Consider the following 57,671-nt stretch of genomic DNA (forward strand, 5'->3'; position numbering starts at 1 on the left):
CCCAGGCGGTGGGCCAGCGGGGCGAAGATCTCCAGGGTCTCGCGGGACTTCTGGTGGCGCTTGTGCTCGGGCAGGTAGCGCATCGTGCGCATGTTGTGCAGCCGGTCGGCCAGCTTGATGATCAGCACCCGGATGTCGCGCGACATCGCCACGACCATCTTGCGCACGGTCTCGGCCTGCGCGGCGTCGCCGAACTTGACCTTGTCGAGCTTGGTGACCCCGTCGACCAGCGACGAGATCGTCTCGCCGAAGTCGCCGCGCAGCTCGTCGAGGCCGTAGGCGGTGTCCTCGACGGTGTCGTGCAGCAGGGCCGCGCACAGCGTCTCGTCGTCGGTGCCCAGCTCGGCCAGGATGGTGGCCACGGCCAGCGGGTGGGTGATGTACGGGTCGCCGCTCTTCCGCTTCTGGTCGCGGTGATGGTAGGCGGCGACGTCGTAGGCGTGCTCGATCAGGCGCAGGTCGGCCTTGGGGTGGGTGGCGCGAACCGTCCTGAACAGCGGCTCCAGCACCGGATTCATGGCCCCACCCCCAAATCGCCGTCGACGCACCGCCGGGACACCGGGCGCCGTCTCGGCACTCCCAGCGTCGGTTACGTCGGGCACGACCACATCACGGGGCACACAGACTCCTTAGCATCGAGTCCAGGCCCCCCAGTGTATCCAGGTGAGAAACCTGGCCTCTCTCGGGGCGGGCTCAGACGATCACAAGGGAGCGCAAATCCACTCCCGCGAGACGCTCGCGTCCCTTGAGAAAGGCCAGCTCCATCAGTACGGCGACGCCGACGACCTCGGCACCGGCCCTGCGCACCAGTTGTACGGTGGCCTCCGCCGTGCCGCCGGTGGCGAGCACGTCATCGACGATGAGCACCCGGTCGCCTTCGGCGAAGGCGTCGCGGTGCACCTCGATGGTCGCGGATCCGTACTCGAGATCGTAGGACTCCTCCAGGGTTTCGGAGGGGAGTTTGCCCTTTTTTCTGATGGGCACGAATCCGGCGCCCGCCCGGTAGGCCACCGGAGCGGCCAGAATGAAGCCTCGCGCCTCGATCCCGACGATCTTGTCCACGTCGAACGCGCCGGCCAGTTCGTCGACCACGGCCGTGAAGGCCACCGGGTCGGCCAGCAGCGGGGTGATGTCCTTGAACATGACCCCCGCCTGGGGATAGTCGGGAACGTCCCTGATCCGGTCGCAGATCAACGAGCTCAGGTCGCTCATGACGGCACTCCTTCGGTTGACCGCCTGGCGGTCCTCTCCCACGACTGACGGCCTCCATGATGGCCCATCCGGCGGACCACCGGCGCCTGCCGGGGGGTGGTAAGTGGCATTCACCCGGTTATGTCCGGCTCTGTGAGGGCCCTCAGGGCTTCTACAAGCCGACGCCCCCGCCCATCTGGGCGGAGGCGTCGTTCGTGCGCGTGCGGGCCCGTGTGGGCCGAGCCGGGCTAGCCCTTGGCCGTCGCCGCGCTCTTGGCGCCCTTGCCACCCTTGGTGCCGGTGGAGGCGAGCCGCCTGGCGATGGCCTGGTATCTCGGCTCCCGCTCCTTCAGCGTGACCAGCAGCGGCGTGGCCACGCACAGCGAGGAGTAGGTGCCGACGATCATGCCGACGAACAGTGCCAGCGACAGGTCCTTCAGCGTGCCCGCGCCGAGCAGCGTGGTGCCGATGAACAGGATCGCCGCCACCGGCAGGATCGCGACCAGCGAGGTGTTCAGTGATCGGATCAGCGTGTGGTTGAGGGCGTTGTTGGCCGCCATCGAGTAGGTCTGCTTCGACGTGGTGCCCAGCTTGGCCGTGACTTCCTTGATCATGTCGAACACCACGACCGCGTCGTAGAGCGAATAACCGAGGATGGTCAGGAAGCCGAGCAGCGTCGCGGGCGTCACCTCGAAGCCCGACCAGGCGTAGACGCCCGCCGTGATGACGAGGTCGTGGATGAGCGCGACGATGGCGGACAGCGCCATCTTCGGCTCGAACGCCATCGACAGGTAGAGAATGATCGCCAGCATGAAGACGCCCAGACCGATCCACGCCTTGTTGGAGACCTCACCGCCCCAGGACGCGCCGATCGACTGGATGTCGACGTCCTTGACCGCGACGCTGAAGTCCTTCGCGATGCCGTTCTGGACCTTGGTCACCGCGCCCGGGTCAAGGCTCTCGGTGGTGACCCGCCAGCGATCGCCGGCCGTCTGCACGATCGGCTGGTGCACGCCCTCGTCGAGGAAGGAGGAGCGGACCTGCTGGATGGTGGCGGTCTGCGCCTTGAAGGAGAAGACCGACCCGCCCTTGAACTCCACGCCCAGGTTGAGCCCGTTGATGAGCAGCCCGGCGAGGGAGACGATCAGCAGGAAGCCGGAAAGGCTGTACCAGAGCTTCCAGCGGCCGACGAAGTCAACGTCGATCTCGCCGCGGTAGAGGCGACGCCCCAGTCCCATCTCAGGCCTCCTGCGGGGTGGTCGTACGGCCGGTGGTACCGAGGTCCTGGCCCATACGCTCGGAGTCGAGGCCGGACAACGGGTGGCCCTTGGCGAAGAACTTGAGCTTGGCCAGCACCGCGATGAGCGGCTTGGTGAACAGGAACACCACCACGATGTCGATCAGCGTGGTCAGGCCCATCGCGAACGCGAACCCGGCCACTCCGCCCACGGCCAGCAGATAGAGCACGATCGCGGCGATGAACATGACGGCGTCGGCGATCAGGATCGTGCGCCGCGCACGCACCCAGGCCACCTCGACGGCCGCGCGGAGCGTCCGCCGCCCTTCCTTCATCTCATCTCGTATGCGTTCGAAGTAGACGATGAAGGAGTCGGCGGTGATGCCGATCGAGACCACCAGGCCGATGATGTGCGGCAGCGACAGCCGGAACCCGGCGTTGTGGCCGAGCACGACCACCGCCGTGTACGTGATGATCGTGGCGACCGCGAGGCTGAGGACGGCGACGATGCCCAGGCCGCGGTAGTAGAACAGCGAGTAGAGCACCACGAGGGCCAGGCCGAAGGCGCCGGAGATCAGGCCGCCCATGAGCTGGTCCTGGCCGAGCGTCGAGGACACGGTGTCGATCGAGCTGGGGTTGAACTTCAGCGGCAGCGCGCCGTACTTGAGCTGGTCGGCCAGGTCGGTGGCGGTCTTCTGAGTGAAGCCACCGGTGATCTCGGCGCGGCCGCCCGGGATCGGGCCGATGATGTTGGGCGCGGTGATCACGACGCCGTCGAGCACGACGGCGACCTTGTTGCGCGGCTCCTGCGAGTTGTAGGCGGTCGAGGTGAGCTTGCTCCACTCGCTCGCGCCGCTGCTCTTGAAGTCGAGCTGGACGAGCCACTGCGTGCTGCCCTGCTGGACGCCGGCGCTGGCCGAGGCGATGTCGGTGCCGACGACCTTGGCCACGTCGAGGACGTACTTGAGGCTGCCGTCGGACTCACACGCGGCGAACTGCTTTTTCGGGTCATCCTGGACGCCCTTGCCGCGGTTCTTCGGGTCGCTGCAGTCGAGCTTCTGGAACTGCGCGAGCACGGCCGGGTCGATGCCCTGGGTGTTGATCCCCGCGTTGGGGTCCTGGGCCGGCGGCTGGCCGCTCGACGTCGGGGTGGGCGCCGGAGTGGCCTTGGCGTCCTTCTGGCCCTTCTTGGTCTCCTGGGCCTTCGGCGTCTCCTGGGCCTTGGGCGCCTCGGTCGCCGGGGCACCGGCCGACGGGGTGGCCGTCGGCGCGACGAGCGCCGAGGACAGGGCCTTGCCCGTGGGCGACGTGCTGGGCTTGGGGGCCCCCGCCGACGATGACGGCTTGGCCGACGGCTTGGAGGTGGCCGTGCTGGACGGAGCGGCGGACGGCGAGGTGCCCGGCTTGGGGGCCTCGGTGGTGAGCTCCTGCGGAGCCTGCGTGGCCGCCATGGCGAGCACTTGGCGGAAGCGGAGCTCCGCCGTGGTGCCGACCAGCTTGATGACCTCCTCCTGACCCGCGCCCGGAACGGAGATGATGATGTTGTCGCCTGACTTGGCGACCTCCGCGTCGGACAGGCCGGTGCCGTTGACCCGGTCGCGGATGATGTTCACCGCGCGGTCCAGGATCTCCTCAGGCGGGGAGGCGCCGTTCAGGGTCTGGGGAGACAGAGTCACCGTCGTGCCGCCGGCGAGGTCGAGTGCCAGCTTGGGCGTGAACGCCTTCTGCAGGAACATCGTCCCACCGAGGGCGATGATGAGCGCCAGCAGCACCAGGAGCGTTCGCCCCGGTCGGCTGTGGCGGCTGGTCGGTCGGGCCACTGGTCGTCAGTCTTTCAGATAGGGGTTTGAGGCAGAGCCTAGTCAGGACTGCTTGGTGCTGGAGTCCTTGCCGCCGTTGCGCTCCACGGTCGTCTCGGTCTCCTCACGGGGAGTGTTGTCCTTATCCTCGCCCTTAACGTCGTCGCCCTTGACGACCTCGTGGTCGGCCGTGTCGTCCGTGACGACGTCGTCCACCACGGGCTCGTCGGCGAGAGACTCGTCGGCCGGAGCGTCTCCGGGAGTGACGACACGCCCGATGGCGGCCTTCACCCATCGGGTCTCGATCCCGGGGGCGACCTCGAGAATCACGTCCTCATTGTCCACCGCCACCACCGTTCCGAACAGGCCGGTGGTGGTCATGACACGGGCACCCGGAGCCAATGAGTTCTGCATGGCGGTCGCTTCTTGCTGGCGCTTGCGCTGGGGACGGATCAGCAAGAAGTAGAACACCACCACCAGAAGGATCAGCGGCAGGATGCTTCCGAGTTGTCCCATGTTCATAAGGGGCGACCTTCCATTGTCGTACAAGAAGTTGACACCGGCCTCGCGCCGGAAATTCCGTGCGTAGCCTCGGGGCCGCGCCGCTCAGCCCGTCAGCCTACACAGCCAGCCAAGCCACGGAGTGTAGGCGCTTGTTGCGAAACGCGGCAACGAAGCAGCGTTTCGGCGCGCGGGGAAGTTCCCATATTGAAACGGTTGCAACCGTTCTGTGATCAGTCGAAAAGTGTCGCTCCGAATGCGTCGGGTGGCGGTGTCATCCCGAGGTGGTGCCACGCCGCGGCGGTGGCGACCCGGCCGCGCGGGGTCCTGGCCAGCAGACCTTGGCGTACGAGGAAGGGTTCGGCCACCACTTCGACCGTCTCCGGCTCCTCGCCGACGGCCACCGCGAGCGTCGACAGGCCGACGGGGCCGCCGCCGAACTTGCGCAGCAGCACCCCGAGCACCGCGCGGTCGAGCCGGTCGAGTCCTTCGGGGTCGACTTCGTACAGGTTGAGGGCCGCGGAGGCGATGTCGCGGTCGATGACGCCTTCCGTCCGCACGTCGGCGAAGTCGCGGACCCGGCGCAGCAGGCGGTTGGCGATGCGGGGCGTGCCGCGCGAGCGCCTGGCGATCTCGTGCGCCCCCTCGCCCGGCAGCGTCACCTCGAGCAGCCTGGCCGAGCGGTAGAGGACCCGCTCCAGCTCCTCGACCTCGTAGAAGTCCATGTGCGCGGTGAAGCCGAACCGGTCGCGCAGCGGCGCGGGCAGCAGACCGGCCCTAGTGGTGGCGCCGACCAGGGTGAACGGCGCGATGTCGAGCGGGATCGCGGTGGCCCCGGGGCCCTTGCCGACGATGATGTCGACCCGGAAGTCCTCCATCGCGAGGTAGAGCATCTCCTCCGCGGGCCGGGCCATTCGGTGGATCTCGTCGATGAACAGCACCTCGCCCTCGGCCAGCGTCGACAGGATGGCCGCGAGGTCACCGGCCCGCTCCAGGGCCGGCCCTGAGGTGATGCGGAGCGGAGCGCTCAACTCGGCTGCGATGATCATAGCCAGTGTCGTCTTGCCCAGACCCGGCGAACCACTCATCAGCACATGATCCGGCGGCCGATTGCGCCGCATGGCGCTCTCCAGCACCAGCGACAGCTGCTCCCGCACCCGCGCCTGGCCGATGAACTCGCTCAGCCGCTTGGGCCGCAGCGCCGCCTCGATCTGCAGCTCGTCGCCCTCGGCGTCGGGCGAGACGAGATCACGTTCAAGGCTCACGCCTGGACCTCCCCGCTCATCGCGCGCTGCTCAGCGTTCGCAGGGCGGCCTTGAGCAGGACGGCGATCTGCGGGTCGTCGCCCGCCTGCGGCTCGACCGCGGCGATGGCCTCGTCGGCGTCCTTTCCGGAGTAGCCCAGCCCGACCAGCCCCGAGTGGACCTGGTCGCGCCAGGCCGCCGCCCGCCGGTCGCCGTTGAGGGCCGCGTCGAGCGTCTCGTCGGGCGTGCCGAGCCGGTCCTTGAGCTCCAGCACGATGCGCTGGGCGCCCTTGGGGCCGATGCCCGGCACCTTGGTGAGCGCCTTGAGGTCGGCGGAGGCCACGGCGACGCGCAGCGCGTTGGGCGTGTGGACGGCGAGCATGGCCAGCGCCACCTTGGGGCCGACGCCACTGGCCGTCTGGAGCAACTCGAAGACGGTGCGCTCGTCGGCGGTGGCGAAGCCGAAGAGGGTGAGCGACTCCTCCCGGACCACCAGCGACGTGGCCAGCCGCGCCTCCTCGCCCACCCTGAGCGCGGCGAGGGTGGCGGGTGTGCAGTGGGTGAGGATGCCGACCCCGCCGACCTCGATCACCGCGCCGTAGGGGGTGATCGCCGTCACCTGCCCGGCCACGGACGCGATCACAGCGCCACGTCCTTCCCTGTCGGACGGCCCTCTGCCATACGGCTCAGGGACGTGCGGTCCTCTGTCGCGCGGCTCTGGGCCGTGCGGCCCTGTGTCGTACGGGGGGCCCGGGCCGTGCGGCTCTGGGCCCTTGCCACGGCCTCGGCCAGCTTGTGCTGGGCGCCGCCGCGCCACACGTGGCAGATGGCCAGGGCGAGCGCGTCGGCGGCGTCGGCGGGCTTGGGCATCTCGCTGAGCCGCAACAGGCGGGTCACCATGGCGCCGATCTGCTTCTTGTCGGCGGTGCCACTGCCGGTGATGGCCGCCTTGACCTCGGACGGGGTGTGGAGCGCGACGGGCAGGCCGCGCCTGGCCGCGCACAGGACCGCGATGCCCGCCGCCTGGGCGGTGCCCATGACCGTGCGGACGTTGTGCTGGCTGAACACCCGCTCGACCGCCACCGCGTCGGGACGCACCTCGTCGAGCCACTGCTCGATGCCGGCCTCGATGCCGACCAGCCGGGTGCCCAGCTCCTCGTCGGCGCCGGTGCGCACCACACCGACGGCCACCAAGGACAGCGGCGCGCCCGGCCGCCCCTCGACCGCGCCAAGGCCGCACCGGGTCAGCCCCGGATCGACGCCCATCACCCGCACCGGCCTGCCTCCCCGCGCCGCCGAACATCTGTTCGGCACGAGACTCTACCCCGGCTGACGTGCCCGCGCATCGGGAAACGCCCGCGAGCATGGGCCATCCGCCGGGAACGCCCGCGACCGTGCGCCAGCCCTCCGGAACGCCCGCGACCGTGCGCCAGCCCTCCGGAACGCCCGCGACCGTGCGCCAGCCCTCCGGAACGCCCGCGACCGTACGCCAGCCCTCCGGAACGCCCGCGACCGTACGACCGCCGGAGAGCGGACGTGGCTGGGGCGGTCAGAAGTAGTCCAGCATGTACGGCTTGGCGGCGAAGACGGTGTCCAGTAGCTCGTCGTAGCGCTCGTGCCCGGACATGAGGCCGCCGCGCCGCAGCGTGGCCGCCGGGATCCCGGCGTACAGCGCGGAGAGGCCGTTGATCGACAGCACCGCCCCGGACTCCCCCGAGTCCCCGAGCGGCGTGGCGGCCCCGGCCCCGCCGGAGAACTCCAGCCGCCAGCGCCCCGTGTTGCCCGCCCGCAGCCGGTCGGTCACCTCGACGACCGCCTCGCCCGCGACCGCGGCCGGGTATCCCCTGCGCTCCACGGCCGCCGCCACGTCGAGGACGCGGAACATCCACCGCACCTGCTTGATGGTCTCCGTGGACCGCTCACGCAGCAGCCACAGCACCGGGTCGTCGGGCGCGACGTTGGCGGTGACGTGCGCGGCCATCGACGACGCGCTGCCCACCAGCGACCACAGCGCCCTGGCGGTCTGCTCGGACTCGGCGACGAGGTTGTCGACCTCGATGTCCGGGCCGGCCCAGCGGTAAACGACGTAGCCGTCCGGCGCCAGATAGAGGAAGTCGTCCTCCTGGCCGAGCCACAGCGCCCAGGTGCGTTCGTCCCATGAGACGGGGCCGGAGGCGCGCGCGGCGCCGTGCGCCCGCCGCAGCACCGAGACCACCTCGGCCGCGTCGCCGGGACCCATCCTGCGCAGCTCGACCCGGCCGCTGGGCGGGATCGTCCGCAGCGACTCGGCCGGGAGCGTGACGCGGTGCTGCGCCCCCGCGTGCTCGTAGCCGGCCGAGCGGTAGAGCGGCGTGGTGGCCGGATAGAGCGCGGACACGGCGTCGCCGAACGCCACGGCCCGCTCCACGGTGGCCTGCATGAGCCGGCCACCGACCCCCTTGCCGCGATCCTCCGGGCTGACGGTGACGGCCGCGACCCCGGCCAAGGGCTGCGGCTTGCCGTGCCACCACTGGGTGAACGGGCGCAGCCGCGCGGTCGCGACCAGCCTGGGCCCGTCGAACATGCCCAGGTAGCGGCCCTCGGCCAGCGCCGGCAGCGCCGCCTGGCGCCAGCGCTCCCGCTCGGCGGCCGGAACCAGGCCGAAGGAGCGCTGGCGAAGGTCGAGAACGGCGTCAAGGTCGTCGGAGGTCACATCACGGATGTCCACGGTCCCACAATTTACGCAGGTGAGGCGTCCGCCCGCGAACGGCCCACGGTGATGGCGAGCCGGTCGAGGTAGAGCAGCTGCGCGGCGACGATCCCGATCAGCGCGGCGGCGACCACGGCCAGCGGCGTGGCCAGGCCGACGTCGGGCAAGGCCGAGGTGTAGCCGCTGGTCCGGGTGAGCAGCTGGACCGGCGCGGTGGCCAGGCCGGGGTCCTGGGCGACCAGCAGGGGCCACAGGAGCTCCTGGCCGTTCACGAGCGTGACGGCCAGGACGAGGATGCCGGCCATGGGGAGCGAGGGCAGGACCACGCCGCCCAGGAAGTCCTTGCCGGTCCGCGCGGCCAGCCCCTTGCACAGCAGCGTCAGGATCAGCAGGGCGGGCACGCTGACCAGCACCGGCTGGACGAGGGCGACGAAGGAGTCGATCAGGCTCATGCCGCGGACGGTGCGCCAGCCGGCCAGGCTCAGCGGGCCCATCCCGACGAACAGCCAGGGGGCGAACACCAGCAGCAGCCACTCGCTCCTGCGGCCCAGCGGCCGCAGCCCGCCGATGCCGAGTGCCCCGAGGTAGGCGACGCCCACCGACACCAGCGCGCCGATCAGTGCGGGCGCCCAGGTGTTGACGACCGTGCGCCACCCGGACGGGGCCGCGGATCCCGGCTGGGCGGGCGCCAGCAGCGCCGACAGCCACGGCCAGGTCAAGGCGAGCCCGACGGCGGCGACGACCACCAGCGCCGCCACGCCGACGATCACCTTGGCCCCGGAGCCGGCGCGTACGACGTCCTGATCCGGGGTCGCCCCCCGGGGCTCGATCGTGATGCGCATGCCGCTCGCCGCCGCCACGCAGACCGCGCCGATCCCCAGGACGCCCAGGACCAGCCCCATGACGGTCGCCACCGTGGCGCCCAGCCCGACCCTGCCCACCATGAAGGTGTAGGTGTACTGGACGAGGCTCAGCGTCTGTGTGGACCCGTTGGGGCCGCCGTGCGTCATGGTCAGCCCGATCGCGAACGTCTGCAGCCCGGCGGCGACCATCGCCAGGGCGACCAGCCCGCCCACGGCCAGCATGGCCGGTGGGACCGTGCCGCCGCGCAGCGCGGGCAGGAACGCCATCGTCGCCAGCGCGCAGACCACGCCGAAGGTGGCGGCGGCCAGGATGAGCTGGAGCGTTCCCGGAGCCGTGGCGGGGTCGCGCACGCCCTCGGTCATCGTGGCCAGGCCGGACGCGTCGGGCATCAGCCCGCGCATCCAGGAGACCGCCACGGCCACCGGCGAGAACGCCACCAGGGCCAGTGACAGCACGATCCGCCCGGCGCGCCTCGGCCACGCTCCCGACCAGTCGAGCGCCAGCGCGAGCAGCGGCCCCACCACCACGGCCACCAGCAGCGGGATGACCGTTATGGACAGCGTGAAGACCAGTGCCTTCCAGAACGCCCCTTGACCCAGCACCTGCCCGTAGTTGGCCAGTCCCACGAAGACGCTCGGGCCGGTGAGCCCGGCCGACTGGAGGCTGAGCAGGATCGTCTGGACGGTGGGCAGGAGCAAGGTGATCAACGTACCCAGCAGGGCCGGCAGCAGGAGCAGCCAGCCGAGAGCCGGAGACGCGAAGGCGGGCGAGATGTCGGTAGAGGTACGGGGGGAGGTCACGACGCCCGACCTTACAGCGGACTCAGATCAGGCGTGCGCCATCACGCTTCCAGCTTCTCCATGATCTCGTCCGAGACGTCGAAGTTGGCGAAGACGTTCTGCACGTCGTCGCTGTCCTCGAGCGCGTCGATGAGGCGGAACACCTTTTTGGCGCCGTCCTCGTCGAGCGGCACGCTCATCGTGGGCAGGAAGCTCGACTCGGCGGAGTCGTAGTCGATGCCCGCCTCCTGGAGCGCCTTGCGCACCGGCACCAGGTCGCCGGCCTCGGAGACGACCTCGAAGGAGTCGCCCAGGTCGTTGACCTCCTCGGCGCCCGCCTCCAGCACGGCCGTCAGCACGTCGTCCTCGTCGAGCCCCTGCTTGGGCACGAGCACGACGCCCTTGCGGTGGAACATGTAGGACACCGAGTTGGGGTCGGCCAGCGAGCCGCCGTTGCGGGTGAGCGCGACGCGCACCTCGGAGGCCGCGCGGTTGCGGTTGTCGGTGAGGCACTCGATGAGCACCGCGACGCCGCCGGGCGCGTAGCCCTCGTACATGATGGTCTGCCAGTCGGCGCCGCCCGCCTCCAGGCCGCCGCCGCGCTTACGGGCCCGTTCGATGTTGTCGTTGGGCACCGAGTTCTTCTTGGCCTTGAAGATGGCGTCGAAGAGCGTCGGGTTGGCGTCCGGATCGGGGCCGCCGGTCCGGGCCGCCACCTCGATGTTCTTGATGAGCTTCGCGAACAGCTTGCCGCGCTTGGCGTCGAGCGCGGCCTTCTTGTGCTTCGTCGTCGCCCATTTGGAGTGGCCGGACATTACCTAGAGCTCCCTCAGCATGTCTACGAAGTATCGGTGCACGCGCGTGTCACCCGTCAGCTCAGGGTGGAACGAGGTCGCGAGCAGCGGCCCTTGGCGGACCGCGACGATCCTATCCCCAGGCTCGGCGATGCCCAGCACTTCGACGTCCGTGCCGACCGATTCGACCCATGGGGCGCGGATGAAGATGGCGTGCACCCGCTCGCCGGCGAAGTCCAGATCGGACTCGAAGGAGTCGATCTGGCGGCCGAAGGCGTTGCGCCTGACGACCATGTCGATGCCGCCGATGGTCTGCTGTCCCTCGGCGCCGTCCTCGATCCGGTCGGCCAGCATGATCATGCCGGCGCAGGAGCCGTAGGCGGGCATGCCGTCCTTGATCCGCATCCGCAGGGGTTCGAGCAGGTCGAAGGTGTCGGCGAGCTTCCACATCGTGGTCGATTCGCCGCCGGGGATGACCAGGCCGTCGACCGTGTCCAGCTCGGCGGGCCGGCGTACGGCGATGGCCGACGCGCCGGCCTCCTGGAGCATGCGCACATGCTCGCGCACGCTTCCTTGGAGAGCGAGTACACCGATCGTGGGCACGGTGATCCTTCCGTCCGGCTTACGGGGTCTGGACAATTCAACACCAGGACGGCCTGGGATCTTCCTAGGGGTGGGCGATCACGCCGCCGCGGCGGCTTCCTGGGCCACGACGTCCACGCGGGACAGGGCGCTCAGGTGGTGGCGCCGGGCGTACAGGATGGCCATGCCGATCAGGCAGCACAGGGCGCCCAGCGCGTACGGGACCGGCGCGCCGAGTTCCTCGCCCAGCTTGGTGGCGATGAAGGGGGCCAGCGCGCCGCCCATCCAGCGGACGAAGTTGTAGCCGGCGGAGGCGACGGGCCGGGGCGCGTCGGAGACCTCCATGGCCGACTCGGTGAAGACGGTGTTGTTCAGGCCGATCGGGATGCCGGACAGGATCGTGCAGACGATGATCCCGGCGTGCCCCGACACGGCGATGCCGACCTGGAGGACGGCCAGCACGGCCAGCGCCAGGTGCAGGACGTTCACCGAGCCGATCCGGCGCTGCAGCGGCGGCGCGCCGAACACCGAGGCGAGCGCCACGCACACGCCCCAGCCGAAGAACACCGCGCCGATGCCGTAGGCGCTCATGTGCAGGATGAACGGGGTGAAGGCGAGGATCGTGAAGAAGGCGAAGTTGTAGAACAGCGCGGTGAAGGCCGTGGTGGACAGGCCCCCATGGGCCAGGGCCCGCAGCGGCGCGCTCAGCTTGGTCCTGACGGCGGGTTTGGGCGTCTTCTCCAGCAGCGTGGCGATCAGCACGAACCCGGCGGCCATCAGCGTGGCGGTGCCGAAGAAGGGGGCTCGCCAGTTCCAGTCGCCGAGCAGCGCGCCGGCCAGCGGGCCCGCGGAGATGCCCAGGCCGAGCGCGGCCTCGTACAGGATGATGGCCGCGGCGCCGCCGCCGCTGGCCGCGCCGACGATGACGGCGAGCGCGGTGGCCACGAACAGCGCGTTGCCCAGGCCCCAGCCGGCGCGGAAGCCGACGAGCTCGGTGACGCTGGTGGAGGTGCCCGCGAGCGCGGCGAAGACGATGACCAGCGCGAGCCCGGCCAGCAGGGTGCGCTTGCCGCCGATGCGGCTGGAGACCCAGCCGGTCAGCAGCATGGCGACGGCGGTCACCAGGAAGTAGCTGGTGAACAGCAGCGACACCTGGCTGGGCGTGGCCTTCAGACCTTGGGCGATGGACGGCAGGATGGGGTCGACGAGACCGATGCCCATGAAGGCGACCACCGCGGCGAAGGCGGTGGCCCAGACGGACATCGGCTGACGAAGGATTCCGCCACCGGACTGCATAGTGCTCCTCTCATGTGCGGCCGAGCTTCGCCAACGTGGGCAAGGCGACCGCCAGGGCGGCTCGCTCGTCATCGCTGAGCGCCGCCAGTTCCCGGCTGAGGTGGGCGATCCTGGCCTGGCGTACGGCCCGCAGCCGGACGCGGCCCTCGTCGGTGAGCTCGACCGTCCTGACGCGGGCGTCGGCCGGGTCGGCGCCTCTGGCCACCAGCCCCGCCTCTTCCAGGCGGTTGATCTGCACGGACATGGTGGGCAGTTGCACGGCGTGCTCCTCGGCCAGCTCTGTCATCCGGCGCGGGCCGGGCTCCAGGGAGCCGAGGACGGCGTACTGCTGGCTGGTGACCGGCTGGCCCGCCACCGTGCGCCGCAGCAGCAGCACCAGGTGGCGGAGCACCGCGGAGACCTGTTCGGCCAGCTCGGTGGGATCGTCCCTCATAATACTTAGCCTAACTAACTTAGCCTGGCTAATATTCCAGGCGCGAAAAAGGCGGCGGCCTGCCGGACGCCGCCTCGCCGGAAATTACGGGCGTTCGGTCTCCAGACGGACGGTCTCGTCCACCGTGACGCGCCGCGCGAGCACGGACGGGTCGAGCGGCCGCAGGTACGTCTGCTGCACCCCGGGGACGCGGTCCTCGACCACGAACGTCGCCCTCGTGTACGCCTCCGCACCGGGCTCCCGCAGGTGGGGCACCACCTTGAAGTCCGCGGTGAGCGCGTCGCGCTCGATCTTCGTCAGCACGTAGCCGCGCTGGTTGTTGTAGAACTTCAGGTGCGGGTTGATGGCCAGGAACGGGTGCGTGGCCGGGTCGGAGTCCGCGCCGTCGCCGCCGGTGGAGATCGAGCTGGCCACCAGTTCGGAGCCCACGCTCGGGCCGGTCGGGTCGTCGTAGTTCAGCTTCAGGTCGCTGGCCCAGTGCGCGTGCACGTCACCGGTCAGCACGACGGGGTTGCGCACCTTGGCGTCGACCCAGCCCTGCGTGATCCGCCGGCGGGAGGCGACGTACCCGTCCCAGGCGTCCATGCTGGTCACCTTGGCCGGGCCGGCGTTGTTGTCACGCTGGGCGAAGAACACCTGCTGGCCGATGATGTCCCACTGCGCCCGCGACTTGTGGAAGCCGTCGACCAGCCACTCCTCCTGCGCCGCGCCGGTGATCGACCTCGCGGGGTCCACCGCGGCCGGGCAGTCCTTGTAGCCGTCGCCGCAGCCCTGGTCGTCGCGGTACTGGCGGGTGTCGAGCATGTGGAAGCTGGCCAACCGGCCCCAGCGCACACGCCGGTAGAGCTGCATGTCGATGCCGCGCGGGATGGAGGTGCGGCGCAGCGGCATGTTCTCGTAGTAGGCCCGGAAGGCGGCCTCACGGCGCTGCAGGAAGGTCGGCTGGTCCTCGGCGTGCTCCGGGACCTCGTCGGCCCAGTTGTTGTCCACCTCGTGGTCGTCGAAGACGACGAGCCAGGGGGCGGCGGCGTGGGCGGCCTGAAGGTCGGGGTCGGCCTTGTACTGGGCGTGGCGCTGGCGGTAGTTGGCCAGCGTGACGGTCTCGGGGCCCTCGTGGTTGCGTACGTTGCCGCCGGGGATGTTGTAGGTGTTCTTGGTGTATTCGTACTGGTAGTCGCCCAGGTGCAGGATGAGGTCCGGGTGCTCCTCGGCCAGCCTCCGGTAGGAGGTGAAGTAGCCGTGCTCGTACTGGGCGCAGGAGACGAAGGCCATCGACAGGGCGCCGCCGTACGACAGCGGGTCCGGGGCGGTCCTGGCCCGGCCGACGGGCGAGACGTACGGGCCGACGCGGAAGCGGTACCAGTACTCACGGTCGGAGCCGAGACTGTCGACCTCGACATGCACACTGTGGCCCCATTCGGGGGCGGCCACGGTGACGCCGCCGCGGACCACGCGACGGCAGCGCTCGTCGGAGTAGATCTGCCACAGCACCGGGAACGGCCGCTGCGGCATGCCGCCGAAACCGTCCTCGGCCAGCGGCTGCTGAGCCAGCCGGGTCCACAGCACGAAGCCCTCGTGGTCGGGGTCGCCGCTGGCGACGCCGAGCGTGAACGGGTCGGTGGTCAGGCCCCGCGAGGCCAGGCTCTGGGCGGTCTCGGCGGCGGGGTCCGGGGTGGGGTCGGCGTGGGCGGCGGTGGCCGGGAGAGCCGCGGCGGCACCCGCGGTTAACCCGGCGACGAGGAAGTGCCGGCGGTTGAGCTTGGACACGGGGCGCTCCTGGGACGATCAGTGGGGAGGGGGCGTCCCGTAGCCTGACTCAGAATCGTGACGCCCGGGTGAACACCACCTAACACGAAAAAGGCGACATCCTTCACGGATATCGCCTTCTTCGGAAATTTCCGTCGTCGTGGCGGTGTGCCCGGCGTACTAGATCATTTCATTCCGAGTCGCGCGTGACCTGCGGCGACACGCCGCACAGCGACCGATGTCACCAACCGCGCTCGGCGAGGCGGTGCGGCTGGGGGATGTCGTCGACGTTGATGCCGACCATCGCCTCGCCCAGCCCGCGCGAGACCTTGGCGATCACGTCGGGGTCGTCGTAGAACGTGGTGGCCTTGACGATGGCGGCGGCGCGCTTGGCCGGGTCGCCCGACTTGAAGATGCCGGAGCCGACGAACACGCCCTCGGCGCCGAGCTGCATCATCATCGCCGCGTCGGCCGGGGTGGCGATGCCGCCCGCGGTGAACAGCACGACGGGCAGCTTGCCGGTGCGGGCCACCTCGGCGACCAGCTCGTACGGCGCCTGCAGCTCCTTGGCCGCGACGTAGAGCTCGTCCTCGGGCAGCGAGCTGAGCCGCTTGAGCTCGCCGCGGATCGTCCGCATGTGGGTGACCGCGTTGGAGACGTCGCCGGTGCCGGCCTCACCCTTGGAGCGGATCATGGCCGCGCCCTCGGTGATGCGGCGCAGGGCCTCGCCCAGGTTCGTCGCGCCGCACACGAAGGGCACGGTGAACTGCCACTTGTCGATGTGGTTGGCGTAGTCGGCCGGGGTCAGCACCTCGGACTCGTCGACGTAGTCGACGCCCAGGGCCTGCAGCACGCGGGCCTCGGTGAAGTGGCCGATGCGGGCCTTGGCCATGACCGGGATCGACACGGCGGCGATGATGCCGTCGATCATGTCGGGATCGCTCATCCGGGACACGCCGCCCTGCGCGCGGATGTCGGCGGGCACGCGCTCCAGGGCCATCACGGCGACGGCGCCGGCGTCTTCGGCGATCTTCGCCTGCTCGGGGGTGACGACGTCCATGATGACGCCGCCCTTGAGCATCTCGGCCATGCCACGCTTGACGCGCGCGGTGCCGGTGACGGGGGTGTTTTCGGGCGTGCTGGACACGACGGTCTTCCTCACAAAAGCGAACGGTAAGTTATCAAACCCATGGTAGGTCCTGAGGGCCTCTCCCCTGACACGCCACCATGTCAGGATTTATCAGCCCTCTTGTACATCTAGGTGCGCATTTCTAGGGGATGACGGGCTTGCGGCTGGCGAGCGCGACCCAGACCTGGCCGGGCGCGAAGTTCATCGGCTCACCACTCTCCGTGGTGAAGGTCGTGCCGCTCTCCTCCGACTTGCGCTCCCACTTGGCCTTGTACGCCTTGCCGTCACGCAGCACCACCGCCGAGCCCTTGCCGACGCTGTGCACCAGGGGCGTGTAGCTCTGGTTCTTGTCGTGGAACTGGGAGCGCTCGGTCTTGGTGTACTGGACGACGATCGTGGGCGCGCCGAGCTGACCGCCCTCCGCCGCCATGTCCTTCTTGCCGTCCTGCCAGATCATCCACTTCTTGTCGTCCTCGGACCAGCCGAAAGTGAAGCGGGCGCCGGGCCATTTGACGCTGTAGGTCTTCTTGTCCACGCCGCCGTCGGCCGGGGCGTCGCCGAAGGTGAAGCCGATGTCCTTGGCCTTGTCGGCGCCCGGGGCCCGCGACAGCAGCTTCTTGGTGTTGGCGAACAGGTTGTAAGGGGCGAAGCGGCCCGGCTGGCGGAAGAAGGCGCCGGGGTTGCGCGTGTCGCCGACGTCGTACAGCGACGCCTTGGCCATGAACGGCAGCATCAGCGACTGCACGCCCGAGTAGGCGAAGGCGGGCTTGCCGAACTGCGGCACGATGTGCAGGTCGGAGATGCGGGCACTACGTACGGGCCCCACCTTGGCCGGCAGCTTGGAGGAGAAGACCGCCATCAGACGGGTCAGACCGGCCTCGACCTGCTCGATGTAGACGATGTCCGCGCTCTTGAGCCCGAGCTGGGGCTTGCCGGCGGCGGTGTTCTCGATCTTCACGGCGAGCACCGGCTTGGCGGCGCCCTCCATCGGCAGCCCGGTGAACGGGTGGGTCTTGCCGGGCTCGGCCGCGGGCTCCTCGGTCGGGGACGCCGTGGTCGCCTGCGGGGCCTTGCCCGCCGCGGGCTCGTTCGACGAGCAGGCCGCGACCGGCAGCAGAACCGCCGCTCCGGCCAGCGTCACGGTAATCATCCGAGGTAGCCGCACCTGTGTACTCCTCCGCATGGGCCAAGAAACGGAAGAAGCCTACCGGCGCTCTCCAAATCGGGTCATTCAGTTGCCATAGTCGCCGGCGGATTGTCATCTATTTCGAAGAATTGGGGGTATTCGGTATGTCCGGCCAGGCGAAGGACTCTGGCGAGCCAGCGCCGCTGGGCCGTACGCGTGACACCCACGGCGCTGTTGTAGAAACGGCGCGAATAGACGACCTTGGCCACGGCCGCGCCGAGCTCTTCGAGCAGCGCCTGCCCGCCCGGCGACTCCGACAGCTTCTCGGTGAAGCGCTCCTGCTCGACCACGGCGCGCAGCGCGCCCGACAGGTCGCTCTCGGCGTGCTCGCGATCGTCCGGCCCGGCCATCCTGGCCTCGTGCGCCGCCGCGGCCAGCACCAGCGAGGTCGCCGGATCGAGCAGCCGGGAGCCGGCCAGCTCCAGCACCACGGCCCGGCGCCGCATGAGCGCGGCGTCGAGCGCCTCGCGGGCCAGCTCCAGCCGGATGTGCAACCGGTCGAGGCGGCCCGCCCGCCAGGAGATGTAGACGGCCGTGAGCACCACGACGATGCCCGCGATCAGCACGATCATGGTCGAGGTCACAGGTCCTCCGTGTCGCCCACGCCGCCGGCCGAGGTCACAGGTCTTCCTCCACGCCGCCCGCGCCGCTGGCCGTCACCGTCTCATAGACCCGGACGACGTCACGGGCGACCGTCGACCAGTCGTACTTGCCGACCGCGACCAGCGCCTCCTCGGCCAGCTTCGCGCGGCGCTCCGGGGCGTCGAGCAGCGCCGCCGCCTCGCGGGCCAGCGAGGCCGGGTCGCCGTTGGCGAACAGCGCGCCCGCCTGCCCCTCGCCCAGCACCTTGCGGAAGGCCGGGATATCGCTGGCCAGCACGGTCGCGCCGGAGGCCATGGCCTCGGCCAGCACGATGCCGAAGCTCTCGCCCCGGGTGTTGGGCGCGCAGAACACGTCGACCGAGTGGTAGGCGCGGATCTTGTCGGCCTCGCTGACCATGCCGAGCACGGTGACCCGGTCGTGCAGCTCCTTGGGCACCCGGTCGTAGACGTCCTTGGCGTCGCCCGGCCCGGCGATGAGCAGCTTGAGCTCCGGGCGTTCGGCCGCCAGCGGCTTGAAGGCGTCCAGCAGGATCGGCAGGCCCTTGCGCTCCTCGTCCATCCGGCCGAGGAAGCCGAGCGTGGCGCCGTCGGGCCCCCAGCCGTCGAGCGGTTCGGCGTGGGCGTAGCGGCTGACGGTCACCCCGTTGGGGATCAGCACGGTGTCGCCGCCGAACTGCTCGACCAGGCTCTTTCGGGCCGCGTCGGAGACCGCGATGCGGCCGCTGAGCTTCTCCAGCGCGCTGCGCAGCAGCGGCTCGGCCACCGCGATGGCCCGCGAGCGGGTCCAGGAGGCGTGGAAGGTGGCCACGATCGGCCCCTTGGCCGCCCAGCAGGCCAGCACGCCCAGGCTCGGCACCAGCGGCTCGTGGATGTGCAGCACGTCGAAGTGGCCGTCGCGCACCCAGCGCCGCACCCGCGCCGCCGAGATGAAGCCGAACGACATCCTGGCCACCGACCCGTTGTAGGGCACCGGGATGGCCCGGCCCGCACCCGTCACGTACGGCGGCAGCTCCTCGTCGTCGGCGGCCGGCGCGATGACCGAGACCTCGTGCTCCTGCGCGATGAGCGCCTGCGCCAGGTCGTCGATGTGCTGTTTGACCCCGCCGGGCATGTCCCAGGAATAGGGACAGACGATGCCCACCTTCATCTCGCCAGGTCCTCCAGCCAGAGCCGCTGCAGCATGTGCCAGTCCTCCGGATGCTCGGCGATGCCCTTTTCGAAGACGTCCGTCAGCCGCTGCGCCACGATGGCGACCTTCTCCTGCCTGGTGCCCTCCTCGGGCACGGGGATCTCCTCGTGGATGTCGATCCCCCAGTCGTCGCCGTGGAAGTAGACGGTGGCGGGCAGCAGCGCCGCGCCCGTCTGGACGGCCAGCAGCGGCGGGCCGGCGGGCACCTTGGTGGCCGAGCCGAAGAAGCGCACCTCGATGCCGCTCTTGGTCAGGTCGCGCTCGGCGGGCAGGCAGACGACGCCGCCCCGGCGTACGCGCGTGGCCAGTGTCCCGAAGTTGTGGCCGTCACCGCCCGTGAGCGGCAGCACCTCCATGCCCAGCCCCTCGCGGAAGGCGACATAGCGCCGGAACAGCGACTCGGGCTTGAGCCGCTCCGCGACGGTCGCGAACGGGTGGCCCACGCCCACCAGCCACGCGCCGGCCTGGTCCCAGTTGCCCATGTGCGGCAGCGCCAGCACTACCCCGCGCCCGGCGGCCACCGTGTCGTGGATGTGCTCGGCGCCGGTCACGTGCGTGCGGCGGACGATGTCCTCGCGGCGCATCGACGGCAGCCGGAACACCTCGTGGAAGTAGCGGAAGTAGGAGCGCATGCCGGCCCGGCTCAGCTCGCGCAGCTCACCGCTGCCGGGATCGAGCCCGGTCACCCTGGCCAGGTTGGACTCCAGGCGGCGCACCGACTTGCCGCGCTTGCGCCACACCCGGTCGGCCAGCAGCCGGAAGGCCCCCGCGGTCGCGCGCTGGGGCAGCAGCGGGACGAGCTTCCAGCCGGCCGCGAACCCCGCGGCGACGACCCGATCGGTGACCGAGATCTTCTGGCTCATCGCTCCCTCGTCTGCCGCGTCTGTGAGTGGACGTGGACCACCCGCTGCACCACCGTGACCGCGCTGGCCAGGGCCAGCAGCCACATCCCCGCGGGCAGGACGTACGGTACGCCGAGACCGGCGAAGAAGGTGGCCACCAGCGCGACGACCAGCCGCTCCGGCCGCTCGGCCAGCCCGACGTCACAGGTGAGCCCGAGGCCCTCCGCCCTGGCCTTGGCGTAGGACACCAGCGTCCCGGCGACCAGGCAGGCCAGCGTCACCGCGGCCATCAGCGCGTCGTCCTTCGAGATGAAGTAAAGAATCAGCCCGGAAAATATGGCCGCGTCGGCCACCCTGTCGAGGGTCGAGTCGAGGAAGGCCCCCCAGGTGCTGCCGCCCTTGCCGCCGAGCCGGGCCACCAGGCCGTCGAGCAGGTCGAACAGCACGAACACCGTGATCAGCAGGGCGCCCCAGGACAGCTGGCCCAGCGGGAAGAAGAGCAGCGCGCAGACGACGGTGCCGATCGTGCCGATCGCCGTGACGACGTTCGGCCCGATTCCGCGGGCGGCCAGAGCCCTGCCCAGCGGGGTGAGTATCCGGGTCATGGCCGGGCGCAGGAGTTTCAGCATCGCGGTCTGATCGTAGGCCATTTACGAGCCGACGACTTTCTTTGCCCCACCCCCCTTGTGATATCCGCCACAGGGGTATTTGGTGAACACACCGCGTCCATGCGGTTTCTGTCCCCTCGCTCGGGCGCGGCGTTGGCACGTCAACCGACGACGCGGGAGGCGAATGTGGCAGAGAAGAACCCTGGTCATGCCATGGGAGCCGCGGGCAGGGCACCAGCGGCCGACAGGGCGGATGCGATACGCAATGTCGTGCTGGTCGGCCATTCAGGGGCGGGTAAGACGACCCTCGTGGAGCAGCTGCTGGCCGCGACGGGCACCGTTCAGCGGGCCGGCCGGGTGGAGGACGGCAACACGGTCAGCGACTTCGACGAGGTGGAGGTACGTCAGCAGCGTTCGGTGAACCTGTCACTGGCGCCGCTGGTGCACAACAGCATCAAGATCAACCTTCTGGACACCCCCGGTTACGCCGACTTCGTGGGCGACCTGCGCGCCGGACTGCGCGCGGCCGACGCCGCCCTGTTCGTCGTGTCGGCCTCGGAGGGCATCGACGGGCTGACCCAGATGCTCTGGGAGGAGTGCAGCCAGGTCGGCATGCCCAGAGCCGTCGTGATCACCAAGATCGACCACCAACGCGCCGACTTCGACGAGGTCCTCGCCACCTGCCAGGACGTCTTCGGCGACGGCGTGGCCCCCCTCTACCTGCCGGTGATCACCAACGGGCACGTGAACGGCCTGATCGGCCTGCTGTCGCAGAAGTTCTACAACTACGCCACGGGCACGCGCACCGAGAAGGACCCGGGTGCCGAGTACGAGTCGCAGATCGAGGAGCACCGCGGCGTCCTGATCGAGGGCATCATCCAGGAGAGCGAAGACGAGTCGCTCATGGAGCGCTACCTGGAGGGCGAGCCGATCGACACCAAGGTCCTCATCGAGGACCTCGAGAAGGCCGTCGCGCGGGGCAGCTTCTTCCCCGTACTGTGCAGCGGCATCGGCGTGGGCGCCCAAGAGGTGCTCGAACTCATGACGCAGGGCTTCCCCTCCCCGCTCGAACACCCGATGCCGGAGATCACCTCCCTCGACGGCAAGCCTGTCCAGGGCATCACCTGCGACCCCGACGGCCCGCTGGTCGCCGAGGTCGTCAAGACCACCAGCGACCCGTACGTGGGCCGTATCAGCCTGGTACGCGTCTTCTCCGGCTCCCTGCGCCCCGACATGACCGTGCACGTGTCAGGGCACGGCCTGGCCGAGCGCGGGCACGAGGACCACGACGTGGACGAGCGCATCGGGACCCTCACCTGCCCGCTGGGCAAGCAGCAGCGCGGCGCGCCGAAGGGGGTGGCGGGCGACATCATCGCGGTGGCCAAGCTCTCCCGGGCCGAGACCGGCGACACGCTGTCGGAGGTGGACAAGCCCCTGCTCATGACGGCGTGGGAGACGCCGGAGCCGCTGCTCCCGGTCGCCATCCAGGCCAAGTCCAAGGCCGACGAGGACAAGCTGTCGCAGGCGCTGGGCCGCCTGGTGGCCGAGGACCCGACGCTGCGGCTGGAGAACAACGCCGAGACCAGGCAGCTCGTACTCTGGTGCATGGGTGAGGCCCACACCGATGTGCTCCTCGACCGGCTGTCCAAGCGGCACGGCGTCGAGGTCGAGCGCATCGACCTGCGGGTGCCGCTGCGCGAGACGTTCGGCGGCAAGTGCCAGGCGATGGGCCGCAACGTCAAGCAGACGGGCGGTCACGGCCAGTTCGCGATCTGCCATCTGGAGGTGGAGCCGCTGCCGTCCGGCGGCGGGTTCGAGTTCGTGGACAAGATCGTCGGCGGTGTGGTGCCCCGGCAGTTCATCCCGTCGGTGGAGAAGGGCGTGCGCGCCCAGATGGAGCGGGGCGTCGTCGCCGGCTACCCGATGGTGGACGTGCGGGTCACGCTGTACGACGGCAAGGCGCACTCGGTCGACTCCTCCGACATGGCCTTCCAGATCGCCGGGCAACTGGCGCTCAAGGAGGCCGCGTCCAAGGTGCCGACGCTGCTGCTGGAGCCGGTCGACGAGCTGTCGGTGCTGGTGGCCGACGACTACGTGGGCTCGGTGATGTCGGACCTGTCGTCGCGGCGCGGCCGGGTGCTCGGCACCGAGCCGGTGGGCACCGGACGCACTCTGGTCAAGGCCGAGGTGCCCGAGCTGGAGATCACCCGCTACGCCATCGACCTGCGGTCCATGTCGCACGGCACCGGGACCTTCCAGCGGGCGTTCCTGCGCTACGAGCCGCTGCCGACGCACGTGGCGGAGAAGGTCGCCGTCACGGACTGACGTACGGACCGAGCCGGGAGGGGCAGCCGTCCCTCCCGGCACATCCATTACTCTGGCCACTCGAACATCACGAAACGATTTCTTTTTTCCGGCCTGCGCACGTCGGAGCCAATGCCAGACTGGAACATCATGCGAACCGGACGCCCTCTCATCGCCGCTGCCGCCCTCGCCACCGTCACCGTCGGCGCCGCCTACCTCTTCGGACCGGCAGCCAAGCAGACACCCGCGGTGACCGCCTCGACCACCGCCGCGAAGAAGACGGCAGCCGAAACGCGGGACGGGGCCGCCTGCACCGCCGACGTCCGCTACCCCAAGCGCCAGCTGCGCGGCATCTGGATCGCCACGGTCAAGAACATCGACTGGCCCTCGCGCACCGGCCTGTCCGTCGCCAAGCAGCAGGCCGAATACCTCAAGATTCTGGACGCGGCGGTCAAACGCCGCTTCAACGCGGTGTTCGTACAGGTGCGGCCGGCCTCCGACGCGCTCTACAAGTCCTCGATCGAGCCGTGGACGCAATATCTGACCGGCACCGCCGGAAAGGACCCGGGCTGGGACCCGCTGCCGTTCCTCATCGCCGAGGCGCACAAGCGCGGCCTGGAGTTCCACGCCTGGTTCAACCCCTATCGCGCCTCCTACGACGGCGACGTGGCCGACCTGCCCGCCAACCACCCTGCCCGCCAGCACCCGGGCTGGACCGTCAAGTACGACGGGCGCCTCTACTACAACCCCGGTCTGCCGGCGGTCCGCGAGCACGTCACCAAGGTCGTCACCGACGTGACGCGGCGCTATGACATCGACGGGGTGCACTTCGACGACTACTTCTACCCGTATCCGGGCGAGGGCGGCACGTTCAACGACGCGGCCGCCTTTACAAAGTATGGCAAGGGCAAGAACCTGGCCGACTGGCGACGGGACAACGTCGACAAGCTGATCGCCCAGGTCGACGAGGCCGTGCACGCGACCAAGAAGTACGTCAAGTTCGGCGTCAGCCCGTTCGGCATCTGGCGCAACAAGGCGGAGGATCCGACGGGCTCCAAGACCTCCGGCATGTCGGCCTATGACTCGATTTATGCGGATGCGCGGCATTGGATCAAGGCGGGCACAGTCGACTACGTGATGCCGCAGCTCTACTGGTCGCGCGGCTTCAAGGCGGCCGACTACCGGGCCCTGGCGCCATGGTGGGCCAACGAGGTCAAGGGCACCGATGTCGACCTCTACATCGGCCAGGCCCTCTACCGGGTGGGCACCAGGGACGACAAGGCGTGGACCAAGCCGGGCGAGCTGTCCGCCCATCTGACGCTCAACCGCGAATACCGGCAGATCGGCGGCGACGTCTACTTCAGCGCCGCGCAACTGCTCAGCAACCCGCTGGGCGCCGTCGACCGCCTGGCCAAGGAGCACTACAGCCGCCCTGCGCTGCTGCCGCTCATCAAGGACCGCGGCGGCGAGGCCCCGGCCAAACCCGCGGCGGTCAAGGCGGCCGGCCAGGTCATCTCGTGGAAAGCGAGCCAGGGCGCCCGCTCGTACGCGGTCTACGAGGTCCCGAAGTCGGGCCAGGACTGCCAGGCCGTGGACGCCCGCAACCTGGTGGCCGTGGTCACCACACCCACGTTCACCGCCGGCGCGCCGGGCACCTACCTGGTGACCTCCCTCGACCGCCTGCAGAACGAGAGCAAGCCCGCCAAGGTGACGGTCGCCCCGGCTTGAGGCCTTGGAGCCGACCTGACGGCCCTGGGGCGGACCTGACGGGGCTGACCTGACGGTCTTGGGGCTGACCTGGGACCCTGGAGTTGAACGGTCTCGCCACCCACGGCGAGGTGAGACGATGCTGCGGACGGTAGCCGTAGATCGTAGGGGGACATTCCCGTGAGGCGCGTGCTGGTCGTGATGGCGGTTCTCCTGTTCGTCGGGGGGTTCGCCCAGGCGGGGCAGGCCGAGGACGGTGGTGGGCGGGTCGCGCTCATCGGTGTGCCGGGGCTCCACTGGAACGACATCACCCCGAACGACACGCCCAATCTGTGGCGGCTCGCGGGTGCCAGTGCGATCGGATCGCTGTCCGTACGCACTGTGGGCAGCCTGACCTGCCCCTACGACGGATGGCTCACCGTGTCGGCGGGCACCAGGTCGGCCTCCGGCTACAGCTGCGGCGCGCCGCCGGCGCCGGAGGCGAGCGGCCAGGGCGCCGTCATCCCCGACTACCGCTACCTCATCGACGTGGCGGGCCAGCGCAACGCGGGCACGCTCGGCGAGGCGCTGAAGGCCGCGGGCCAGTGCTCGGTCGCGATCGGCCCGGGCGCCGCGCTGGCGCTGGCCGACCGGAGCGGCGCGGTGTCCCGTTACCTCGCCTCCCCCGACCAGGTCACGGCCGCCGACCTGACGCAGTGCCGGATGGTCGCGGCCGAGGTCGACGACCTCATCCGCCCCTACCTGGCCGCCGGCAGGCTGCCCCGCGTGCCCGACCAGCTCGGCGCCCCCGAGCGCCGGGCCGCCCTGCGGCAGGCCGACGCGAAGGCGGGAGCCCTGCTGTCGGCTCTGCCCGCCGACGCCACCGTCATCCTGGCCGGCCTGTCCGACCACGGCTCCGTACCGCACCTGCGGGTGGCGATGCTGCGCCAGTCCGGCGCGCAGGGCCGCCTGCTCGGCGCCGCCTCCACGCACCGCGACGACATCTCGATCCTGCCCGACCTGACGGCCACCGCGCTGACCACGGTCGGCGTGCCGGTGCCCGCCACGGTCGTGGGCGTGCCGCTCCAGGTGAGCGCGCAGAGCGCGACGATCGACCGGCTGCGCCGCGCCGACGCCACCGCGCAGACGATCCGCTCGGTCAAGGGCATCTACTTCACGGTCGTAGCCGTGCTGCAGGTCCTGTTCTACCTGATCGCGTTCCTGCTGCTGCGCCGCCGCAAGGGCCTGCCCTGGGTACGCCTGGCGGCGGTCGCCCTGGCCTCGCTGCCCGTCTCCAGCTACCTGGTCAACCTGCTGCCGTGGTCCACCCTGCCGGGCCTGATCGGCGGCGCGCTCGGCTGGACGGCGGCCATCACCCTCCTCGCTTGCGCGGGGCCGTGGCGGCGCAGCCCGCTCGGCCCGCTCACCGTCGTGGCGGGCATCACCGCGCTCACGCTCGCCGGCGACCTGCTCACCGGCACGACCCTGCAGCTCAACAGCATCATGGGCTACAGCGCCGAGGTGGGCGCCCGCTACTACGGCCTGGGCAACATCCCGTTCGCGCTGCTGGCCACCGGCACCCTGCTGGCGACCACGACCATCGCCCACCACTTCCCCGGCAAGGTGGGCGTGGCGGCGGTGGCGGTGCTGGGGGCGTTCGCGATGGTGCTCGGCGGCTCGGGCATGGGCAGCGACTTCGGCGGTGTGATCGCGTTCGTCCCGGGCATCGCGGTGACCGCGCTGCTCATAGCGGGCAAGCGGGTGTCGATCGTGAAGCTGGGCGCGTTCTGCGTGGCGGGGGCGGTGATCGTGATGACGTTCGCGGTCATCAACTACCTGCAGCCGCCCGACAAGCAGACCCACCTGGGCCGCTTCGTCGGACAGGTGCTCAGCGGCGAGGCGCTCGAGGTCATCCTGCGCAAGCTCAGCGCCATGCTCGCCACGCTGCTCAGCCCCAACCTGATGCCGATCGTGATCGCCGCCACCGCGTTCCTCGTCTACGCGATCCTGCGGCCCGAGCAGGCCTCGGCCGGAGTGGTGCCCGCCGCCTTCACCTACTCCCCCGCGCTGCGCGCCGGGCTGATCGGCACGCTCGTGAGCGGCGTCCTCGGGATGCTGGTCAACGACTCCGGCGCGGCCGTACTGTCGATGGCCCTGGCCCTGGCGATCCCGCTGCTGCTGTCGGCAGGCATCTCCGCGCTGCCGCGGCCGTCAGTCCCAAGCGTCGGCGAGCAGCTCGCGCGTGTCACGAAGTAGCTGCGGCAACACCTTGGTCTGCGCGACGACCGGCATGAAGTTGGTGTCCCCGCCCCACCTCGGCACCACATGCTGGTGCAGGTGGGCGGCGATGCCCGCCCCCGCCACCTGACCGAGGTTCATGCCGACGTTGAACCCCTGGGCCCCACTCGCCTTGCGCAGCGCGCGCACCGCCCGCTGCGTGAACTCCGCCAGCTCCACCAGCTCGGCGCCATCGAGCAGGTCATAGTCGGGTACGTGCCGATAGGGCACGATCATGAGGTGGCCGGAGTTGTAGGGATAGAGGTTGAGCACCGCGTACACGACCTCCCCCCTGGCCACGATCAGCCCCTCCTCGTCGCTCATCTTGGGGATGGCGTCGAATGGACACCCGTCGTCGGCGCCCGTCCCGGTCGGCTTGCCCTCGCCCTTGATGTAGGCCATCCGATGCGGGGTCCACAGCCGCTGGAAGTTGTCTGGTGCCCCGGCCCCTGCCTGATCGTGCATATCTAGCAGCATAGGGCCCCAGGTCTTGGGACAAACGGCACAGGCTTCCGGGACAATCCTCAAGACCGCCCAGAGGAGGCCGCGATGACCGACGCATTAGGCGACGACACCACCAACCCGGGCACCACGGGGACGAACAGCACGGGATATGAACCCCCGGCATACCTCGCCATGGGATATGGCGATACCGACACCGGCACCGCAGAACGAGGCCCCGAACCGTACGGTGGCGGCCCGCTCCGCTCCATCGGGCCCAACTCCAGCGTCGACACGGACTCCGGCTCCGGCTGGAGTACCGGCGTGGGCTCCAGCTCGGATTCTGGCTTGGGGCCCAGCTCCAGCTCAGGTTCTGGCTTGGGGCCCAGCTCCAGCTCGGATTCCGGCTCCAGTCTGGGCTCCCACTCCAGCTCTAGCTTGGACTCCGGCGACGTGGGAGTCCGCTCCATCGGCTCCATATCTGGTGACGCCGGGATCCGTGGCACCGATGCCGACTCCAGCGTCGTCAGCGCCCGAAGCATCGGCAGTGGCAGTGGCGGTGGCAGTGGCGGTGGCGGATCCCGCCGAGGCGGCGCCGACTCCAGCCGCGTCGGAGTCCGCGGCATCGCCCCCGCCACCCCAGAGGCCAGCCTGGACAGCCCTGGTTTCCCTGACCCTGGTTTGCCTGACCTCGGCGTCTCGGAACTTGGCCCCTCCGGACCAGGCACCGCCGAACTTCGCCACACCAGCCCTGGACCTGGCAGCCCTGGACCCGCAGGGCTCGGACCCACCGGCCCTGGACCCGCAGGGCTCGGACCCACCGGCCCTGGACCCACAGGGCTTGGATCCACCGGGCTCGGATCCGCCGCGACTCCTGCTGCCGGATCCGGCACCGCGCCGTACGGAGAGGCGGCAGCACCGGCGTTCCCAGGGGACCGGCCGACGGCCACCGCGGCCGTGGTGAAGGGGCAGATCAAGGTCGCCGACGAGGTGGTGGAGAAGGTGGCCTATCTCGCGACAATGGAGGTGACAGGCGTCGCGGACATGGGCGGCGACCTCGCCCAGGCCTTCGAGTCGGTCCGTGACCGCATCGGCATCGGCTCGCGGCGCGGCAACCAAGGGATAAGCGCCCAGATTCAGGATCGCCAGGTGGCGGTGAGCCTGACGATCGTGGTCGAGTACGGCCACGTGGTGATGGACGTCGCCGCCACCGTCAAGACCAATGTGGCCCGCAGCGTAAGCCGCATGCTCGGCCTACGGGTCACCGAGGTGAACGTCACGGTCGACGACGTCCGCCTCCCCGGCAAGCCCAGGCCCACCGAAGAGCCCTCGGAACCAGACCGTTCCTAATCAGTGAGCAGGGGTGAGTCTGGGACCCATCCCTGATCGCTGCGCGCATCCCAAACGGTTTTGGATGCACTGGTCGCCCGCGTACGTGGTGTTGTCCCTGTCCGGGCGCGTGCATCGTGTGCACGGTCCGTGACGGGGCGGCGGGTTTCCTCACGCCCAAGAGTCTCCGGTCGGGCCTGGACGGTCCGATGCCCGTAACGATCGCTCTGGTCGTTACGGGGCGGTGCTGTCCGTCGCCGGATCGGGTGCCCTTGGGCACGTCGGCCGATGGCGATGCTCGCAGCATCGTGTCGGCTGGTCTTTCGGGTGGGGGCGTGCATGGGCTTCTGCCAGTGCTGCGCTCCCCACATGCTGGTGTACGCCGGATCGACCGCGATGATCGCGATACCGGTGGCGTCGGCCATCGAGGTGAGGCGGGCGCGGAGCTTTCCCGTGGGCATGCCGGAGATGAGCTGCCGCAAGCGACGCTTACGGCCGTGCCTCTCTCGTGTCCTGGAGTCGGCGAAGTCCAGGTCCTCTACCGCGATGGCGGCAACGCCGCAGGTCTTTGCCCAGTTCAGCAGCCGGGACAGGGCGTGCCGCACTTGGGCGTCACGGTGATCGGCGGTGCCGGACAGGTCGTAGAAGAACCGGCGGGGCTGCCCGACCGGATTGCCGTGCGCATCGAGCCGCCAGGCGGCGAGGTGGTCCGCATTGGTGTCCACGCCGATCACGCCCTGGGCCAGTGCGGTCCGCATCGAGACGGTGGCGACGATGGGGAAGGTCCAGGAGGCGTCCACGTACCAGCGCTGCCGGGCCACGTCGTAGTGGATGCGGTAGGCCACGGCCCGGTTGGCTTCCACACGGTCGGCCCACTCGGTGCCCCGGTGCGGGAACGACACCTTCGCGGCCAGCGTGTATCGGCCGTGCTCGGCGTTCGCCAGGTCGGCGAGCGGCGCGGGCAGCTTGATGCTGACCTCGCCTTCGGGCGTGATCCGGATCGTCTCGTTGCCGAACCGCTTGCCGGACTCCCCGTCAGCGGACAGCAACCAGCGTGCCGCCTGCCACTTCTGGCGCCACTCGGGCTCGGTGAGCCGGGCGGCATCCAGGTTGTGCCGGGTGTTGAGCAGCTTGCGCCCGCCCCGCACCACGTGCACGACACCGGCCTCACGATCCGCCCGAACCTCGGCGAGACGGCCCTCAAGCAGGTCCAGACGACGTCTTTTGTGGAACCACTCGCCCTTGGACCGGTAACCACCGGGGGCCCGCTTGGAGCCCTTCTCACCGATGGGCAACGACAGACGGTGCGCGACAGCCTTGACGCCGGCCTCCAACGACCGCAGATGCGCGGCCTGCCCGCGCCGGGCGAGCGCCCACTGATCGTGTGTCGCCTTCGTGATGCTCCCAGCCCAGCGGGACGACGACACGGCGGTCAGGTCCCGCTTATGTCCCGCCCACGAGGTGGTGGAGTGCTCCAGCCCGTCAGCGCAGCGCGCCTTGAGGTCCTTCGACGCCAGCGACCCGAGGTGCGCGCCGACCAGACGCAGCACCTCCTCATCCTGCGGGGTCAGGTTCTTGAGGCGGTCGCGTATCGACACACCGGACGGGCCGAGGGCGACGAACGGCGAGGCGATGGTGCGCAGTTGCCTGCTGGCCTCAGCCACTGGCCGCCGCCGCTTCCAGAGCGGCCTTGGCCCGGTTCTTCGCGGAGCGGCGGCCGTACAGGCGGGCACACAACGAGGTCAGGACCTCCACCATGTCGCGCACCAGGTCGTCGCGCACCAGGTCGTCCTCGACCTCGCCGTCATCCAGCACGACCAGGCGACGGCCCGTGGCGGACAGCGCGGCTTCGATCAATTCCACGTTCATCCGCCCGAGCCGGTCCTTGTGCTCCACGACCACCGTGGTCACGTCCGGATCGGCCAGCAGTCGCTTCGCCTTCGCACGGCCGCCGTTCATCCCGGATCCGGTCTCGGACTCGATCCGCACCACCCGGTGACCACCCTGCGCGGCCCACTGGGCCAGCCGGGAGACCTGCCGCTCAAGATCCGACTTCTGATCATGCGACGACACACGGGCATACAAACCCACACCACCCGTCACGGACGGTGAGGAAGAGTTCGCCTCGATGTTCACCAAGATCGTGCGCTGCACCCGCTCGGCGGGCACCGGCAGTGTGCCCTCACGGAACCAGCGATAGGCGGTATGCGGGTGCACACCGTTCGCTACCGCCCATTCCTTCAGGTTCATTCAGTGATCATAACGCCCACTCAGAGGCTGCAATACACACTAGAGTTAACTCAACTCGAAGCAGTTACCCCCCAAAAAAAGCAGGACCCCCGAACACCGGACCGGTAGAGAACACCTGAACTCCGGCCCGGTGCAGAACAACGATCCGGAGCGACGCAACGGTCCGGATCGACGCAGGGCAGCGGACCAATGAGCCAACCACCCGGCGCCGGGCCCCGAACCGGAACACGGGCCAGGGCACCAGCTCAGAGCGGTGGCCAGAGCACCGGTCCGGAGCAGGACCAGAGAGCCGGGGCAACAGGCGAGCACCCCGGGATCGGAGCATTGGCCCGAAGTCCGGTGGCACGTACCGCCCGGAGGTGGCACGTCGCCCAGAGGTGGCACGTACCGCCGGGAGACGGCACATACAGGCGGGTCAGGCCACCGCGTCGGCCAGGCGGTCGATCTGGTCCGGGTCGGAGGCCCAGCAGTAGAGCATCACCTCGTCGGCTCCGATGCCGGTGAACGCCGCGACCGCGTCCCGGATCGCGGCGGGCGTGGTGAGCAGCCCGGCCAGCATGTGCTCGGGGCGCCCGGTGAAGGCGTAGTAATCGCCCATCTCGTTCCTGGCCTCCGCCAGCACCGTCTCCGTACCGAGGGCGACGTTGACCTGGGCCACCAGGCGGGGACGGCCCTCGCGACCGGCAAGCTCCCATCGTCGCTCCACGTCGCGGAAGGCCGTGTCCATCCACTGGGGCCCGAGCCCGGCACCCAGAAAGCCATCACCCCATCGGGCGACCCGCTCGAACACCGCCGGAACGAAGCCACCGAACAGCACCTCGGGGCCACCCAGCCGAGCAGGCGCGGGACCGATCGGCCCCACGCCATCGCCCTCATAGCGAGCAGGCACAGAACCCAACGAACCCACACCATCGCCACCACCGACCCTGTACGGTTCGCCGGACCAGGCGCGTCGCAGAGAGGCGAGCTGTTCGTCGAGGCGGCGCCCTCGGCGGTGGACATCGACACCGGCTGCCAGGTAGTCATCCTCGCGCCCTGCCGTGCCAATACCGAGGGTGAACCGGCCACCGGAGAGGCGGTCGAGCGTGGCGGCCTGCTTGGCCAGGATCGCGGTGTTGTGCAGGGGCGCGATCAGCACCTCGGTCTGGAGGCGGATGCGCGAGGTGGCACCGGCCAGGACGGCGAGGGTGACCAGTGGCTCGGGGTTGTCGTAGACGAGCCGGTCGAGCAGGCCGAGTGCGCTAAAGGGGCCGATGTCGGCGCGGCGGGCCCAGGTCAGCAGCTGGGCGGGGTCATTGATGGGGAGGCCGAGACCTACGTTCATCGGGAGAACACTCCTTCGAAAGGGCATGCGAGCAGATCGCACCGCCCCTCCGGGGTCCTCACACGCGATGTGCGGGCCTTGCTTCCACTCTGCGGCATATCTCTGGGAAGCGTGATCTTCAGAGTACGGGCAGATTACCGCATCCTCATCGCACCGCAACTTCAGGCCTCGTCAACTCCAACTCCCTAACCCCCGCCAGACCCGACGGCGCCGCGCAGCACCGCGATGGGAAGCGGTGGACCAGGCGACCACAACCGACCGTGACGCCCTCTGCACAAGCCGACGGGGGCCTGTCCGGTGAGGGGTGGGAGTGCGGTCGAAGGCCAGTAGCGGCAATGCGACTACCTGGAGGAACGCCCCCTCCGCCCCCGAGCAACCTCCGATCGCCGGGCACTCCCACCGACGGCGCCGTGGGGCCAGGGGTTGTAGAGCGATGCCGGGCTGTGGGGCGGTGCTGCGCGTCTGGGATTGCGGAGCGATGCCCAGGGCCGTTGGATTGCGGGCGATGCGCGGGCCTGGGCGGCGGTGCTGGGAGCTGCTGAGTGCCATGGCGGATATTTCACAATGTGGGGGCGTTAGCTGGCAAAACGGCGAAACGCCGGTGGCCGGTGATTCCTGTTGCTAGCGTTGCGTGCTCCGCGGTGATCATCCCCGCGGCGCAATACCGACCGGGTTCGCCATGCCGGAACGCCCGGCCCAACTCCCCATCGAAAGGACCGTTTCATCTGAATGGTGGCGCGGAGACCCGGTCCTTCAGGGCCGGGAGGAAGCGCCACCCCTCCTTTCGAAAACAGCATGGAAAGACTCGGTCACGTTCGGTAATATGTGCGGTGGGTGAGGTTGCTGTGACAGGAGGTGCGCGATGGCGATCCGCCGCTCCGCCACCAAACGCCACGGCCTGCCCTCGATCGTGCAACTGCGGCTCACGCCCGCACCGGCCCAGGCCGACGCCCTGGCCGCGGCGGTGCAGGTGTGTAATCAGGCGGCCACCGTCATCTCCCGCCTGGCCTGGCAGCACCGCGTCTTCACCGTGCTGGAGTTGCATCGGCTGGCCTACTACGAGGTGCGCGGGCAGGTGGCTGGGTTGGGCGCGCAGGCGGCCGTGCGGGCGATCGCCCGGGTCGCCGGCGCCTACGCCAACCGGCGCGCCAGCAAGAAACGCGCCCACATCTTCCGCCCGCACGGTGCCGTCCCCTATGACGCCCGGCTGATGAGCTTCAACCGTGAGACGAATATGTCAGGCCGCACAGGTTGCAGCGCGCACCAACGCGTCAGGCCGCACAAGCCGCGACGCGGACGAATGTGTCAGGCCGCAGCACGCAAGAAGGGGTACGGCGGACTCCCGCTGTACCCCTTCATAAATGCTGGAAAGTCAGACCTGGATGCGACGCTCCACAGCGTTGACGATCTCGGCGATCGCCTCCTCCACAGGCACGCCGTTCTTCTGCTCGCCACTGCGGTAGCGGAACGAGACCGCCCCGTTGGCGATGTCGTCGTCACCGGCCAGCAGCATGAACGGGACCTTCGACTTCTGGGCGTTGCGGATCTTCTTCTGCATCCGGTCGTCGGCCGTGTCGACCTCGACTCTGATGCCGCGCTCGCGCAGCTTCTTGGCCACGTCCTGCAGATAGGGGATGTGCGCGTCGGCGATCGGAATGCCGGCGACCTGCACGGGGGCCAGCCACGGAGGGAAGGCGCCCGCGTAGTGTTCGACCATCACGCCGAAGAAGCGCTCGATCGACCCGAACAGCGCCCGGTGGATCATGACGGGCTGCTTGCGGGTGCCGTCGGCCGCCTGGTATTCGAGCTCGAACAGCTCGGGCAGGTTGAAGTCGAGCTGGATCGTCGACATCTGCCAGGTGCGGCCGATGGCGTCACGTACCTGCACGGAGATCTTCGGCCCGTAGAAGGCCGCGCCGCCCGGGTCGAGCACCAGGTCCAGGTGCTCGGACTCGGCGACCTCGCGCAGCGTCTCGGTCGCCTCCTCCCACGCGTCGTCGGAGCCGACGAACTTCTCCGGGTCCTTGGTGGACAGCTCCAGGTAGAAGTCGTCGAGCCCGTAGTCGCGCAGCAGGTCGAGGACGAAGCGCAGCAGCGAGGCCAGCTCGTCGCGCATCTCCTCGCGGGTGCAGTAGATGTGGGCGTCGTCCTGCGTCAGGCCGCGCACCCGGGTCAGGCCGTGGACGACGCCTGACTTCTCGTAGCGGTAGACGGTGCCGAACTCGAACAGCCGCAGCGGTAGCTCGCGGTAGGACCGCCCGCGCGCCCGGAAGATCAGGTTGTGCATCGGGCAGTTCATCGGCTTGAGGTAGTAACGCGCGCCCTCGAGCTCCATGGGCGGGAACATCCCGTCGCGATACCAGTCGAGGTGACCCGAGACCTGGTACAGCTTCTCCTTGGTGATGTGCGGCGTGTTGACGAACTCGTAGCCCGCCTCCTCGTGCTTGCGCCGCGAGTAGTCCTCCATCACCCGGCGGATCACGCCGCCCTTGGGGTGGAAGACCGCCAGCCCGGAGCCCAGCTCGTCGGGGAAGGAGAACAGGTCGAGCTCGGCGCCCAGCTTGCGGTGGTCGCGCTTCTCGGCCTCCTCCAGCATCTTGAGGTAGTCGTCCTGCTTGTCGCGCGACTCCCACGCGGTGCCGTAGATGCGCTGCAGCTGCGGGTTCTTCTCGCTGCCCCGCCAGTAGGCGCCGCCGGAGCGCATGAGCTTGAAGGCCGGGATGGACCTGGTGGACGGCACGTGCGGGCCGCGGCAGAGGTCCTTCCAGCACAGCTCGCCGGTCTTCGGGTCGAGGTTGTCGTAGATGGTCAGCTGACCCACGCCGACCTCGACGCTCTCCTCTTCGAGCGAGCCGCCCTTGAGCCCGATGAGCTCGAGTTTGTACGGCTCTCCGGCCAGCTCCTCGCGGGCCTCGTCGTCGGCGACGGCCCGGCGGGAGAACAGCTGCCCCTGCTTGACGATCTCGCGCATGCGCTTCTCGACGCGCTTGAGATCATCGGGGTGGAACGCCTGCTCGACGTCGAAGTCGTAGTAGAAGCCGTTTTCGACGGGCGGCCCGATGCCCAGCTTGGCCCCCGGGAACAACTCCTGCACCGCCTGCGCCATGACGTGGGCGGTGGAGTGGCGGACGATGGCCCGGCCCTCGTCGCTGGAGACCTCGATCGGCTCGACGACGTCGCCATCGGCGACCAGGTGGGCCAGGTCGCGGGCCTCGCCGTTGACCCTGGCGGCGATGACGGTGCGGCCGTCGGCCTCCAGCGCGTCACCGGCCGTCGTGCCGGCCGCGACCACACGCTCGGCTCCGGCGAGGGTGATGCGTAGCTCGGCTGACACGGTGACTCCCTTGGATAGCACGGTTGCTGGTAAGCACCGATGCTATCGCGGGTGAAACCCCAGCCTTGTCAGGTCTTCCCGGCTCCCGCGGAAGACGTTGCGATCCAGCGGACTGTTGGCGTATTGGTGAATCGTCCACTCGCCCCATGGACCGGGCACCAGCGGCTCGCCACAGGGTTTCTCCGGGTTGGCGATCCACAGCGGATAGTCACCGAGCCCCGCGCAGTGACCTCTGCGGGCGAACCACGGGAAGGTGTAGACGAACGGGCGCACGCCGCCGTGCCGCTCGACGTAGCGGCACCAGCGGCGGGCGTACTGGGCGACCTGCTCGGGCCGGATACCGTCGTTGCTCTCCAGGTCGAGCGCGACCAGGTCGCCGCGGCGAAAGCCGCCCGCCGCCCCCACCGCGTTCAGGAAGTGGCGGGCCTGCTCGCCGGGGTCGCCCTTCGGGCGGGCAAAGTGGTAGGCGCCGCAGACGATCCAGCTCTCCCGCATGCCCTGCCAGTTGCGGGCGAAGTACGCGTCGGTGTAGTCGCCGCCCTCGGTGGCCTTGGCGAAGGCGAACGCTACCCCGGCTCCCGCGTGGCCGGTCCAGTCGACGGAACCTTGCCAGTTGGACACGTCTATGCCATGCAGCAAGCGCTTCACCTTGCGGGAGTTTATTCGGATGCCTCCCGGTCACCCCACCGACGCGCCGATCAAAGCCGATCAGCGCCGATCAGCGCCGATGAGGGCCGATGAGGGCAGGTCGGGGCAGATCAGAGGAGTGTCTTGAGGAATGCCCTGGTGCGTTCCCGATGGGCGAACTCGGAGGCCACGAACTCCGTCACCCCGGCCTTGGCCAGCCCGTCGAGCTGGGCGCGCACACTGTCCTCGTCGCCGACGATCGCCACGCCACCGGGATCGGCCGCGCCTTCCCGGTCCAGCATGGCCCGGTAGGAGGGCAGCTGGCCGTAGATGGCGAAGATCTCGTTGGCGCGGGCCCTGGCGGCCTCGACGTCGTCGGTGACGCTGATCGGCAGCGAGCAGACCACGCGCGGCGCGGGCCGCCCGGCTTCGCTCGCGGCGGCGGTGATGGTGGGCGCGACGTGCTCGGCCACCGTCTTGGGGCCGGTCATCCAGAGCACGGTGCCGTCGGCGACGGTGCCGGCCAGCTTGAGCATGCGCGGGCCCAGGGCCGCGATCAGCACCCGCAACCCCGCTCCCGGCGTGGTGAGCCGGGCGTGGGCCTTGAGGGTCTCGCCGTCGTAGTCGACCTGCTCGCCGCGCGTGGCCGGCATCAGGATCTCCAGGTATTCCTTCATGTGCCGGCCCGGCCGCTCGAAGCTGTAGCCGAACATGTTCTCGATGACCATCTGGTGCGACAGGCCGATGCCGAGCGACAGCCGCCCGCGTACCGCCGCGTTGACCGTCATGGCCTGCTGAGCGAGCGCGAGGGGGTGACGCGGGAAGGTCGGCACCACGGCGGTGCCGAGCTCGATGCCGGGCACCTGGCTGCCCGCCACTGCCAGCGTGGTGAGGGCGTCGAGCCCGAAGATGTGCGAAAGCCAGGCGGAGGCGAAGCCCTCGTCGGCCGCCTTGGCGAGCTTGTCGCGGAGCCCGCCCAGCGGGTCCGGATCCTGAGATTCGTTCAGGAGCAGTCCGATACGCATGGCAACAGAACTCCATTCTAGTGACTGACGCGAGTCTAGCCGACCCTCTCCGAGCGGCCACTCGTAAAGTGGCCTCATGACCCACGAACGCGCCGGACAGCCCGCCCAGCCCGCCGACCTGGTCGACGTGGCCAAGCTGGTCACCGCCTACTACGCCCTCCACCCCAATCCCGACGAGGTGGCGCAGCGGGTGGCGTTCGGCACCTCCGGGCATCGTGGCTCGTCGCTGAACACGGCGTTCAACGAGGATCACATCCTCGCCACCAGCCAGGCGATCTGCGAGTACCGCCACGCCCAGGGCACGGACGGGCCGCTGTTCCTCGGCGTCGACAGCCACGCGCTCTCGGAGCCCGCGCGGGTGTCGGCGCTGGAGGTGTTCGCGGCCAATGGGGTGCGGGTCCTCATCGACAGCCGCGACGGCTACACACCGACGCCCGCCGTCTCGCACGCGATCCTCACCTATAACCGCGGCCGCTCCACCGGACTGGCGGACGGAGTGGTGATCACGCCGTCGCACAACCCGCCGCCCGACGGCGGCTTCAAGTACAACCCGCCGCACGGCGGCCCGGCCGACACCGACGCCACGACCTGGATCCAGGACCGGGCCAACCGCCTGCTGGCCGGGGGCATGAAGAACATCCTCCGCGTTCCGTACACGAAGGCCCTGCGTGCGGACACGACCGGGCGCTACGACTTCGTCGGCGCCTACGTCGGCGATCTGCCCTCGGTCCTCGACCTCGACGCGATCAGGTCGGCGGGAGTACGCATCGGCGCCGACCCCCTCGGCGGGGCCAGCGTCGCCTACTGGGGGGAGATCGCCGATCGGCACCGGCTGGACCTGACCGTGGTCAACCCGCTGGTGGACCCGACCTGGCGGTTCATGACGCTCGACTGGGACGGCAAGATCCGGATGGACTGCTCGTCGCCGTACGCCATGGCCTCGCTCATCGCCAGCAGCGGCGAGTACCAGATCGCCACCGGCAACGACGCCGACGCCGACCGGCACGGCATCGTCACGCCCGACGACGGGCTGATGAACCCCAACCACTACCTGGCCGTGGCGATCTCCTACCTCTACGCGCACCGCGAGGGCTGGCCCACGGGCGCCGGGGTCGGCAAGACGATGGTCAGCAGCAGCGTCATCGACCGCGTGGCGGAGTCGCTCGGGCGGCGGCTCTACGAGGTGCCTGTGGGCTTCAAGTGGTTCGTGCCAGGGCTGCTGGACGGCTCGCTCGGGTTCGGCGGCGAGGAGAGCGCCGGAGCCTCGTTCCTGCGCCGCGACGGGTCGGTGTGGACGACGGACAAGGACGGCGTGATCATGGCGCTGCTGGCGTCGGAGATCCTCGCGGTCACGGGGCGCTCGCCGAGCGAGCACTACAAGGAGCTCACCTCCCGGTACGGCGAGCCGGCGTACGCCCGGGTGGACGCGCCCGCGACGCGGGAGGAGAAGGCGGTGCTGGGCAAGCTGTCGGCCGACCAGGTCACGGCGACGTCGCTGGCCGGCGAGCCCATCACTTCGGTGCTGACGGCGGCGCCCGGCAACGGGGCGGCGCTGGGCGGGGTGAAGGTGTCGACCGAGAGCGCCTGGTTCGCGGCCCGGCCGTCGGGGACCGAGGACGTGTACAAGATCTACGCCGAGTCCTTCCAGGGGCCTGAGCACCTGGCCGAGGTCCAGAAGGAGGCCCGCTCCCTGGTCTCGGCCACACTGAGCTGAGGTCAGGTCAGTTCGCGGCCGGGCTGGGTGTCCACGCGGGTGCGGCCCAGGTCGGCGCGGCGGCCCGCCTCGACGCCGGCGCGGTAGCCGGTGCCGCTGGTGCGCGGCACGCTGAGCCGGATGCGCGGGTAGTGCGCCGCCACCACCCGCTCCACCTCCGCCCGCCGGTCGGCCAGCACGAGCGCGGTGCTCGCGGCGGGGGCCCGCTCCTCGGCCCGCGTCTCGGCCTCGCGCAGCAGCCGGTACACCTCGTCGGTGAACCCGAGCAGCCACGAGCGCCGGTAGGCGCGGATCGCGGTGTCGGGCGGCCTTACCCGGGCCAGCCCCGTGGCCATCTGCAGCAGCAGCGAGGTGGCCAGCACGTCGGCCCGTTCGAGGTCGGCGGCGAAGCCGAAGACGTGCACCCGCTGCCCGCCGTCGCCGCGCCCGATGAGCAGCGGCCGGCAGCGCAGGGCCTGCGCGACCAGACTGACGAGCCGCGCCTTCTCCCGCGCCCATGGGTTGGGCAGGGTGACGATCCGGTCGCCCGGCGTCTGGCGGGTGTCGGCCGGGTCGAGGGAGTCGATGCCGTACTTGGCCATGAGCGACGCCGCCGCCGCCATGAACGTGGCCCGCTCATGCTCGTTGTCGGTACGTTCGGCCTTGGCCAGGAGCTTTCTGACCCGTTCGAGCGTGCGCTCCCTCAACCGGCCCCCCGGGCTCAGGACTTGGTGGTCAGCATCCGCCCGTCGTCGGCGATGGCCGGGAAGGCGCCGGTGTCCACGATGCCATGTTGTTGGTACAGAGCCTCGATGAGCGCGTGCGCCTCGGGCTCCAGCTTCCACAGGGCACGATACTGGCGGGCGGCGGGCAGTGAGAGGCCGATCTCCTGCGCGATGTCGATCGTGCGCGGCACGATGCCCTTGGCGATCTGCCTGTCCCAGTAGTCGCGGGCGGAGCGCATCAGCGCGGCCCGCTGGGCGGTGTCGACGACCTGCGGCGTGGTGTCGAACACCTGGACGTCCTCGTCGTCGTCCTGGACGAGCTCGACCAGCGCGGGCGGCAGGGCGGGGCGGGCCGGCACGGGGTGGTGGTCGGCCTCCGGCTCCCAGGGCACGCGCGGGTCGGCGTCGATGAGGGCGGAGGTGTTGTACAGGGCGGCGATCTGGGCGAGCAGCGCCTCCTGGCGGCCCTGGTCGACGGCCAGTCCGGTGTGCTCGACGGCCTGGTCCATGGCCTTGTCGAGCTTGGCCAGGGCGCCGCGCAGCTTGCGCTCGGACGCGCCGCCCTCGCGCAGCGACTTGGCCCGCTTGGCGGCCAGCGCTACGCGGGTGAGCCTGCGGTGCGCGTCGACCTCGCTCGCGGTGCGGTCGCTCACTTCGGCCAGGCCCACCCTGACCAGCAGCCGTTCGGGGGTGAGGCGCCAGTTGATGCGGCCGGTGCCCCTGATGCGGTGCCTCTCGATGGCCATGCCGCGCTCCCACAGCCAGGCGGCGACCAGCGGCGCGGCGAGGCGGAAGACAGCCTCGGGCAGGCTGCGCGCGTCCATGCTGGACAGTACGGCGGTCAGGCAGGTCAGCGCCCACACGGCGATGCCGTCGATCCCGGCGGAGAAGTTCTCGCGCATGTTGCGGCGGGCCCGTACGGCCGAGGTGATGATCGCGACCTCGATGAACGCGAACAGCAGCAGCCGCAGCGGCCCGTCGAGGCCGAGCACGTCACCGGAGAAGCGCCACATGCCCTGGGCGGAGACACCGGTGGCGATGGAGGCGGCCACGACGGTCAGGACGTCCTCGATCGGGCGTGGGGCGATATAGCGCGAGACGACCCAGGCGAGGGCCCGCCAGGCGACCCTGAGTATCAGGTACGCGAGCACCAGCCCGGCCAGGCCCAGCAGCGCTATGACCGCGGTGGCGAACGGCTTGTCGGCGACGAAGGCAGCTATTTCCTCGAATGTGGTGGGCATCAGTCACTATCCGTGAGGCTCAAACTCCGCTTATAGCGAGATCATCGCAGAATGTGGCGTACCTGTACGCCAAACGGCCTCTGCCGCCCCGCTTTGCCCACGTTTACCACAATCCTCCCCCGGCACAGGAGACCTCGCGTTCATGAAGGTCGTGACGCAGAATGGAGCCGGTCGGCCTAGGAGGCTTCGTGAGCAAGCGATCGCGCAGACGCCGTGCTCTCCCCAGTGGGGCTTCGAGCTGGCTGCCCGGGTTCGGTCCGGGCGAGCCGCACGGCCCCGACGACGAGGATTTCCCGTTCGACGAACCGGGCGGAGGAGAAGGCGGGGTGCGCGAGCCACGCCGGCCCAAACCGGCGCCGCCGTCGCTGATGGCGCAGGCCCTGTTGCCCGAGCCTCCGGTGCGGGCGCGCGACCGGTCGATCCCATCTCCGGACGAGGTCACGAGCATGCCGGCGCTCGGCTGAGCCTGGCCAGATCGCGTCCTGCGGATGGGACCATCTATGTAGGGATTTATCCCAACAAAGTGTGATGTATCCCAGCAGGACGGATTTCGATGTCAGACTCAGAGTTCCCGCTCGTCCAGTTCATGCGCGAGGGCTTCGACCCGGTGGCCGAGCTCGGCCGCATCCGCACCGAGCAGCCGGTGTTCCCGATGTCGATCCCGGGAGACCAGACGGTCTATCTGGTCACCCGCTACGACGACGTGCGCAGCGTGCTCGCCGACCATGAACGGTTCAGCAACGACTTCGGCAACGTGATCGGTCTGGGCACTAATCAGGAGGATCCGGGCGGCCTCGGCTTCCGCGATCCGCCTGAGCACACCAGACTGCGCAAGTACCTGACGCCGGAGTTCACCGTGCACCGCCTGCGCAGGCTGGTGCCGCGCATCGAGGCCCTGGTCGAGGAGTGCCTGGACCGGATGGCGGCCAGCGGGTCAGAGGCCGATTTGGTGGAGTCGTTCGCGCTGCCGATCCCCTCTCTGGTCGTGTGCGAACTGCTGGGTGTGCCGTACGAGGAACGGTCCGAATTCCTGAAGATCAGCACGAACCGTTTCGACCTCACCGCCGGGCCCGAGGCGTCCCTTCAGGCGATCAACGACGCGATGGCGTACCTGACGGACCTGGTCGCCCGCGAACGGCTGAACCCCGGTGAGGGCCTGCTCGGGGAGCTGCTGCGCGAGCACGGCGACGACCTCGACGACCGGACGCTGGCCAGCATGGCCGACGGCCTGCTCACCGGCGGCCACGACACCAGCACGAGCATGCTCGCGCTGGGCACGCTCTGGCTGCTGGAGAACCCCGAGCAGGCCGCCCGGGTACGCGAGGACGACCGCTACGCCGAGCAGATGGTCGAGGAACTGCTGCGCTACATGACCGTGGTGCAGGTGGCCTTCCCCCGCTTCGCCCGCGAGGACCTGGAGCTGTTCGGCCACTCGATCAAGAAGGGCGAGATGGTGCTCTGCTCGCTCACGGCGGCCAACCGCGACCCCCACCTCGGCGAGGGGATCGAGGAGGTCCGGCCGGAGCGCCCGACGGCGGGCTCGCACCTGGCCTTCGGCCACGGCATCCACCGCTGCGTCGGGGCGCCCCTGGCCCAGATGGAGATGCGGATCGCCTTTCCCGCGCTGCTGCGGCGTTTTCCGGGGCTCCGGGTGGCGGGTGAGGTGCCGTTCAGAAAGCTCGCCATCGTCTATGGCGTGGAGAAGCTACCCGTAGCGTGGTAGAGCGGTTACGTTCACAGAGTGAACGAGCCCGTCATCGACCTGACCACGATCAGCGCCGTCGTGTTCGACACCGACGGCGTGGTCACCGACACCGCTCGGGGGCACGCGGCCGCCTGGAAGCACGTCTTCGACGCGTTCCTGCGCGGCCGCTCGGCGCCTTTCGACATCCGCGACGACTACCTGCGGCATGTCGACGGCCGTCCACGGCTGGACGGCGTCCGTACCTTCCTCGCCTCACGCGGCATCACGCTGCCGGAGGGCGCCCCCGACGACGAGGTGGGTGCGCCCACCGTGCACGGCCTGGGCCTGGCCAAGGACCGGCTGTTCATGTCGCAGGTGGACAAGTACGGGGTGGCCGCCTTCCCCTCGACCGTGGCGCTGCTGCACGAGCTGCGCCAGCGGGGGGCGCGCACGGCGGCCGTCTCCGCCAGCCTGCACGGCCGCAGGCTGGTCGGCTCGGCGGGCGTGCTGCACCTGTTCGACGTGGTGGTCGACGGCAACGACGCGGCCCTGATGAACCTGCCGGGCAAGCCGGACCCCGCGCTGTTCCTGGAGGCGGTGCGCCGCCTGGCGCTGCCCGCGCCCAAGGCGGCCCTGGTGGAGGCCACCCTGCCGGGCATCGAGGCGGGCCGCAAGGGCGGCTTCGGGCTCGTCGTCGCGGTCGACCGGCACGGCGAGACCACCGAGCTGAACGCCCAGGGCGCGGACGTGGTGGTGAAGGACCTCGCCGAGCTGGCCGTGCGCGGCAGGGTCCTACCCTTTACCTCTTAACCTTGACGTCGTGACGGTCCTTATTGATCCCCCAGCCTGGCCGGGGCCGCGCGGCCTCATGTGGTCGCATCTGGTCAGCGACAGCTCCCTGGACGAGCTGCACGCCTTCGCGCTCCGGCTCGGCGTGCCGGAGCGGGCCTTCGACCGGGACCACTACGACGTGCCGGAGACCGTGCACGCCCGTGCCGTGGAGCTGGGCGCGGAGGCGGTCAGCTCGCGCGAGCTACTGCGCCGCCTCATCGCCGGCGGCCTGCGCCGCCGCAAGCGCCACTAGCTCGGCGCTCATGTTGGCCCGTGCGCGCTCCTCCCACAGCGTGTACGCCTCGTCCGTGCGATAGAGCCGGGGTACGGCCAGGAGCCTGCGCAACACCGCGGCCCGCCCCTGGCGGAAGAGCTCGTCGGGCACGTGCGCGTACTCCTGGCGGATCCGCGCCGTGTAGGGCTCGTAGTCCGGACCGCCCAGGACCGCCAGGTCGGCGTCGCACAGGACGGCGCCGTCGCGGTCGCCCTCGGCCAGCGTGTCGTGCGCGGCCGTCAGCCGCACCAGCCTGGCCACCTCGGCGACCCGGTCGGCGGGCACGCCGCAACGGGGCAGCCGCGCCTGGGCCAGCTGGGCGCTGCGCTCCTCGTCCCAGCCCGGCCGCCCGTCGTAGACGGCGTCGTGGAACCAGGCGGCCAGCCGTACCGCGACGGGGTCGGCGGCGGCGTCGGCGAGCCGGTCGATCGCGGCGAGCACGGCGGCGAGGTGGGCGAGTGTGTGGTAGCGGCGGTGCGGCTCGGCCCAGCGGGCGACCAGCTCCGCGCCGGTGGCCCTGGCCGCCGCGGAATCCGTCACCAGGGTGAGCCAGTCCTCGCGCATGGAGACCACCGTAGATCACCCCACCCGGCGACTCACGAGCGCGGTGCTGGGCGAGAGGCCGGCGAGCGGGGGCGCGCACTCATCGGAAGCGCATGTGTGCGGGCTGTATACCGGGATATACCGGCTTGATAGCGTTCTTGGCATGGAGCCGACGGCGAGGGATCCCCGGCGCCTGCCCCGTTGGCAGGAACTGCGTGCCGTACTCCCGCCCCGGCCGCGGCTGTTCCCGTCGCGGGAGCGGCGGCTGGCGGCGGTGGCCGATCTGGCGGACATGCGGCGGCTGGCGTGGCGGCGCGCCCCACGGGTGGTGTTCGACTACGTCGACGGCGCGGCCGAGGCGGAGCGGTCGCTGGCCAGGTCGGTGGCGGCCTTCGCGCGGGCCGAGCTGCGGCCACGGGTGCTGCGGGACGTCTCCGAGGCGCCCACATCGGTGGAGGTGCTCGGCAAGCGGATCTCGATGCCGGTCGTGCTCGCGCCCACCGGCTTCACCCGGATGATGCACCGCGAGGGCGAGCGGGCCGTGGCCAGGGCGGCGGCGCGGGCGGCGGTGCCATACACGCTGTCCACGATGGGGACCACGACGCCCGAGGAGGTGGTGGCGGCGGCGCCGGACGGCTGGAACTGGTTCCAGCTCTATGTCGTGCGCGACCGGGGGCGCAGTCAGGAGACGCTCGACCGGGCCCGTGAGGCGGGCATGGACGTGCTGGTCGTCACCGTGGACGTGCCGGTGGCGGGGGCGCGGCTGCGTGACGTGCGGCACGGCATGACGATGCCGCCCGCGCTGCGCTGGCGTGGCGTGCTGCAGGCGCTGAGCCGTCCGGCCTGGTGGTTCGACTTCATCACCAGCGAGCCGCTGCGCTTCGCCACGGTCGACGGCGCGCCGGACGACCTGGCGGGGATCACGAACCTGATGTTCGATCCGACGGTGACCCTGCGGGACCTGGAGTGGATCCGGTCGGTCTGGCCGGGCCGGCTGCTGGTCAAGGGCGTGCAGCGGGTGGACGACGCCAAGGATCTGACGGCCGTGGGAGTGGACGGGCTGGTCGTCTCCAACCACGGCGGGCGGCAGCTGGACCGCGCCCCCACCCCGCTGGAGCTGCTGCCCGAGGTGGTGGCCGCGGTCGGTGACCGCACGGAGGTGTTCCTGGACGGCGGGGTACGCGGCGGCGCGGACATCGCCATCGCGGTGGCGCTGGGCGCGCGGGCCTGCTTCGTCGGCCGGGCCTACCTGTACGGGCTGATGGCGGGCGGTGAGCCCGGCGTGGACCGGGTGCTGGCCATGCTGCGCGCCGAGCTGGTCCGCACCCTGCAACTGCTGGGTGTGGGCGGCGTCGAGGGGCTCGACCCCGACTGCGTACGCCTGCGGTAAACGACGCGGACAAACCCTTTCCCGGTTTACGGTCTGGTTACGGCGAATGAATTCCTCGCCGTAACCCTTGGCAGTCCACCCGCCAGACACCTATCGTTCAGTGCAATGCCACACATTACTGATGAAGAGCTGGTGTCCGAGCACGTCAAGCCGGTCGCCGTCCGCATCGTGGGCGGCCTGCTGCATGCCTGGCAGCTCAGGAACAGCGCGGCCACGGTCCCCCACGCCATCGAGCGGCTGCGTGCCGCCGGGAACGTGGACAACCTCAGCCGCCTGCTGGTGGACGACCCGCCCCCGTACCGGGGCCGTTACCCGTTCCTCGACACCGACCTGTACAAGACGCTCGAAGGGCTGGCGTACGAGCTGGCCACGGGCACCGCGGCCGAGCCCGTACGGGAGTTCTACGAGGAGGTCGTCGGTCTGCTGGAGCGGGTCCAGGCGGACGACGGGTACCTGAACTCCTTCTTCCAGGACCCGGCCGCCGCCAAGAAGCCATGGGAGGACCTGGCCTGGGGGCACGAGCTGTACAACCTGGGCCACCTCATCCAGGCCGCCGTCGCCGCCGCCCGGCACCTGGGCGACCGGCGGTTGCTCGCGGTGGCGGTCAAGTTCGCCGACCTGGTCGTGGCCCGCTACGGCGAGGGCCGCGAGGAGGCCGTCTGCGGCCACCCGGAAGTGGAGATGGCGCTGGTCGAGCTGTTCAGGGAGACGGGTGAGCGCGCCTATCTCACCCAGGCCCGGCTGTTCGTCGACCGGCGCGGCCACGGGCACCTGAAGCACAGCATCTTTACCGCCGAGTACTTCCAGGACCACCTGCCCTTCCGCGACCTGCCCTCGGTGACCGGCCACGCCGTGCGCATGGCCTACCTGGCCGCCGGCGCCGCCGACGTGTACCTCGAAACGGGAGACCGCTCCCTGTTCGAGGCGCTGGAGCGGCTGTGGGACGACATGGTGGCCACCAAGCTCTACGTCACCGGCGGACTGGGCAGCCGCCACTCCGACGAGGCCATCGGCGACCGCTACGAACTGCCGTCCGAACGCGCCTACAGCGAGACCTGCGCGGCCATCGGCACCATGCAGTGGGCGTGGCGGATGTTCCTGGCCACCGGCGGCGCCAAGTACCTCGACGTGTTCGAGCGGATCCAGTACAACGCCTACGCGGTGGGTCTGTCGGCCGAGGGCACCGCCTTCTTCTACGACAACCCGCTCCAGCGCCGCCCCGACCACGAGCAGCGCAGCGGCGCGGAGGACGGCGGCGACCCGCTGCGCCGGCCGTGGTTCGGCTGCCCCTGCTGCCCGCCGAACATCGTGCGCTGGATGACCCAGCTCGGCGACCACATGGCCGCCGAACGCGATGGCGCGCTGCTGATCGCCGCCTACGCCGCGGCCAGGATCGACACCGAGGCGCTCGGGCTGACGATGGAGAGCGACTATCCGTGGGACGGCGACGTCCGCCTGGTCCTGGACCGGGCGCCCGACGGGCCGTACACGATCATGCTGCGGGTGCCGGGCTGGGCCAAGAACGTGACGGTCACCGTCAACGGCGCGGCGGCCGACGCCACCGCGCGGGACGGGTGGCTGAGTGTCGAGCGGGTCTGGCAGGCGGGCGACGAGGTACGCCTGAGCCTGCCGATGCCGGTCAGGGCGCACGGCTCGCACCCCCACCTCGACGCCACCCGGGGCGCGGCCAGCCTGGCGCGCGGCCCGCTGGTGTACTGCGTCGAACAGCAGGACTGCCCTGTGGACGTGGACGACCTGGTCCTACCACGGATTGTTAGCGCCAACACCGCCATGTCGGAAGGCGCGGTCGTCCTCCAGGTGGAGGCGGCCACGGCACCACCGCCGTCCGCGGAGCTCTACCCCGAGCTGCCGCAGGAACCGGCGTCCCCGGAGACGACGGTCACCACGACCTTCGTCCCGTACTTCATGTGGGGCAACCGTAGCCCCGAGGCCATGCGGGTGTGGGTCCGCAACGCGTGACCCCCACCTAATGGATTGATTCAGAAAGAAGGCGACATGAGGAGATCGGCTGCGCTTTCGGGCGTCGCGGTGAGCGCCATGCTGGCGCTCGCGGCCTGTGGGGGCGGCGGCGCCGCCCCCTCCAACTCCACCGGATCCGGCTCGTCCGGCTCGTCCGCGAAGCCCGCCACCGGTGGCACCGTTCATTTCCTACTAAAGGCGGACTTCTCCCACCTGGATCCCGCCCGCGGCTGGGACGGCGGCGTCAACAACTTCTACCGGCTCATCTACCGGAACCTGACCACCTTCGGCGCGGCCCCCGGCGCGGAGAGCACGAAGATCGTGCCCGACCTCGCCACCGACACGGGCAAGCCCTCCGACGGCGCAAAGACCTGGACCTTCACCCTCAAGGACAACCTGTTCTTCGAGGACGGCACGCCGATCAACAGCGAGGCGGTGAAGTTCGGCGTCACACGCGGCTTCGACCCCGAGGCCGGGATCGGCTCGCCGTACGCCAAGCTGCTCCTCGACGCGCCCAAGGACTACAAGGGCCCGTACGTCTCCGGCGACCTCGACACGATCGAGACCCCTGACGCCAAGACCATCGTCTTCCACCTCAAGAAGCCCTTCGCCGACTTCCCCAGCGCCCTGGCCATGGCCAACTTCATCCCCTTCCCCAAGGGCACCGGCGCCGCGGCCGCGTTCGACACCAAGCCGATCGCGTCGGGGCCGTACAAGGTGGCCAGTTACAACCGCGGTTCCTCGCTCAAGCTGGTGCGCAACCCGCAGTGGAAGGCCGAGACCGACAGCGTCAGGTCGGCCAAGCCGGACGCCTGGGAGTGGACGTTCGGGCTGGACGCGGCCACCATCGACGAGCGCATGCTGGCCGGTCAGGGCACCGACACCGACGCCGTCGGGAGCACGATCCAGGCGGCGACCGTGGCACGGGTCCAGACTCCGCAGCTCAAGGCGCGCTCGCTGAGCGGGCTCAACGGCTGCACCACCTACATGGGCCTGAACACCACCAAGAAGCCACTCGACGACGTGCGGGTGCGCCAGGCGATCAACTACGCCATCAACAAGGACACCGTGGTGGCCGGGATGGGCGGGTCGAGCCTGGCGGCCAAGGGCACCTCCATCCAGCCGCCGACGGTCGCCGGCCGGGTCGACTACGACCCCTATCCCACCGACCCCGAGGCGGCTCGCAAGCTGCTCGCCGAGGCGGGCCTGGCCGACGGCTTCAGCCTCACCCTCGACACCCGGCCGGACCCGAAGATGGCGGCGGTCGCCGTGGCCATCCAGGAGGCGCTCAAGGCGGTGAAGATCGACGTCAAGATCAACAACATCGACACCTCCACGTTCTACGAGGTGATCGGCACACCCGCGCAGCAGCACGACGCCGCCATCACCGGCTGGTGCCCCGACTGGGCGTCCGGCGCGACGTTCCTGCCGCCGCTGTTCGACGGCCGCAACATCACCGCCAAGGGCAACCAGAACATCGCCCAGATCAACGACAAGGCGATCAACAAGCGCATCGACGAGATCGCCGCGATGACCGACGTCACGGCCGCGAACGCCGCCTACGGCGAGCTGGACAAGGAGATCATGAAGCTGGCGCCGATCGTGCCGCTGGCCTATGAGAAGTACGTCATCGTCTCTGGCGCCAACATCGCCGGCGCGTACCAGTCCTACGCCTTCTCCGGGGGCATCGACCTGGTATCCGTCGGGCTGGCCAAGCCGGGCAAGTAGCCGAAGATGACCACCACCACTGTCCTCCCACCGGCGGGCGCCCCCGTGGCGCCCGCCACCTCGGCCCGGCGGGTCGCCGGCGCGCTGCTGCACGACTGGGCGGCCGTGCTCAGCACGGCCTTCCTCGTGCTGATCCTGCTGATGGCGATCTGCGCGCCGCTGATCTCCGCGATCACCGGTCACGGGCCGAACGACTTCGACAGCGCGGCCATCGACACCGACCTCGGCGGGCTGCCGCGCGGCTCGCTGGGCGGGATCAGCGCCGACCACCTGCTCGGTGTGGAGCCGCAGAACGGCCGCGACATCCTGGCGCGCATCGCGTACGGCGCGCGCGTCTCGCTGCTGATCGCGGCCGCGGCCACCGCGCTCACCACCCTGCTCGGGGTGGTGCTCGGCATGCTGGCCGGCTTCTACCAGGGCTGGGTCGACCAGGTGATCTCCCGGATCATGGACTTCCTGATGGCCTTCCCCGCCCTCATCTTCATGATCGCGATCCTGTCCTCGCTGCCGGCGGGCAACCGGTCGGTGCTGCTGGTGGTGGTGATCAGCGTCTTCGGCTGGCCGTATCTCGCCCGTGTGGTGCGCGGCCAGACGCTGACGCTGGTGAACAGGGAGTTCGTCGAGGCCGCCCGGGTGTCGGGCGCCTCGACGGGCGTCCTGGTGTTCAGGGAGATCCTGCCGAACCTGCGCAGCTCGCTGATCGTGATGACCACGCTGGCCGTGCCCGGCTACGTCGGCACCGAGGCGGGGCTGTCGTTCCTGGGCGTCGGCGTGACCCCGCCGACACCGTCCTGGGGGCAGATGATCTTCAGCTCGGTGGGCTGGTACGCCGTGGACCCGATGTACTTCGCGGTGCCCGGCGCCTTCCTGTTCTGCACCGTGCTGTCCCTGACCGTGCTCGGGGACCGCCTGCGTGCCGCCTTCGACGCCGGGGATGCCTCCTGATGGCGCGTTATGTCGCCGGGCGGTTCGCCGGCATCGTGGTGATCCTGTTCCTGGTCTGCCTGTTCACCTTCATCATCTTCTTCACCCTGTCGCCGGATCCGGCGCTGATGATCTGCGGGAAGACGTGCACGCCCGAGCGGATCGACCAGATTCGCGGGGTGCTCGGGCTCGACCAGCCGTACTTCACCCAGTTCTGGACGTTCCTGACGGCCATCTTCGTCGGCCGGGACTACGGCTCGGGGGCCAACCTGATCCACTGCGCGGCCCCGTGCCTGGGCTACAGCTTCCAGACCAATCAGTCGGTCTGGGAGATGGTCGTGGACCGGCTGCCGGTCAGCGCCACCGTCGCGATCGGCGCCGCGGTGCTCTGGCTGCTGATCGGCATCCTGGCCGGGCTGCTCAGCGCGGTGAAGGAGGGCACCTGGTGGGACCGTACCGCGATGGGGCTGGCCCTCGGCGGGTCGAGCATCCCCAACTACGTGCTGGCGCTGGCGCTGCAGTACGTGCTGGTGGTGTGGCTGCAGATCCTGCCCTTCCCGTCGGCGGTCTCCTTCTCCGACGGACCGGTGCTGTGGTTCCAGTCGTACCTGATGCCCTGGGTCGTGCTGGCCACCGGCTACGCCTGCCTCTACGCGCGGCTGACCAGGGCCAACGTGATCGACACGCTGGCGGAGAACTTCATGCGCACGGCGCGGGCCAAGGGCCTGCCGCCCATGCTCACCATGCGGCGGCACGCGCTGCGGCCCGCGCTCACCCCGATCGCCACCATCTTCGGGATGGACTTCGCGGCCCTGCTGGGCGGCGCGCTCATCACCGAGACGGTCTTCGGCCTCAACGGGGTCGGCAAGATGGCCGCCGACTCGATCGCCAAGAACGACCAGCCGGTGATCATGGCGGTGACGCTGCTCGCCGCGTTCTTCGTGGTGGTGGGCAACCTGGTGGTCGATCTCGTCTACACCACGCTGGACCCGAGAGTGAGGATCACCGCGAAATGAGTGACCTGCTTGTCGTGGAGGACCTCACCGTCACCTTCCCCACCACGCGGGGGCCGGTGGACGTCGTCAAGGACGTCTGCTTCACCGTCGGGAGCGACGAGACGGTCGGCATCGTCGGTGAGTCCGGTTCGGGCAAGTCCATGACCAGCCTCGCGATCATGGGGCTGCTGCCCCGGGGGGCGGTGACCCGGGGCAGCATCCGGCTGGACGGCACCGAACTGCTCGGCCGCAGCGACAAGGACATGCGCCGGATCAGGGGGGACCAGGTCTCGATGGTCTTCCAGGATCCGCTGTCGTCGCTGAACCCGTACTACACCGTGGGCCTGCAGATCGAGGAGGTCTACCGGGCCCATAAGGGCCGCTCGCGCAAGGCCGCGCGCAGGGTCGCGATCGAGGCGCTGGAGCAGGTGGGCCTGCCCGACCCGGAGCGGCGGGTGGACTACTACCCGCACCAGTTCTCCGGCGGGCAGCGGCAGCGCGTCATGATCGCGATGGCGCTGGTCTGCTCCCCCGCCCTGCTCATCGCCGACGAGCCGACCACCGCGCTCGACGTGACCGTCCAGGCGCAGATTCTGCGCCTGCTCGCCGACCTGCGGCGGCAGAGCGGCACCGGGATGGTGTTCATCACGCACGACCTCGCGGTGATCAGCTCGATCGCCACGCGTGTCCTGGTGATGTGCCGGGGCGAGCAGGTCGAGTACGACACCGCCGAGCAGGTCTTCTCCGATCCGCGGCACGACTACACCCGCATGCTGCTGGACAGCGTTCCGCGCATCGACGACTCCCCCATCGACGAGGTGATGTCATGAGCGAGCCCCTGCTGAGGGCGAACGAGCTGACCAAGCGGTTCGTCACCCGCGGGCCGCTGGGCGGCAAGGCCGAGTTCGTCGCCGTCGACGGCGTCAGCTTCGACGTCCGGCCGGGCGAGACGCTGGCCGTGGTGGGCGAGTCGGGCAGCGGCAAGTCGACGACCGCCCGCATGGTGGCCAGGCTGACGGAGCCGAGCGCGGGCACCCTGGAGTTCGAGGGCGAGGACATCACCGTCGCCAAGGGGGCCGCGCTGGCCCGCTACCGGGCCAACGTGCAGGTCGTCTTCCAGGACCCGTTCTCCTCGCTCAACCCCCGCCACACGGTGGAGCGCATCCTGATGGCGCCACTGGTGTACCAGGGGATCCCCCCGACGGGCGGGAAGCGGGCGCACGCCAGGGAGCTGATGGAGCGGGTCGGGCTCGACCCGGACCACTCCCAGCGCTACCCCGCGCAGTTCTCCGGCGGTCAGGCCCAGCGGATCGGCATCGCCCGCGCGCTGGCCGTGCACCCCAAGCTGGTCATCTGCGACGAGGCGGTGTCCGCCCTGGACGTCTCCGTGCAGGCCCAGGTCATCGAGCTGCTGCGGCGGCTGCAGGCCGAGAGCGGCTTCAGCTACATCTTCATCGCCCACGATCTGGCCGTCGTCCGGCAGATCGCCCATCGGGTGGCGGTCATGAGCAAGGGCAGGATCGTCGAGCAGGGGCCGGTCGAGAGCGTCTTCGGCGACCCCCGGGACCCGTACACCCGTACGCTCCTGGCCGCCATCCCCCGCATCAACCCCGAATGGGACCGCAGGCGCCGTGAAGGGAGCCCCCGTTGACCACGTACATCATCCCCGGGATGCGCGTGCGCGACCACGTGGTGGAGGTGCCGCTCGACTGGTCCGCCCCCGGCGGGGACACCATCACGGTGTTCGCCCGGGAGCTGGCCGATCCGGTGCGGGCGGCCGAGGACCTGCCGTGCCTGCTCTACCTTCAGGGCGGTCCCGGCGGCAAGGGCCCGCGCCCGATCGGCACGAACGGCTGGCTCGGCCAGGCGCTCAAGACGCACCGGGTGATCCTGCTCGACCAGCGCGGCACCGGCCGCAGCTCGCGGATCGACGGGCGGGTGATGAGCGCGTTCGGCAGCGCGCGGGAGGCCGCCGACTATCTCGCCCACTTCCGCGCCGACTCGATCGTCGCCGACGCCGAGCACCTGCGGACGACCGTCTTCGGCGGCCGTCGCTGGGAGACGCTGGGCCAGAGCTACGGCGGGTTCCTCACGCTGACGTACCTGTCGCGGGCGCCGCAGGGGCTGCGCGCCTGCTACGTCACCGGAGGGCTGCCCGGCCTGGACCCGGACGCGGCGGAGGTCTACCGGCGTACCTATCCCCGCGTCGCGGCCAAGAACGCCGAGTTCTACCGCCGCTACCCGCACCACGTGGAGACCGTCGGCCGCCTGGCCGACCGGCTGGCCGCGCAGGACGTCCGGCTGCCCGACGGCGACGTGCTCACGGTACGGCGGCTGCAGTCGCTCGGCATCGACTTCGGCATGAAGCCGGGCTATGAGCGCATGCACTGGCTGCTCGACGAGGCGCTCGACGGCGAGCACGTGACGGACACCTTCCTGCAGCAGGTGCTGGCCCGCTCCTCCTACAGCGACAACCCGCTGTTCGCCGCGCTCCAGGAGAGCATCTACGGCTCGGGCCCCGGAGCCACCGGCTGGGCCGCCGAGCAAGAGCGGGCCCGCCACCCGGCCTTCGCCGAGTCGGCCCGGCCGCTGCTGTTCACCGGGGAGATGATGTACCCCTGGATGTTCGCGGAGATCCGGGTGTTGCGCCCGTTCCGCGCGGCCGTGGAGCTGCTGGCCGAGCGGGCGGACTGGCCGCCGCTCTATGACCCGGTACGCCTGGCCGCCAACGAGGTTCCGCTGGCCGCCGCCGTGTATTACGACGACATGTATGTAGATTCCGGCCTGCAACTGGACACCGCCGCTCGTATCGGCAACGCCCAAGCGTGGGTCACCAACGAGTACGAGCACGACGGCCTGGGCGAGGAGCGCGTCTTCGCCCGGCTGACCGAACTGGTGCGTGACATCGGAGGAGGCATCACAGGTGACTGACGGCAGGCCCCCGAAACTGCTGGACATTCCCGCGTTCACTGACTACATCGGCAAGGGCTGGGACATCCCCGACCGCACCCCGACCGTGGTCCCCGGCGCCGCGGAGGCCGCCGCCGCCCATCGGGCCCGGCTCGGCGCCGCGCTCCCCGGCCGGACCGTCGTGGTGGCGGCGGGCCAGGCGCCGGTGCGCAGCAACGACACCTCCTACGACTTCCGCCCCGGCAGCGACTTCTACTGGCTGACCGGCTGCGTGGCCGAGGACGCCGTGGCGGTGGTCAGGGACGGCGACGCGGTCGTCTACCTGCCCGTCCCCGCCTATCCCGGCGAGCCGGGCTTCTTCGCCGACGCCGCCCACGGGGAGCTGTGGGTGGGCGCCGCCCCCGGACTGGCCGAGTGGTCGGCGGCGCTGGGCGTGCCGGTCAGGCCGCTGACCGACTTCGACGGCACGCTCTCCACCGACGACGAAATCGCCCGGGTACTGGCCGAGCTGCGCATGATCAAGGACGACTGGGAGATCGGCCAGCTGCGGGAGGCCGTGGACCGGACGGTCGAGGGGTTCGCCGCGGTGCTCGCCGAGATCCCGACCGCCGTGGCCGGGCCGGGTGAGCGCTGGCTGCAGGGCACCTTCGACCGGTACGCCAGGGCGTACGGCAACGGCCCCGGCTACGCCTCGATCGTGGGCAGCGGCCCGCACGCCCCGACCCTGCACTGGGTGCGCTGCGACGGCCCGGTGCTGCCGGAGGAGCTGCTGCTGCTCGACATGGGCGTGGAGGTACGCAGCCACTACACCGCGGACGTCACCCGCACCTTCCCCGCCTCCGGCACCTTCTCCCCCGCCCAGCGCCAGGTGCACGACCTGGTGGAGCGGGCGCACCGGGCGGCGCTGGCGCAGGTGGCCCCCGGCCGCCGGTTCACCGACTTCCACCACGCCGCGATGGAGGTCATCGCGCGCGGGCTGGACGACTGGGGGATGCTGCCGGTCTCGGTGGACGAGGCGCTGTCGGAGCGCGGCCAGCACCACCGCCGCTACCTGATCTGCGGCATCGGCCACCACCTCGGCCTGGACGTGCACGACTGCGCCAAGGCCGCGCCCGAGGCCTACCAGGGGGCGCTCATCGAGCCCGGCATGGTGTTCACCGTGGAGCCCGGCCTGTACTTCCACGCCCACGACCTGACCGTGCCGCCCGAGCTGCGCGGGATCGGCGCGCGCATCGAGGACGACCTGCTGGTGACGGCGGACGGCATCGACGTGCTCTCGGCCGAGCTGCCCCTGTCGGCGAGCGGCCTGGAGGATTGGATGAAGTGACCCTGGCCTACGACGCGTCGTCCGCGCGGCGCAGGACGCCCTCCACGGCGGCCAGGGCGAGTGTCTTGTAGCCCACCGAGTCGAACAGGACCGTGATCCGGTCCGGCTCGCGGCGCATGACCGTGCCCCGCCCCCATGCCTGGTGCTCGACCTTGGCGTGCAGCGGGTACGGTCCCTCGCCGGTCGCGATGGGCTCCAGGCCGTCCTGGCAGGTGTCGCAGGTCCGGCAGGCCGTGTCGTACGGCTCGCCGAAGTACTCCAGCAGGAAGCGGCGGCGGCACCCAGTCGTCTCCGCGTAGCCGCGCATCATGTCGATGCGCGAGTCGTCGACGCGGTGCCGGATCTCGTCGAGTTCCACCGCCCGCGCGGCGGCCTTCTCCGGCGGCGGCCCGCCCGGCGCGTAGCGCAGGTCGCCGGAGTCGGTGACGGTCACCGCCTCGGCCTGCTCCAGCAGGTTGACCAGGCTCGTCAGCTGGGAGGCGCCCACCTCCAGCAGGGCGCGCAGCTCGGTGACGGGCACGGTGCCGCCGTGCTCCTTCACCAGGGTCGCCACCCGCAGCAGCGCCTCGGCGTCCGCCCGGCCGCTGGCGAAGAAGCGGCGCAGGCCCAGATCCTCCGACCGGTAGAACAGCACGGCGCGGGCGGGCCCGCCGTCCCGGCCCGCCCGGCCGATCTCCTGGTAGTAGGCGTCGGGCGACTCGGGCGGGGACGCGTGCAGCACGTAGCGGACATCGGGCCGGTCGATCCCCATCCCGAACGCCGAGGTGGCCACCACCGTGTCCACCTCGCCGGCCGTGAAGAGCGAGTGCACGCGCGTCCGCTCGGCCGCCCGCATCCCGGCGTGGTACGGCTCCGCGTGGCGGCCCATCCCGGTCAGCAGCGCCGCGTACTCCTCGGCCTCGCGCCGGGTGGCGACATAGACCAGGCCGAGCCCGTCGAGGGAGGCGGCGTGCTCGGCCAGGGCCCGGCTCTTGTCGTCGTCGCCGACGAACCGGCGTACCTCCAGCCGGATGTTGGGCCGGTCGAACCCGCGGACGATCTGCACCGGGTCCTTCAGCCCGAGGGAGCGGACGATCTCCTCCCGGACGTTCGGCGCCGCCGTGGCGGTCATCGCCACCACCGGCGGATGCCCCAGGCGCTCGATGACCTTGCCCAGCCGCAGGTAGTCGGGGCGGAAGTCATGCCCCCATGACGAGACGCAGTGGGCCTCATCGACCGCGATGAGCGACGGCTTGGCCTTGGCCAGCTGGGCGACGACGTCGGGCTTGGCCAGCTGCTCGGGCGACAGGAACACGAACTCCGCCTCCCCCGCCGTGACCTTCTCCAGCCCCGCCTTGACCGAGGAGGTGGAGTTGACCGCGACGGCCCCGCCCGCGTCGGCCTTCTCCAGGCCGAGCACCTGGTCGCGCTGCAGCGCGATGAGCGGTGAGACGACCACGGTGGGACCGTCGCGCAGCTGCGCGGGCACCTGGTAGACCGCCGACTTGCCGGCGCCGGTCGGCATGACCAGCAGCACGTCACGCCCGTCGAGCAGGTGTTCCATCGCCTCCTGCTGGCCCGGCCGCAGGTCCTTCCAGTCGAAGGTCTGCCGGGCCGTGGCCCGCAGCCGCCGCCCCTTACGCCCGAACCGGCTGTTGAGCCTTGCCCGTAATCCCATGAACCCCTCCTGGTAGTGGGCGGCCAGTACCCGCTGCCGCGCTCACCGAACGCCGGTCGTCGAACTCAGCGTGGCGCCCACTCGGGCAGCCAGCCCGGACGATGGCGGTAGCCGTAGGCGAGGAGCCGCAGTGTGTCGCAGGGCCCCTCGTCTGTGTGCCCGTCTCCGTCCGCGCGCCCGTCTTCGTCTCCGTCCCCGGCGCCGTGTCCGTGCGCGGCGATCAGGCGCAGCTCGGCGGCGCAGCGGGCCATGACGTCACGGGGATCGTGGACGGCGATGTGCACGGCGTCCCTCATGGACGGCGTGTGTCCGGCGTCGCCGGTGATGCAGACCGCGCCACGGAAGGCCGACGGGTCGCCGAAGCCGACGAACTCCTGGCCGTTGGTCATGGTGACGAAGTCGTCGCCGTCGTACCACTCCCTGGTGGGGTCGTAGGACCACGGGCCGGGAGTCGCCGCCTC

At 70.3% G+C, this 57,671-nt stretch carries 51 protein-coding genes (2 of these 51 only partly in view); 18 read left to right on the plus strand and 33 right to left on the minus strand.

Annotated features, from left to right (window positions below; translation table 11 throughout):
* The 21 genes from AB0J16_RS31660 to pgsA form a co-directional block, all read right to left on the minus strand.
* Positions 1-518 carry the beginning of a bifunctional (p)ppGpp synthetase/guanosine-3',5'-bis(diphosphate) 3'-pyrophosphohydrolase gene (locus AB0J16_RS31660; RefSeq protein ID WP_358545904.1) on the minus strand. The gene continues 1,672 nt to the left of window position 1, outside the view, so the window shows 518 of its 2,190 coding nt (coding positions 1-518); its start codon is at positions 516-518; its stop codon lies beyond the left edge, outside the window.
* Positions 519-693: 175 nt separating this feature from the next.
* Positions 694-1,212 (minus strand): adenine phosphoribosyltransferase, encoded by a 519-nt coding sequence (locus tag AB0J16_RS31665; RefSeq protein ID WP_357955560.1) that lies wholly within the window; start codon positions 1,210-1,212, stop codon positions 694-696.
* 227 nt (positions 1,213-1,439) lie between these two features.
* Positions 1,440-2,429 carry a protein translocase subunit SecF gene (secF, locus tag AB0J16_RS31670; RefSeq protein ID WP_358545906.1) on the minus strand — a complete coding sequence of 330 codons (990 nt, stop codon included), beginning with the start codon at positions 2,427-2,429 and terminating at the stop codon, positions 1,440-1,442.
* 1 nt (position 2,430) lies between these two features.
* Complete coding sequence (gene secD, locus AB0J16_RS31675; RefSeq protein ID WP_358545909.1) at positions 2,431-4,248, minus strand: protein translocase subunit SecD; 1,818 nt, start codon at positions 4,246-4,248, stop codon at positions 2,431-2,433.
* A gap of 42 nt (positions 4,249-4,290) precedes the next feature.
* On the minus strand, positions 4,291-4,743 hold the full coding sequence (gene yajC / locus AB0J16_RS31680) for a preprotein translocase subunit YajC (protein WP_358545912.1): 453 nt from the start codon (positions 4,741-4,743) through the stop codon (positions 4,291-4,293).
* 218 nt (positions 4,744-4,961) lie between these two features.
* The gene (gene ruvB / locus AB0J16_RS31685) at positions 4,962-5,993 is read right to left on the minus strand and encodes a Holliday junction branch migration DNA helicase RuvB (protein WP_357955567.1); all 1,032 of its coding nucleotides are present in this window, start codon (positions 5,991-5,993) and stop codon (positions 4,962-4,964) included.
* A gap of 16 nt (positions 5,994-6,009) precedes the next feature.
* On the minus strand, positions 6,010-6,615 hold the full coding sequence (gene ruvA / locus AB0J16_RS31690; protein ID WP_358545915.1) for a Holliday junction branch migration protein RuvA: 606 nt from the start codon (positions 6,613-6,615) through the stop codon (positions 6,010-6,012).
* Positions 6,612-7,247 (minus strand): crossover junction endodeoxyribonuclease RuvC, encoded by a 636-nt coding sequence (gene ruvC / locus AB0J16_RS31695; protein ID WP_358545918.1) that lies wholly within the window; start codon positions 7,245-7,247, stop codon positions 6,612-6,614. The genes ruvA and ruvC overlap by 4 nt, the downstream gene beginning before the upstream one ends.
* A gap of 274 nt (positions 7,248-7,521) precedes the next feature.
* A complete protein-coding gene (locus tag AB0J16_RS31700) occupies positions 7,522-8,679 on the minus strand; it encodes a GNAT family N-acetyltransferase (RefSeq protein ID WP_358545921.1) in 1,158 nt (385 codons plus the stop codon).
* An 11-nt stretch (positions 8,680-8,690) separates the two neighbouring features.
* Positions 8,691-10,325 (minus strand): hypothetical protein, encoded by a 1,635-nt coding sequence (locus tag AB0J16_RS31705; protein WP_358545924.1) that lies wholly within the window; start codon positions 10,323-10,325, stop codon positions 8,691-8,693.
* A 41-nt stretch (positions 10,326-10,366) separates the two neighbouring features.
* Positions 10,367-11,119 (minus strand): YebC/PmpR family DNA-binding transcriptional regulator, encoded by a 753-nt coding sequence (locus AB0J16_RS31710; protein WP_357654744.1) that lies wholly within the window; start codon positions 11,117-11,119, stop codon positions 10,367-10,369.
* A gap of 3 nt (positions 11,120-11,122) precedes the next feature.
* A complete protein-coding gene (gene pdxT / locus AB0J16_RS31715) occupies positions 11,123-11,701 on the minus strand; it encodes a pyridoxal 5'-phosphate synthase glutaminase subunit PdxT (RefSeq protein ID WP_357955577.1) in 579 nt (192 codons plus the stop codon).
* Between the two features lie 78 nt (positions 11,702-11,779).
* On the minus strand, positions 11,780-12,943 hold the full coding sequence (locus AB0J16_RS31720; protein WP_358545926.1) for an MFS transporter: 1,164 nt from the start codon (positions 12,941-12,943) through the stop codon (positions 11,780-11,782).
* A 43-nt stretch (positions 12,944-12,986) separates the two neighbouring features.
* A complete protein-coding gene (locus AB0J16_RS31725) occupies positions 12,987-13,409 on the minus strand; it encodes a MarR family transcriptional regulator (RefSeq protein ID WP_358545928.1) in 423 nt (140 codons plus the stop codon).
* A gap of 84 nt (positions 13,410-13,493) precedes the next feature.
* Positions 13,494-15,176 carry an alkaline phosphatase D family protein gene (locus AB0J16_RS31730; protein WP_358545931.1) on the minus strand — a complete coding sequence of 561 codons (1,683 nt, stop codon included), beginning with the start codon at positions 15,174-15,176 and terminating at the stop codon, positions 13,494-13,496.
* A 220-nt stretch (positions 15,177-15,396) separates the two neighbouring features.
* Positions 15,397-16,317, minus strand: coding sequence for a pyridoxal 5'-phosphate synthase lyase subunit PdxS (pdxS, locus tag AB0J16_RS31735; protein ID WP_357654753.1), 921 nt, complete (start codon positions 16,315-16,317; stop codon positions 15,397-15,399).
* A gap of 109 nt (positions 16,318-16,426) precedes the next feature.
* Complete coding sequence (locus AB0J16_RS31740) at positions 16,427-17,434, minus strand: DUF3048 domain-containing protein (protein WP_358545933.1); 1,008 nt, start codon at positions 17,432-17,434, stop codon at positions 16,427-16,429.
* 77 nt (positions 17,435-17,511) lie between these two features.
* The gene (locus AB0J16_RS31745) at positions 17,512-18,054 is read right to left on the minus strand and encodes a hypothetical protein (RefSeq protein WP_357955589.1); all 543 of its coding nucleotides are present in this window, start codon (positions 18,052-18,054) and stop codon (positions 17,512-17,514) included.
* Between the two features lie 34 nt (positions 18,055-18,088).
* The gene (locus tag AB0J16_RS31750; RefSeq protein ID WP_358545935.1) at positions 18,089-19,219 is read right to left on the minus strand and encodes a glycosyltransferase family 4 protein; all 1,131 of its coding nucleotides are present in this window, start codon (positions 19,217-19,219) and stop codon (positions 18,089-18,091) included.
* Entirely contained in the window at positions 19,216-20,124 is a 909-nt protein-coding gene (locus tag AB0J16_RS31755; RefSeq protein ID WP_358545937.1) for a phosphatidylinositol mannoside acyltransferase, read from the minus strand. The genes AB0J16_RS31750 and AB0J16_RS31755 overlap by 4 nt, the downstream gene beginning before the upstream one ends.
* Complete coding sequence (pgsA, locus tag AB0J16_RS31760; RefSeq protein ID WP_358187255.1) at positions 20,121-20,753, minus strand: phosphatidylinositol phosphate synthase; 633 nt, start codon at positions 20,751-20,753, stop codon at positions 20,121-20,123. The genes AB0J16_RS31755 and pgsA overlap by 4 nt, the downstream gene beginning before the upstream one ends.
* Before the next feature lie 144 nt (positions 20,754-20,897).
* Here pgsA and AB0J16_RS31765 point away from each other — a divergent pair, with 144 nt between their 5' ends.
* The 3 genes from AB0J16_RS31765 to AB0J16_RS31775 all read left to right on the plus strand — a co-directional run bounded on the left by AB0J16_RS31765 (position 20,898) and on the right by AB0J16_RS31775 (position 26,957).
* The gene (locus AB0J16_RS31765) at positions 20,898-23,036 is read left to right on the plus strand and encodes an elongation factor G-like protein EF-G2 (RefSeq protein WP_358545939.1); all 2,139 of its coding nucleotides are present in this window, start codon (positions 20,898-20,900) and stop codon (positions 23,034-23,036) included.
* Positions 23,037-23,165: 129 nt separating this feature from the next.
* Positions 23,166-24,743, plus strand: a complete 1,578-nt coding sequence (locus AB0J16_RS31770) for a family 10 glycosylhydrolase (RefSeq protein WP_358545941.1) — start codon at positions 23,166-23,168, stop codon at positions 24,741-24,743.
* Positions 24,744-24,902: 159 nt separating this feature from the next.
* Positions 24,903-26,957, plus strand: a complete 2,055-nt coding sequence (locus tag AB0J16_RS31775; protein ID WP_358545943.1) for a hypothetical protein — start codon at positions 24,903-24,905, stop codon at positions 26,955-26,957.
* On the opposite strand, the gene AB0J16_RS31780 is transcribed toward AB0J16_RS31775, so the two are convergent.
* A complete protein-coding gene (locus AB0J16_RS31780; protein WP_308016238.1) occupies positions 26,913-27,443 on the minus strand; it encodes an HIT domain-containing protein in 531 nt (176 codons plus the stop codon). The two genes, AB0J16_RS31775 and AB0J16_RS31780, sit on opposite strands and share 45 nt — an antisense overlap.
* A gap of 936 nt (positions 27,444-28,379) precedes the next feature.
* Here AB0J16_RS31780 and AB0J16_RS31785 point away from each other — a divergent pair.
* A complete protein-coding gene (locus tag AB0J16_RS31785; RefSeq protein WP_358545946.1) occupies positions 28,380-28,769 on the plus strand; it encodes an Asp23/Gls24 family envelope stress response protein in 390 nt (129 codons plus the stop codon).
* Here AB0J16_RS31785 and AB0J16_RS31790 read toward each other — a convergent pair.
* The 6 genes from AB0J16_RS31790 to AB0J16_RS31815 form a co-directional block, all read right to left on the minus strand.
* Complete coding sequence (locus AB0J16_RS31790; RefSeq protein ID WP_358545948.1) at positions 28,766-30,412, minus strand: IS200/IS605 family accessory protein TnpB-related protein; 1,647 nt, start codon at positions 30,410-30,412, stop codon at positions 28,766-28,768. The genes AB0J16_RS31785 and AB0J16_RS31790 overlap by 4 nt on opposite strands.
* Entirely contained in the window at positions 30,405-30,998 is a 594-nt protein-coding gene (locus tag AB0J16_RS31795; RefSeq protein ID WP_358545950.1) for an IS607 family transposase, read from the minus strand. Before AB0J16_RS31795 ends, AB0J16_RS31790 begins: the two co-directional genes overlap by 8 nt.
* A 415-nt stretch (positions 30,999-31,413) precedes the next feature.
* Positions 31,414-32,322 carry an LLM class flavin-dependent oxidoreductase gene (locus AB0J16_RS31800; protein ID WP_358545953.1) on the minus strand — a complete coding sequence of 303 codons (909 nt, stop codon included), beginning with the start codon at positions 32,320-32,322 and terminating at the stop codon, positions 31,414-31,416.
* Positions 32,323-33,694: 1,372 nt separating this feature from the next.
* On the minus strand, positions 33,695-35,677 hold the full coding sequence (gene thrS / locus AB0J16_RS31805; RefSeq protein WP_358545956.1) for a threonine--tRNA ligase: 1,983 nt from the start codon (positions 35,675-35,677) through the stop codon (positions 33,695-33,697).
* 21 nt (positions 35,678-35,698) lie between these two features.
* A complete protein-coding gene (locus tag AB0J16_RS31810; RefSeq protein ID WP_358545960.1) occupies positions 35,699-36,295 on the minus strand; it encodes a GH25 family lysozyme in 597 nt (198 codons plus the stop codon).
* Positions 36,296-36,414: 119 nt separating this feature from the next.
* Positions 36,415-37,308, minus strand: a complete 894-nt coding sequence (locus AB0J16_RS31815) for an LLM class F420-dependent oxidoreductase (RefSeq protein WP_358545962.1) — start codon at positions 37,306-37,308, stop codon at positions 36,415-36,417.
* 76 nt (positions 37,309-37,384) lie between these two features.
* Here AB0J16_RS31815 and pgm point away from each other — a divergent pair, with 76 nt between their 5' ends.
* Positions 37,385-39,022 carry a phosphoglucomutase (alpha-D-glucose-1,6-bisphosphate-dependent) gene (gene pgm / locus AB0J16_RS31820; RefSeq protein WP_358545964.1) on the plus strand — a complete coding sequence of 546 codons (1,638 nt, stop codon included), beginning with the start codon at positions 37,385-37,387 and terminating at the stop codon, positions 39,020-39,022.
* A gap of 2 nt (positions 39,023-39,024) precedes the next feature.
* Here pgm and AB0J16_RS31825 read toward each other — a convergent pair whose 3' ends face one another.
* Both AB0J16_RS31825 and AB0J16_RS31830 read right to left on the minus strand, forming a co-directional pair.
* Complete coding sequence (locus tag AB0J16_RS31825; protein WP_358545967.1) at positions 39,025-39,708, minus strand: DUF2786 domain-containing protein; 684 nt, start codon at positions 39,706-39,708, stop codon at positions 39,025-39,027.
* A 14-nt stretch (positions 39,709-39,722) separates the two neighbouring features.
* On the minus strand, positions 39,723-40,967 hold the full coding sequence (locus AB0J16_RS31830) for a hypothetical protein (protein ID WP_358545970.1): 1,245 nt from the start codon (positions 40,965-40,967) through the stop codon (positions 39,723-39,725).
* A 188-nt stretch (positions 40,968-41,155) separates the two neighbouring features.
* Here AB0J16_RS31830 and AB0J16_RS31835 point away from each other — a divergent pair, with 188 nt between their 5' ends.
* The 4 genes from AB0J16_RS31835 to AB0J16_RS31850 all read left to right on the plus strand — a co-directional run bounded on the left by AB0J16_RS31835 (position 41,156) and on the right by AB0J16_RS31850 (position 43,735).
* The gene (locus AB0J16_RS31835; RefSeq protein ID WP_358545972.1) at positions 41,156-41,431 is read left to right on the plus strand and encodes a hypothetical protein; all 276 of its coding nucleotides are present in this window, start codon (positions 41,156-41,158) and stop codon (positions 41,429-41,431) included.
* Positions 41,432-41,520: 89 nt separating this feature from the next.
* The gene (locus AB0J16_RS31840) at positions 41,521-42,690 is read left to right on the plus strand and encodes a cytochrome P450 (RefSeq protein WP_358545974.1); all 1,170 of its coding nucleotides are present in this window, start codon (positions 41,521-41,523) and stop codon (positions 42,688-42,690) included.
* 18 nt (positions 42,691-42,708) lie between these two features.
* Positions 42,709-43,461, plus strand: coding sequence for an HAD family hydrolase (locus tag AB0J16_RS31845; protein ID WP_358545976.1), 753 nt, complete (start codon positions 42,709-42,711; stop codon positions 43,459-43,461).
* 10 nt (positions 43,462-43,471) lie between these two features.
* Positions 43,472-43,735: a DUF4031 domain-containing protein gene (locus tag AB0J16_RS31850; protein WP_225298128.1), complete on the plus strand. Its 264-nt coding sequence runs from the start codon at positions 43,472-43,474 to the stop codon at positions 43,733-43,735.
* Here AB0J16_RS31850 and AB0J16_RS31855 read toward each other — a convergent pair.
* A complete protein-coding gene (locus AB0J16_RS31855) occupies positions 43,685-44,320 on the minus strand; it encodes a metal-dependent phosphohydrolase (protein ID WP_358545980.1) in 636 nt (211 codons plus the stop codon). The two genes, AB0J16_RS31850 and AB0J16_RS31855, sit on opposite strands and share 51 nt — an antisense overlap.
* A gap of 142 nt (positions 44,321-44,462) precedes the next feature.
* On the opposite strand from AB0J16_RS31855, the gene AB0J16_RS31860 reads away from it, so the two are divergent.
* From AB0J16_RS31860 to AB0J16_RS31900, 9 genes are all read left to right on the plus strand, one after another.
* Positions 44,463-45,689 (plus strand): alpha-hydroxy acid oxidase, encoded by a 1,227-nt coding sequence (locus AB0J16_RS31860; protein ID WP_358545983.1) that lies wholly within the window; start codon positions 44,463-44,465, stop codon positions 45,687-45,689.
* 105 nt (positions 45,690-45,794) lie between these two features.
* Positions 45,795-47,669: a beta-L-arabinofuranosidase domain-containing protein gene (locus AB0J16_RS31865; RefSeq protein WP_358545986.1), complete on the plus strand. Its 1,875-nt coding sequence runs from the start codon at positions 45,795-45,797 to the stop codon at positions 47,667-47,669.
* 36 nt (positions 47,670-47,705) lie between these two features.
* On the plus strand, positions 47,706-49,397 hold the full coding sequence (locus AB0J16_RS31870) for an ABC transporter substrate-binding protein (protein ID WP_358545988.1): 1,692 nt from the start codon (positions 47,706-47,708) through the stop codon (positions 49,395-49,397).
* A gap of 6 nt (positions 49,398-49,403) precedes the next feature.
* A complete protein-coding gene (locus tag AB0J16_RS31875) occupies positions 49,404-50,342 on the plus strand; it encodes an ABC transporter permease (protein ID WP_358545991.1) in 939 nt (312 codons plus the stop codon).
* Positions 50,342-51,337 carry an ABC transporter permease gene (locus tag AB0J16_RS31880; RefSeq protein WP_358545994.1) on the plus strand — a complete coding sequence of 332 codons (996 nt, stop codon included), beginning with the start codon at positions 50,342-50,344 and terminating at the stop codon, positions 51,335-51,337. Before AB0J16_RS31875 ends, AB0J16_RS31880 begins: the two co-directional genes overlap by 1 nt.
* Positions 51,334-52,146, plus strand: coding sequence for an ABC transporter ATP-binding protein (locus AB0J16_RS31885; protein WP_358545996.1), 813 nt, complete (start codon positions 51,334-51,336; stop codon positions 52,144-52,146). Before AB0J16_RS31880 ends, AB0J16_RS31885 begins: the two co-directional genes overlap by 4 nt.
* Complete coding sequence (locus tag AB0J16_RS31890; RefSeq protein ID WP_358545998.1) at positions 52,143-52,967, plus strand: ATP-binding cassette domain-containing protein; 825 nt, start codon at positions 52,143-52,145, stop codon at positions 52,965-52,967. Before AB0J16_RS31885 ends, AB0J16_RS31890 begins: the two co-directional genes overlap by 4 nt.
* Positions 52,964-54,247 carry an alpha/beta fold hydrolase gene (locus AB0J16_RS31895; protein WP_358546001.1) on the plus strand — a complete coding sequence of 428 codons (1,284 nt, stop codon included), beginning with the start codon at positions 52,964-52,966 and terminating at the stop codon, positions 54,245-54,247. The genes AB0J16_RS31890 and AB0J16_RS31895 overlap by 4 nt, the downstream gene beginning before the upstream one ends.
* Positions 54,240-55,553, plus strand: coding sequence for an aminopeptidase P family protein (locus AB0J16_RS31900; protein WP_358546004.1), 1,314 nt, complete (start codon positions 54,240-54,242; stop codon positions 55,551-55,553). Before AB0J16_RS31895 ends, AB0J16_RS31900 begins: the two co-directional genes overlap by 8 nt.
* A gap of 7 nt (positions 55,554-55,560) precedes the next feature.
* On the opposite strand, the gene AB0J16_RS31905 is transcribed toward AB0J16_RS31900, so the two are convergent.
* Together AB0J16_RS31905 and AB0J16_RS31910 are read right to left on the minus strand one after the other, a co-directional pair.
* Positions 55,561-57,210, minus strand: coding sequence for a RecQ family ATP-dependent DNA helicase (locus AB0J16_RS31905; protein WP_358546006.1), 1,650 nt, complete (start codon positions 57,208-57,210; stop codon positions 55,561-55,563).
* Between the two features lie 65 nt (positions 57,211-57,275).
* A protein-coding gene (locus AB0J16_RS31910) for a DUF6221 family protein (protein WP_358546008.1) crosses the window boundary here: on the minus strand, positions 57,276-57,671 show its 3' portion. The gene runs 60 nt beyond the window's last position; only the last 396 of its 456 coding nucleotides appear in the window; the start codon falls outside the window, past its right edge; it ends in the stop codon at positions 57,276-57,278.

This window comes from Nonomuraea sp. NPDC049750 (assembly GCF_040659625.1).
In the GTDB taxonomy this organism is placed as follows: Bacteria; Actinomycetota; Actinomycetes; order Streptosporangiales; family Streptosporangiaceae; genus Nonomuraea.

Bases quoted from the DNA above. Each gene is read 5' to 3' on its own strand.
- AB0J16_RS31720 (WP_358545926.1), bottom strand. From the start codon at position 12,943: ATGTCCGTCTGGGCCACCGCCTTCGCCGCGGTGGTCGCCTTCATGGGC.
- AB0J16_RS31905 (WP_358546006.1), bottom strand. From the start codon at position 57,210: ATGGGATTACGGGCAAGGCTCAACAGCCGGTTCGGGCGTAAGGGGCGG.
- AB0J16_RS31750 (WP_358545935.1), bottom strand. From the start codon at position 19,219: ATGAAGGTGGGCATCGTCTGTCCCTATTCCTGGGACATGCCCGGCGGG.
- AB0J16_RS31875 (WP_358545991.1), top strand. From the start codon at position 49,404: ATGACCACCACCACTGTCCTCCCACCGGCGGGCGCCCCCGTGGCGCCC.
- AB0J16_RS31665 (WP_357955560.1), bottom strand. From the start codon at position 1,212: ATGAGCGACCTGAGCTCGTTGATCTGCGACCGGATCAGGGACGTTCCC.
- AB0J16_RS31855 (WP_358545980.1), bottom strand. From the start codon at position 44,320: ATGCGCGAGGACTGGCTCACCCTGGTGACGGATTCCGCGGCGGCCAGG.
- AB0J16_RS31710 (WP_357654744.1), bottom strand. From the start codon at position 11,119: ATGTCCGGCCACTCCAAATGGGCGACGACGAAGCACAAGAAGGCCGCG.
- pgm (WP_358545964.1), top strand. From the start codon at position 37,385: ATGACCCACGAACGCGCCGGACAGCCCGCCCAGCCCGCCGACCTGGTC.
- AB0J16_RS31795 (WP_358545950.1), bottom strand. From the start codon at position 30,998: ATGAACCTGAAGGAATGGGCGGTAGCGAACGGTGTGCACCCGCATACC.
- AB0J16_RS31870 (WP_358545988.1), top strand. From the start codon at position 47,706: ATGAGGAGATCGGCTGCGCTTTCGGGCGTCGCGGTGAGCGCCATGCTG.
- AB0J16_RS31865 (WP_358545986.1), top strand. From the start codon at position 45,795: ATGCCACACATTACTGATGAAGAGCTGGTGTCCGAGCACGTCAAGCCG.
- pgsA (WP_358187255.1), bottom strand. From the start codon at position 20,753: ATGGCCTACGATCAGACCGCGATGCTGAAACTCCTGCGCCCGGCCATG.
- AB0J16_RS31890 (WP_358545998.1), top strand. From the start codon at position 52,143: ATGAGCGAGCCCCTGCTGAGGGCGAACGAGCTGACCAAGCGGTTCGTC.
- AB0J16_RS31740 (WP_358545933.1), bottom strand. From the start codon at position 17,434: ATGATTACCGTGACGCTGGCCGGAGCGGCGGTTCTGCTGCCGGTCGCG.
- AB0J16_RS31725 (WP_358545928.1), bottom strand. From the start codon at position 13,409: ATGAGGGACGATCCCACCGAGCTGGCCGAACAGGTCTCCGCGGTGCTC.
- AB0J16_RS31800 (WP_358545953.1), bottom strand. From the start codon at position 32,322: ATGAACGTAGGTCTCGGCCTCCCCATCAATGACCCCGCCCAGCTGCTG.
- AB0J16_RS31815 (WP_358545962.1), bottom strand. From the start codon at position 37,308: ATGCGTATCGGACTGCTCCTGAACGAATCTCAGGATCCGGACCCGCTG.
- AB0J16_RS31880 (WP_358545994.1), top strand. From the start codon at position 50,342: ATGGCGCGTTATGTCGCCGGGCGGTTCGCCGGCATCGTGGTGATCCTG.
- AB0J16_RS31770 (WP_358545941.1), top strand. From the start codon at position 23,166: ATGCGAACCGGACGCCCTCTCATCGCCGCTGCCGCCCTCGCCACCGTC.
- AB0J16_RS31885 (WP_358545996.1), top strand. From the start codon at position 51,334: ATGAGTGACCTGCTTGTCGTGGAGGACCTCACCGTCACCTTCCCCACC.
- AB0J16_RS31860 (WP_358545983.1), top strand. From the start codon at position 44,463: ATGGAGCCGACGGCGAGGGATCCCCGGCGCCTGCCCCGTTGGCAGGAA.
- AB0J16_RS31780 (WP_308016238.1), bottom strand. From the start codon at position 27,443: ATGCACGATCAGGCAGGGGCCGGGGCACCAGACAACTTCCAGCGGCTG.
- AB0J16_RS31755 (WP_358545937.1), bottom strand. From the start codon at position 20,124: ATGAGCCAGAAGATCTCGGTCACCGATCGGGTCGTCGCCGCGGGGTTC.
- AB0J16_RS31840 (WP_358545974.1), top strand. From the start codon at position 41,521: ATGTCAGACTCAGAGTTCCCGCTCGTCCAGTTCATGCGCGAGGGCTTC.
- secF (WP_358545906.1), bottom strand. From the start codon at position 2,429: ATGGGACTGGGGCGTCGCCTCTACCGCGGCGAGATCGACGTTGACTTC.
- yajC (WP_358545912.1), bottom strand. From the start codon at position 4,743: ATGGGACAACTCGGAAGCATCCTGCCGCTGATCCTTCTGGTGGTGGTG.
- AB0J16_RS31830 (WP_358545970.1), bottom strand. From the start codon at position 40,967: ATGCCCACCACATTCGAGGAAATAGCTGCCTTCGTCGCCGACAAGCCG.